Source organism: Vibrio ostreicida, assembly GCF_013074385.2.
Lineage (GTDB): Bacteria > Pseudomonadota > Gammaproteobacteria > Enterobacterales > Vibrionaceae > Vibrio > Vibrio ostreicida.
Map to the genome: position 1 here is coordinate 503039 of NZ_JABEYA020000002.1, position 56225 is coordinate 559263.

Sequence of the window (56225 nt, forward strand, 5' to 3'; positions counted from 1 at the left end):
GCAAGGAACGATCAATAAGCTGAGACGATATGTGCTTGATGAGGGGTTTGTTAGCCTTCAATCTCAACTCGATGCGGCTTTTGTGAGGGGTAAGGATATCAATTTCACTCTTGATTTCAGAGGAAAGAGCGTTAGCAGATCGAGCGAGCGTGGCATAGCATGATGCGGTGATAAGACTCGCCGTCAATAATATCAACGTTTGCCAACTATATTTTATCCGCATAGGTATGCTGATTGGGTTGAGTAATTTGGACCATTAGTTCATGAAAGTTAGCAGAAGTTTGCCCATTGTCTTGATTCAGCTTCTGGCATTGTTCGATCATGCCTTGCAACATTCTACATTGGGCGCTCACTTGTTTGCTAATCGCTGGCGGCAATAGCGAAATCAGTTTATCTACCCCACGCTTTTCTACGGGTAAAGCGAGGGTAATCATAGTTTGACGTCGTTCTTCTGCGTGAGCGATTAGCTGGTTAAGCAATGGTTTCTGTTGCTCAAGGTTAGCACTTAGACGAGTTGCATCTAAGGTCAGATATAACTGTTTCTGCTCGCGAAGCAAAGGCGTTAATTGTTGATACAATCGTATATCTTGACCAATTGTTTTGACATATTGCTTTATCAATCGTGAGGGATCGGACGTCGTCATACTTGTATCCTTGAATCGCTAATTATTCGTGACCGGTATGAAATTGAAGTACTGCTTGAGAAAGGGCTTTCGTGTCCAAAGAAAGTTCACCGTTTGCAAGTGCATTACGTACCTGTTCTACCTTCGCCATATCGACATCAGGTAATGATTTCATCTGAGCCAAAGCGCTATCGAGTGCCGCGGTATTCGTGTTAACCATGGCCTCTGAGACGGGGTTCACTTCCGGTTTTGGAGTGGGTGTTTTAAAAGAGTGCTCTAAACTGCTTTGTGGGACATGGCCGCCCGCAACTTTATCGACTTTCATAGTGTTATCCTCAATCAATGTGGTTACAGGTATAATGCGACCATTAGGCCATAAAATTAAATGTCAGCTACGACTTTTTTATATCTACCTGAATTTATTGCAGAGTGTTGGGTTTAAAGCACAAAATGATAACTTGAGCCCAAAATCAGAATTGGGTCCGAACCATATTGAGATCGGTGACGACGGCCCTTATGATTTTTCCTGAAGCACTATTTCGCACATCAATTTGTTGCCCCTGTTCCCCATTTTCCATCGCCACGCCACGCGTTGTCGCGCTAAATCCGTCTTTCGCAGCCACAATCACGACTTGATTACCTTTATTGACCATTGGCAGCGCATCCAATTTTTTAGGATCCAACACTTGACCTGAACGAATCCGCCGAGCGGCGGTGTTATTGAGCGCCTGAGAAATGCGGGTAAAAAAGTCTTGGCTTCGAGTGAACGTTCGTTCTTCAAGGGCCAATACGCTGGCAGTGACCGCATCACCTCGGTTCAGCCCATTGAGCGCAACGACAACATTGAGTGTGATCCTGGATTTTATACTGACATTCAGTCTCCACGTTGTTGTCGAATCAAGACAACTGACTGAACGTTTGAGATTTCCAACCGGCAAGGACTGACTATCAATGCCTTTTACGACAAGGGCAACTGGGCATTTCGACAAGTGATTCGCGGTCGTTGGGACGCGGATCGTATATTCGAGCTGGTACTCGCCCCACAGGCGGGTCTCCGCTTGGTTTTTTACCTCTTGTTCAAAGTCTTGCGCTACGGTTTTGTGGATGGCTTGCTGCGACATCGGGTTGGTGCTTCCAAAAGCGGCAGGAACATGGAAAAAGAGGCTTGCAGCTCCCCATAGGAAAACAGAGGAAGTCAGGGTGTTCCTCTTGATGTCACCGACTTCCGTTTTGCGGAAGTTTACGTTCCTTTCTTTTTTGTAAGTATATGATTTCATTTGTTTTAATTTATGGCACGTATCTTGTTTTATTGGTACTGATTCAAGCCAATTGTAAAGGAAAGAGACATGGCTATTTCGTTTGATAATGCGTTGGGAGTCCATCCTGACGCGCTGAACTTTCGGGTTCAGCGTACCAAAGTCCTTGCCAGTAACCTAGCAAATGTTGATACGCCGGGGTACTTGGCCAAAGACCTGAGTTTTACCACTGTCATGAAACAGATGTCACCGCAGGGTGTGAATCAGCCTGTGCCGCAATTGAAAGTATCAACGCAATATTCAATTCCTTACCAGAACAGCAAAGATAGGAATACGGTTGAACTGGGTGTTGAGCAAGGAAAATTCACTCAAAATAATATGGACTTTCAGACCAGCCTGACTTTTCTCAATATGAAGTTTAATGGTTTATCCAAAGTCATCGAGGGACGTTAATCATGTCATTTACTGATATATATTCCATAGCCGGTTCGGCGATGAATGCACAGACTGTGCGCCTCAATACCGTTGCCAGTAATTTGGCCAATGCCGACGCGGTTTCCGCCAACCCAGATGACGCCTATAAAGCACTGAAACCAGTATTTGCCACGGTTTACAGTAAAACTCAGTTGACTACTGGGCAAGACGATTACCCGAATGCAGAGGTAAGAATTGTTGATGTTGTCCAAAGTGCAGGTCAGGCAGACAAGCGCTTTGAACCGAGCAATCCGTTGGCCAATGATGAGGGTTACGTGTACTACCCCGATATTGATGTTGTTGCGGAAATGGCCGATATGATGTCTGCGACACGTAGCTTTGAAACCAATGTTGAAGTGTTGAGCAATGTGAAAAGCATGCAGCAAGGATTACTTAAATTAGGGCAGGGCAGCTAATGACTATTGCCTCGCAACATACCCTAAATGCTGGAAACTCAGTGAACAGTGCTTCAAATTCTGTTGGTATTGCGGGTAACCCCCAAGATGCCAACAGCTCGACATCGTTGCAGAATGAATTCATTAGCTTGATGGTGGCCCAGATTCAAAATCAGGATCCATTGGACCCATTAGATGGCACGGAGTATGTCAGCCAGCTTGCTCAATTTTCTCAAGTACAAAGTACCGAGAATATGTCATCAATGATGAAAAACAGCATGGTACTTCTAGACAATATGCAAGTACTGTCAACGGCCGGTTTAGTTGGCCAAACCGTGTATGTTTCAGGCAGTGAATTTGATCTCACTGACAAGATACAAGCGGGAAAAATTGAACTGGACCATGCCTCAAGCCAAGTCAATTTAGTCGTCAAAGACGAATTTGATCAGCGTGTCAAAGTGCCTTTAGGCGCACATGCTGCTGGTGATGTTGACTTCTCAATCAATCCAACAGAGCTGGGCTTAAAGCCCGGGAAATATTCCGTTTCCGTTGAAGTACAGGAAGGCCAGTCCGCACCGAATATCCTATTGTCCGGTCAGGTAGAGCAAGTCCGTATCCCAAGTTCAGGTGGCGCAACGTTTGTCAATATTGAAGGTGTTGGCAGCGTCCCTTTCTATCAAATCACTCAGTTTGGTGCTTAACCAATAAGGAATACAGAGCGTTATGAGTTTTAATATTGCCCTTAGTGGCCTCGATGCGACGAACAAAGAATTAAATACGATCAGCCATAATATCGCCAATGCGTCCACATACGGATTTAAAGGTGCCCGAACCGAATTTGCTGCGGTTTATAATGGTATGCAGCCTGGGGGTGTTGAAGTTGCTTCAATTTCTCAGAACTTTGATAAAAATGGTTCGGTTAGCGGAACCGGTCGAGCAATGGATTTGGCGATCAATGGTAGTGGTTTCTTTGTCACCAAAGACAGCGCTGGCCAGATGTTATATACGCGCTCGGGTGTGTTTGGAACAGATAAAGACAATTATGTTGTTGGCAACACGGGTGGGAAGCTTCAAGGCTACAGTGTTGATGCGAACAACACGCTTCTTTCTGGTGCCTCTGGAGACATCAAGATTTCAACCTCTTCGCTTGCGGCCAAAGCCACGGACAAGATGGAGTTCATTGCTAACTTTGATGCGACTAGCGCGACCATAGATCAAACGACCAACCCTTTTAACCCTAGCGATACCGACTCGTTTAACTCCTCCTACACGACAAAAGCGTACGACTCTCAGGGTAAACCTCACAGCATCACTCAGTACTTTACCAAGGTCGCCGACAATACTTGGGAAGTGAATGTACAAGTGGATAGCGGCGCAGCCCCAGTTTCTACTTTAGCCATGACGTTTAATCCAGATGGCTCTCTGGCAACTCCGACAGGCAGCTTTAACCTGTCTTTCCCTGCGCCAGGTGCCAACGCAATGAGTATCGATGTTGATTTATCGGGCAGTACTCAGTTTGGTAGTGGCTTTGGTGTCAGTACCAATAACCCTAATGGCTACACATCTGGTGAGTTAGCGGGCGTGAGAGTTGAAAACAACGGTATGGTTTATGCGACTTATACCAATGGTCAGTCTCAGCTTCAGGGGCAAGTGGTATTGGCTGACTTCGCCAACACACAGGGGCTAGCGAAAGTCAGTGGTACCGCATGGACACAAAGTTTTAGTTCTGGAGCGCCCGTTGTCGGTGTACCAGGTTCAGGGACTTTGGGAGATTTAACTCCGGGAGCGCTTGAAGGCTCAAACGTCGACTTGACTAGCGAATTGGTTAACTTGATGACCGCTCAGCGCAATTATCAAGCCAATGCAAAAACCATTTCGACCAGTGATAAGTTGACTCAGGCACTATTCAACGCCATCTAACGGAGCCTTAAATGGACAGTTTGTTATTTACCGCAACATCGGGAGCGAGCAGGGTAATGAAAGCCCAGCATGTACGCTCCAACAACTTGTCAAATGCCGACACGGCAGGCTTTCGTGCAGATATGGAACGTGTTTCCAGCATCAAGATGGAAGGTTCGGGTTTTGATGGTCGCACCTTGGTGGCGACGAATTCCGCTTCGACACGTTTTGACGAGGGAGACATTGTTAAAACCGGCCGAGCGCTTGATGTTGCTGTGATGGGCGAAGGTTACCTCACCGTGCAAACCGCGGATGGGCAAGAAGCCTACACGCGCGCAGGTAACATCAAAGTCGATTCATTTGGTGCCTTAAGCATCAATGGTTTTGCGGTTATCGGCGACGGAGGCCCGCTGACCTTGCCTGATTACCAATCGGTCGACATCAGTGAACGGGGGCTGATTTCAGTCGTGCCACCCGGTGGCGGCGCTGAAATTGAAGTTGGCACCCTTAAGCGGGTTAATCCACAAACCAATCAGCTGCAAAAAGAAAGTGACAGCCTTTTACACAGCATTGATGGAAATCCTTTTGCTGAAGATGAAACGGTCCAACTTGCGCCTGAGCATATCGAAGGCAGTAACGTTTCTGCAATTGATGAATTACTTAATGTTATGTCGCTCACCCGAAATTTCGAAATGCAAGTTCGGATGATGAAAACAGCAGAGACTTTGGCTCAGGCTGGAAACAAATTAATGGCGTCGCGCTAAGCGGCGTCAAAGGAGTAGAAAATGCATTCAGCATTATGGGTAAGCAAAACGGGTATGGCCGCTCAAGATACGAAGATGACGGCGATCTCCAACAATCTAGCCAATGTGAATACGGTCGGATTTAAACGTGACAGGGTAGTTTTTGAAGACTTGTTTTACAACATCCAACGTCAACCTGGTGCGCAAGTAGACGACGTTAACCAACTGCCGTCTGGCGTTCAGCTTGGTAGTGGTGTGCGTGTTGTCGGCACTCAAAAGGTGTTTACACAAGGCAATGCTCAAAATACCAGCCAAGAGTTGGATTTAGCGGTCATGGGACAAGGTTTCTTCCAGATAGAAAATTCAGATGGTCAGATCATGTACACCCGAAATGGTCAATTTCATGTGAACTCTGAGGGCCTGATGGTCAACAGTCAGGGGTTACCGCTTGAGCCTCAGATCCAAATTCCGGAAGACGCAATATCCCTATCTATTGGCGTGGATGGCACCGTTTCGGCAACCACGCCGGGCAGTACAACTCCGACTGGCTTGGGTCAGATTACGTTAGCACGATTTATCAACCCAGCAGGTCTTGAGGCGGCGGGCGGTAACCTATTTCGTGAAACCGAAGCCAGTGGTCAGGCTGAAGAGCTGACCGCAGGTGAGGAGGGAGCCGGAAGCATCAAACAAGGCGCCCTAGAAGGCTCTAATGTTCAAGTTGTTGAGGAAATGGTTGACATGATTACCACACAACGCGCTTATGAAATGAACGCCAAAGTGGTCTCTGCAGCAGATGATATGCTGAAGTTTGTTGCCCAGTCGGTGTAATAGTTACGTGATGATAAAGGAATAATGAATGATGGCGTTTTTTAGATGTTGGCCGTTGGTTATCGTTTTACTTGCTGGGTGCGCAGGTCGTCAGGAGTTTACTCCTCCCGAACCCGATGGCGAAAAATACGCCCCTCCAACTTTGGATTATTCTCTGCCGGAGGCGGAAAGTGGGAGCCTTTATCGTCACAAATATACCATGACTCTGTTTCAGGATAGGAGAGCTTACCGTGTGGGCGATATGTTGACGGTGATGCTCGCTGAAGTGACGGAATCAAGTAAGAAAGCCGATACAAAATATGGAAAGAACTCCAGTGTTGGGTTTTCTGCCCCTAGCCTCGGTGGCAATACCATCAGTGAGTTGGCTGCGAGTGTGGATGCAAAGCGAGGGTTTGATGGCAGTGCATCCAGTTCACAGGGAAATAAACTTGAAGGATCAATTACCGTCACGGTGCATGAAGTCCTGCCCAATGGTGTATTGCGCATCAATGGCGAGAAGTGGATTCGTCTCAACCAGGGCGATGAATTCATTCGTCTCACTGGCATTGTTAGGGTTGATGATATCAGCCGAAACAATCAAGTCCCATCATCTCGAATCGGAGATGCCAGAATTACGTATTCCGGTCGTGGCGCTTTATCAGACAGTAATGCCGCAGGATGGCTGACTCAATTCTTTAACAGTCCTTGGATGCCGTTTTAATGAAACAAAAAATGAAGATGTATTATACCGCGTTGCTGCTCGCGTCTCTTGCGGCGGTCACTTACCCTGCTCGTGCTGAAGTGGCGATTCCTGTGATGGATTTGGTCGACGTACAGGGTATCCGAGAAAACCAGTTGGTGGGCTATGGCTTAGTGGTTGGTCTCGATGGTCAGGGTGACCGGAATCAAGTCAAATTTACCGCCCAGTCGGTCACCAATATGTTGCGTCAATTTGGGGTCCAGATTGACGACAATATCAACCCTAAGCTTCGTAATGTTGCCTCTGTGAGTGTAACAGCGACGGTCGAACCTATGGCGGGTAAAGGGCAAACATTGAATGTTGTGGTGTCTTCTATTGGTGATGCAAAGAGTCTAAGAGGCGGTACTTTACTCTTGACGCCATTGCGCGGTATTGATGGAGAAGTGTATGCCGTTGCGCAGGGAAATGTTGTCGTTGGCGGCGTATCAGCGGAAGGGAAAAGCGGCTCAAAAGTGGTCATCAATACGCCGACGTCAGGACGAATCCCGGGAGGAGCGATGCTTGAACGGGAAGTTCCGAGTGATTTCTCAGAGCTAGAGCACGTTGTTTTAAACCTTCGCAAACCAAGCTTTACGACCGCAAAAAATATTGCCCGTGAAATCAATAATATTTTCGGCCCTAAAGTCGCGATCGCAAAAAACAACGTTCGTATTGACGTCAAGGCACCAAAAGACAGTCAGCAGCGGGTAGTGATGATGTCGATGTTAGAAGACATTAGTGTCCTCGAAGGGCGCAAGCCAGCACGTATTGTATTTAACTCCCGAACCGGCACGGTCGTCATTGGTCAAAGTGTTAAGGTGAGTGAGGCGGCAGTGAGTCATGGCAATCTTACGGTGACGATTGCAGAGTCTCAGCAGGTGAGTCAACCGAATGCGTTGTCGTCTGGCGAAACGAAAGTGACAGACCAGTCACTGCTCGATGTTACCGAAGAGCAAGCGCAAATGGTGATCTGGCCTCCTGGCACTGAGCTCAATACTATTGTGAATGCGGTGAACAGTCTTGGAGCCACGCCGACGGACTTGATGTCGATCTTACAAGCATTGCATGAGGCTGGAGCCCTCAATGCAGAGCTGGTTGTGATATAGGAGAATAAAATGAAATTAGACGGCCTTAATGAGCACTCACAAATGAATCAAGTGCTCTATCACGACAACCGTGCGTTAGTAAATATAAAGAATAATTCAGAGTCAGGGCAGGCGTTGGAAGCGGTGGCGGGTCAGTTTGAAGCCATGTTTTTGCAGATGGTGTTACGTCAGATGCGCACCAGTAGTGATGTTCTTGCAGATAAAGACAGTCCGTTTTCTAGCCAGCAGCAAGGCGTTTTCCGCGACATGTACGATGGCCAATTAGCGATTGAAATGGCCAAAAAACAGCATTCAGGGATCTCAGATATGTTGATTCGTCAACTTAGCCCCTCAATGTCAGAAGTCGAGTTTGACCGTCACTCATTGGCTGTCTCAGCCAATGATGGTGACCGCGGCTTGAGAGGGGTATCACAGCCTGAATATGAGGACACCTTGAATCAGACTGGATTATTTCATACCAAAGAGGAGACGGTCGCCTCTGTAAAACAAATGCTGGGAGAAGTCAGTGCAACCACTGCTTTTGCACAGCCTTTGATTCGAAAAATGGAGCTGTAAATGAATCTTGTTAATATTGCCTTGTCAGGGCTCAATTCGAACCGTGTGGCGCTGGATGTCACAGCCCAGAACGTCTCTAATATCAACACTCCTGGGTACAGTCGTCAACAGGCACTCATGGTCTCTGTAGGGGGCGCGAAATATGACAATCTCAGCGCAGGCTCAGGGGTTGAAGTGTCGAGTATTCGCCGAGTCACCGATGACTTTCTGACGAAGCAAACGTGGTCGACAAACAGTCTGTCTGCGTATGCGACTCGATATACCACCAGTATGGGGCTATTGGAAAATACCCTAGGCGCCGATGGGTTCAGTTTGTCTGCAGGACTGGACACCCTGTTTTCTTCACTTAACGACGCCACAGTAAAACCAGAGTCGGTGCCCTATCGTCAACAGATCATTAATGAGTCTGAAGCGCTGGCGCGTCGATTTAACACATTGACAGAATCGCTTCATCATCAACACAAAGACATGAATGATCAGCGCACCGCTGCGATTGCTCATGCCAACAGTCTGATGGGGAATATTGCCGATATCAACAAGCAAGTGGTTGAGATGGCAGGAACGGGCGGCAACCCAGCCCAATTGCTTGATACGCGAGATGCTTTAATTGGAGAGCTATCGAAAGTGGTCGCGATAAAAACTACCGATCAAGCGGACGGAAGTCTTCAGGTGACCTTGTCATCGGGGCAGCCATTGGTGATGGGCGGTGATGCTGGAAAACTAAAAGCGCTCCCTGACCCCACTGACCCTTATATGGCGGAATTGGTGGTCGAATTCGGCAAGCAACAGTTTTCAGCCACAGGTGTGGCGGGCGGTCAGATTGGCGCGTTAAATGATTACCAAATAGAGGTACTGAAACCTTATCGCAATGCCATTGACGACATGGCAAAGTCAGTCGCGGATGAATTCAACACCTTATTGGCAACGGGGACTGACTTAAATGGTAACCCCGGAAGCGCTATGTTTAGTTATGATCCGGCTAACCCAGCAGCCAGCTTGACCATCACGGATCTTCAGCCGGCCCAGCTCGCTCTGTCCGCGGATGGTAACCCAGGCAATGCAGATGTACTGGATAAACTGATAGCGGTCAGCAATAAAACATTTTCAATCAGTGGCTTTGGTTCTGTCACTCTTAATGATGCCTTCTCGGCGATGGTTGGAGAAACCGCCATCAAAGCCCGTCAAGCGAGCGCAGACTATCAGGCAAAATTGTCGATGAATGATCAGGCTGTGAAAGCTCGAGACAATGTCAGTGCCGTCAACAGTGATGAAGAAGCGGCGAACCTGATGACGTTTGCCAATGTCCACAATGCCAACATGAAAGTGATCAGTACGGCTAATCAGTTGTTTGATGCTGTGCTGCAAATATTTTAAAAGTAGGGAACTCAGATGCGAATTAGTGATACGCAATTCAGCCATATGATGCTGCAAAGCCTGCAAAAAAACAGTGCAGGTTTAGGCAAGGTGATGCAACAGATGTCAACCAGCGATCGCCTGACAAAATTGTCCGATGATCCCATGGCTTCTGTACAGTTGCTTAACTTGGAGCGTGAAGGTTCAGCGATCCACCAATACAAGTCAAATATCGCCAATGTAAAGACTGCCTTATCGAGTCAGGAAGTCCATCTTGATTCTGTTAATGAAAGCCTCAAAAACATGAATGAATTAGTGCTTTGGGGAGCTAACGGAACACTGGGCGACGTTGAACGTGTCGGCCTTGTGACTGAGCTGGAAAGCTTACGGTCCTCCGTTGCGTCGTCGTTTAATGCGCAAGATGAAGAAGGTCGTTTCTTGTTCTCTGGTACGAAAACAGACACCCCTGCGTTATCCGATGCGACAGGTACTTATGTGATTGAGGGCAATAATGATAAGCGTATGGTGACCGTTGCTAAAGGCGTCACTATGGAGTCGAATATGACCGCACAGGAGATCTTGGACGTAGGTGGAAACAACGTCCTCAACGAGCTTGACGCGTTGATTGCTGAATTTAAATCACCGACACCTGCATTTCGAGCGACCGTAGAATCGACGTTAAGCACGATAGAATCAACATCAAGCTCCGTTCTGGCGGCATTAACTGAGTTGGGTGGGCGTCACAATAATCTTGATATGATGGCCAGCGCGCACAGTGAAAATAAGTTATTTGTCGACAAAGTGACCAACGATCTCTCCGCGTTGGATTATGGGGAGGCGTCGGTTAGGTTGAATAACTATATGGCTGCGTTACAGGCGACACAAGCAAGCTACGTCAAGATCAACGATCTCAACCTTTTTGATCGTATTTAATAAGCAGGATAATCAATATGGTAATGAGCACGGTTGAGGTTCGTCCGCATAATGTCAGATTAACAGGACATGATAAATCCTCTATCACTCCACAGCGATCTTCCGATCCCGATACTGGCCTTGGCCAGTATCGTTCGGTAGCAAAAACGTCAACACCAGCAACGTATTCGTTGTCTGGTGTTTTGCTTACTCAGGGGCAGCAAAATGCGACCTCAGTGCAGATAGGCACAAAATCACTGCAAGTCATTGGCGGGGAATTGGTCAAGATAAAGCAGGGGCTGACCCGCGCAATGAACGCAGGGAAAAACCAGCATCCGAGTTTGAAAGAAGGGCTCTCCAGCGCCAAAATCAACATTGAACGTACGCTTGAATCGGCGCAGTTTGAAGGCAAAAAGGTCTTGGACAATCAACTCCGGCTTAAGCTTGATCAAGCGGACATACGTCGATTTTCAATTTCGGGTCTCAATGTTGAACGTTTGAAGGATAAAGCGGAACAAATCCGGTTGGATTTTCCCCAAGGCCAATCGGTTATGATTCAATTTGATGGGCAATCTGACGGCAAAAAAACAGTAAAAATGTTGGACAGGAACCTGATCCCGCTTGGCCTAAGAGCCTCGTTGTCTGAAGACGGCACTATTGTGTTTGAATCCTCTGAAAAAGCCTATTTGCAAATGCAGAAAAAAGTCATGGTGACTGGTGAAGGTCATCGTTTTCCTGCAGGTCAATCCAATGCAATGACGCTTAAACCAGAACCTGAAGGTATTTCTGAACTGAGTTTTGACCTAGGTTCACGTGATGGTATTAAGAAAACGATCGCCACCGTGAATCAGCACTTAAGACAAGTACAAAGTGGTTTAGAGCAGGCAAAAGGGATTGGTTCACAGTTAAACGCGCAGATGCGAATAATTCATAGCCAAACATCGTTGATATCCGCCAGTCAAGTGGGCGATAAATTAAAAGCTCTTGACGAGAGTGAACATCAATTCTCGTCGGTTTTTCAAGCGCTTAATGCACAGGCCAATGTTCGGCGTCATTCGGTGGTCGCCTTGCTTAGGTAGGAGAACATTCTCTGCTCAGGAGCGATTTTCGCTCTTTTTGCTCTTCAGGTTTCTGGAGAGCATTTTTTTTACCTGTATTGTGTGAGACTTGAGCTCACACTAAAAAGAAGAAATAGAGAAAGCAGACAAAGGCAAGTAAGGTTGCCGATAGGGTGGGGTAAATGATGTACGCGTCTCTTTTATCAGTCCTTTGAAAACAAAGGGAGGTCATCAGTACATTGTAAATAAGCAGCAAAGTACTGATGGCTGTACCTCCGTTTAGAGTCAGATTGTAAAGTTGACTTAAGAATAACGAAAGCAACATATAGTCAATGATGATCAGCCATAAGAAAGCTTTCTGTAACACATCTTTTTTGGCACTTTGGCCTGAATGTTGAAACATGGGCGTCTTTAAAATTGAGCCATCAGATGTGGGTTACACACCTGACGGCGAGTGAAAGTTGAAAAGGATTAGAGAGATTGCGTTGTCATGGACAAAGGCGTAGCTTGAACCGGTTCAGAATAACCAATGACATCCTGACGGATGACAGGTTGGTTGAACTCGGCTTTAAGCCGTGCCTTTTGTAACTCACTATCCTGCTGAGTGCCGAAAAAGGTTTCCAATACCTTGGCGGCTGGTGTGGTTAACACAAACAGTTCAATACGCCGGTTTTCGCTGGATGCAGGTTCGGTGTTGTTGAGTAGCGCACGATCTGACATTCCAGTTACTTGTAACACACGATTTGCAGGCATGCCGCCTGCAACCAGCGTATATCTGGCAGCATTGGCACGAGACGCAGAAAGTTCCCAGTTTGAATGCCGTTCAAGTCGACCTTTATACGGAATCGCATCGGTGTGACCACTGATAATCAGCGGATTGTCCACCCCTTTGAACACAGGCGCTAATGCAAGGAGAAGATCTTCAAAGAAAGGGGTCAACTCCGAGCCGCCACGGCCAAACATATGTTGCTTATAGTCATCTTGTAATACGATTCTTAGCCCTTGCGGCGTAACGTCAATATTGACGTTTCCTTGAGCGCTAGACTGCCTAACCGCTTCCTTAATGACTTTCGCCAGTGCCGCCAGCCTTTCTTGCGTATCGAACTTTCCAGGGATCAAAGCATCCGTTTCCGGGCCGTCACCATCCCCTTGAAAAAATGAACTGACCACGTGAGTCGAATCATGCTTACTGGGTACGGACGAGTTCGACGCCAGATCGATAGGAGAGATACTCTGAGCTGAGTCAAAGGGATTGCCATAGCTTTTATCAAACACGCTGGCACTTTGGAGGTGAGCGACGATGGCTTTGCGCTCTTCTCTATTGACCACTTGCATGACCCAAAGCACCAGAAACAATGCCATAAGCGCGATCATGAAATCAGCAAAGGCTACTTTCCACGCACCGCCATGGTAGTCATCGTTCTGAACCACTTTGGTTCGTTTGAATACGACTTGCTCTTGTCTTTGCATCATATCTCCTGCTCTGAGAGCCATTTCTCCATTTGATTAAATGTCGGTTTGATGTCGAGTTGGATGTGCTTACGGCCAGCATCAATCGCGAGCAACGTTGGCTTTTTAGCAACGTAGGCGACTAAAGTTGCCCTAATACATTCAAATGCAGTCATGTTACGCTTAACGCGTTGCGCCATTGCGTTGCTTAAAGGGTCGAGGCAACAGTAACAACCAAAGATACCAATAAAGGTGCCGACTAAAGCTGCCGCGACGTGGTAACCCACCATGGCAATAGATCCATCGATCGCTTGCATCGTTATAATGATACCGCCAACGGCGGCAAGGATGCCGAACCCAGGAAGCGCTTCAGCGGTGCGCTGCATTGAACGAGAAGGCAGTAGCATTTCGGTTTGAATAGCTTCTATTTCTTGTTCTAACAACCCCTCTAACTCGTGGGGAGACATTTGTCCCATGGCCATTAAACGTAAATTATCGGTAATGAAGGAAATGAGTCGATAGTCACTGCCAACATTTGGATAGGCCAAGAAGATAGAGCTTTGCTCCGGCGCTTCAATGTGAGAATCCAAGAACTTAAAGCCTCGACTTCTCGCGGTTTCAAGCAGGTGATTGAGCAGCGCCATCAGCTCCATATAGTATTCATATTCCTCGTGCGGGGCAGACATGGTCGCACGCACTTGTTGGCGCATCTCTTTGAGGACTTGCGGAGGGTTACCAATAATCAAGGAACCGGCAGCGGCACCAATAATAATTAGAAATTCAGCGGGTTGCCAAATCGCGCCCAGCTTGCCGCCGGCCCACATGTATCCACCAAAGACACACAGTAGGACGGTGATGGCTCCAAAAAACTTTTGCATTTGTGACTCCTAGGAGGATAAATAGTGATTAAGTTGCACCAGTGCTTGCTTATGGAGCTGACAAATCCTAGGAGGTGTCAGGTTTAGCACCAGTGCGATTTCATGAAGGTTGAGTTCGTGTTGATAAAACAAGGTCAAGAGGAGTTGATCTCTTTTTGTCAGCTTCTCTAGGGCGACTTCAAGACTGCGGCGTGTTTGCTCGTGTTCCATTCCGTCGTAGCTTGTTTCATGATAGGTTTCTATGCCACTTTCAATCAGTTGGTCGAGGCTTTGTAATTCTCCGGCCAACGCGGCATTTTGCCGTGAGAGAAAATCTTGCTCATCGGTGCCTAACGCTTGGATTATTTCTGTATCTGTTGGTTGCCGCCCGAGAGTTTTCATCAAATCGCGAGTAATATCATTGAGTTCGTGAGCTTGTTGGCGGGTTTTACGTGAGCGCCAGTCTAGCCTTCTTAACTCATCAAGGATCGAACCTCGGATCCTGCATACCGCAAAGGCAGGGAAGTTTGGATCATCAATATTACCGTAGCGACGCCCGGCCTCAAGCAAACCAATCAACCCAATTTGCTGCATATCATCGATGCTGCAGTGTGATGTAGCATGGACTCTAAGCTGGTTCACGATTCGTTTCACCAGAATCTGATGTTTCTCAAGAAGCCGGTTTTCATCGATGGGGATAGAGGGTGAACGAACGTCGCCTTCTATGCTGTATTCATCCTGAAAATTCATATCCAACATGGTCGCTTCCTTTATTGAACGACGTACTTGGTTAATAAGACATCATCGATCTCTCTGAGAATGTCGGTTTTTTCAAAGGCCAGTAATACGGTTTGCTTGACCTGATTTTGCACCAGTTCAACAGCGCCTTCCTGACGTAGATCGTCGTAGGTTTTGTCGCTGAACAATTGCAATAATGCATTCCGAACCACAGGCATGTAGTCATCAATGTGTTTAATGCGCTCTGGGCGACGAGTTTCTATCGCCACTTCGAGCATCACGAAATGGGTCTGGCGCTTTCCTTTCACGCTAAGCACAATTTTGTCTAGCGAATGGAAGCTTGGCGTCGGTGTTTGAGAGCGTTCTTCGGTCAGAAAAGACAGAGGGGAGCCGGAAAAAACCGAAGGTTCTGAGGCATTACTGGGTTGTTTTAGTACCCAAATACCTCCGATCACTGTTGTTGCTGAAACCAGTGCACTGGTGATGATCATCGCGGCGAAAAGAGCGATCATTTGTTGTTTAGTCATAACCTTTTTCCTAATTACGCTTGAGTACTGAGCCAATGCTCAGAGGGTGGAGCTGAGTGGTCGGCTGCCATTAATTCACGTGAGTCCAAAATGGTTCCTTGTGCCTCATGAGACTGCGGCATGGACTCGGATTGTTTGTCCCCAGAACCGACATTGACATCAACGTGCACAAAGTTTTGTTCTTGCAATTCGGCACGAAGTCGTTCAGACACTTGCATTAACGCTTCACGGGTCGCTGTTGCATTGGCGTTGAGCTGGACGCTGAGGCGATCGCCTTCTACTCGGACAAGGAGATCAAGTTTGCCGAGCTCTGGAGGATCAAGACGAATTTTGGCTTCTTGTACATGTTGTTGAGCCTGAAAGGAGACTCTGTCATGAAGCACTTGCATCATCTGTTCTCCCCACTTTCCAGCCTGAGTATCAACTTTCACTGCGGCCCATTCAGTCCCGTGTGTTGGCGCGGTGGCCAGCGTTGGGGGCTGGTTCTGTGGTGGTGCTGACTGCCCATTTGTGGACAGGGTTTGCAGGACACTCTGTAGGGATGGTGTCTGAATGGACGAAGTTTCGGCCACCAGTGAGCTGGACAACTTGCTGGCTGTGCTGGCCGTCGCTAAGACTGGCGTTTTCACTTCGTTTATTGACATCGACAGCCTTGATGACTCGTTCTGGGCCGAGGCTGAACGCAGTGGATTGAATTGCGTGTTGGTGAATAACTCTCCCTGCATTGGCGCGGTGTTCTGCCGCGCACTGTTGTTGAGATCGAAGAGTAGCTTGTTTGCTTGCGATGCTAAACTGGTGTCGGCGGCTAGGGCACTGACTATGGCGCCATCAGTCTCGCTGTGCTCTGAGCTTGTCTGCGCACTGTCCTGAGTCTCAAGGTGACGAAGACTTTTTGGCGGCGCGAGCGTAAATCCACCCAGCGGTTTTTCTGAGTGGTCCAATGTACGAGCCTGAAAAATCTTGCTATCGGAATCACCTTGCCGTGAAGCGGATGGGTTAGGTGTCGCCTGAAGTGATGCTGAATTCATCGTCTAATACTCCAACGTCATGGCGAGTTGATAGGCTTTCGCTCTTTCATGTTGTGCATCCACGACATTGATCTCCGTTTCCAGCTGACTGATGGCTTTATCCAAAGCGTCAAATGCGCGTTTATGTGTCGCTTTTACTTCGGCGATGGCGGTTGCCAGCCTAGGATCGTCGAGATAAGGCTTATGACCTTGCAACAGTTCTCTCAATTGCAGATCGTAGCGTTTCAGTCCCTGCCAATCTTGCGTCTTTTCTGCTGTTTGGATAAGACTTGAGAGATGGCGGAACCGCTCCGGGGAGACTTTATGCATGTTGACCAAAACTCACCCACCCTTCTCGAATGTTGTTCATGACCTGTTCTACGCTGGTCAGTTTATCTAGGTTGTTATGTACGCTAGCTTGGTACAATTCCATCTGACAAAAATCATAGAGCTGGTGGAGGTTGGTTGCGACTTCCCCCCCGTTTTCCAGATCCAGTGCACTGTCAAGCCCGACCACAATGTTCATGCATTTATTGATGCCTATTCCTTTCTCGGCCAGTCGCTCTGACACAATATGGCCGCGAACTCTCTCGATTTCGTTGAGCAGACCATCGATGAGCATAACCACCAATTGATGCGGGTTCGCCGAGGCAGCCTGAGCGTCAAGGTCGACCTGTTGATAAGAGTGATAGCCTGAATCCATTAACATAAAACGTCTCCTAGTGTTCTTTAGCCAAATAACGACATGGTTTGGTTCATTTGGCGCATAAGTGTGTTCATTTGAGTAAATTGCTTGAGATAGCGGTCATAGGCCATATCGTATTTTCGATTGAGTACGACTTGTTTATCATTAATTCGATCAATATTTTGCTGGAGTGAATCCTTGCGAGATTTGAATAAGCCTGACGAAAACTGCAAATAAGGCTCAACCGCTTTATCAACAGTGTCGAGAAGGTTGCCATCGCCATTGAACATGGCTTCGAGGTTGCTACTGTTGTTCAACTGGGCTTGTTCAAATTTCTCTGAATCCAATTTCATTTTACCGTCGCGACCAATCTCCAGACCGACCTGACTGAGACGCAATCCGGCAAACTCTCCGCGTACGACGGATTTGACCTGATTCTCAATGGAACGAAGGGTAGGGTCACTGGCAAGCACTGGGCGAGTGTCGCTCTCACTATCGACTTTTGAATATTGGTTAATGGTGGACATTAATTTGTTGTAAGCATCAATGAACTTATTGACTTGCTCTTTGGTCGATGTCTTATCTGCACCGACGTCCATCGTTAAAGGAGACGCGTCGCTTTCCTGAGCCTGAGTGACGGTGATGTCAACACCTTTGATGGCATTGCTAAACGTATTACTATGGCCAGTCAGTTTTAATCCGGTGTCTTTTGCACCCAGCCAAGCGATTGCATCTTGTGCTGGCGTGATTTGTTTTAGGGTAGAGAAAGCATTTTCAAACCAAGCTTCGCCAGTCCCAGAAGCCGTCACGGAGAATTTATTGATTTCACCGGTTTTTTCGCTGGAGAGCATAAAGTGAGTTTGCCCATCAGAGCGAACCATAGTGGCATTAACGCCTGGGTTATCTTCATGGTTATTGATGGCAGAGGTCAGATCAGCCATGGTGGTTTTTCCATCGCCATCCGAGTCCAAGGTTGCGAGATCCAGTTCCAAGACGTTCCCGTCGACGTCGAATTTCAATGTGCCTGAAGAGGGAATCTCTGTTGTCGCGTCCATGGTGTTTGGCATACCAGCGGATACTTGATAGGCCGTGGCAATTTGCTCAACGAAAATCTGATAGCTTCCGGTTAAGGCTTTAGAATTCGCCGTCGCACTGAAGTAGCCATCACTGGACACGGAGGCCGTATTTTTTATGATGCCCGATGTACTGTTGTTCATTTCCGTCACTGTGGTGCGGAATTCACGCAAAGCGGACTCTGTTTTACCCAGCGCATTAAGTTGAGACTGATACTGAGAGGCTTGTGTCGTGTAGCGTTGCCTAAACGACTGAACATCATAAGTCGCCAGTTGTTTTGCCATCGTAGATGGGTCAATTGAACTCATAAGAGAACTCCCTGCTTGTCTGTGGGTAGCCAGTGGCACCACGCATCATTGTCAGAATGTAATAGAGGATTAGCAAAATAAGTGCCACTGATATAGCTGTTTATTATCAATGACTTATTTTAAATTTATCGACATTGCGGAAGTGTCGTTTCCTGATGATAGGTTCCGCCATTTCCTGATAGCAACGCCGCATTTCCTACTCATTAAAGGCGACCAAAGCGGAGTGTTAATTAAATAAAAAAACCTCCACAAGGGAGGTTTTGAAGGGGAATAAATAGAACTTTTGCGCGAATTAACGTAGCAAAGACATTGCCATGCTAGGCATTTGGTTAGTCTGTGCAAGAACCGTTGTCCCAGCTTGCATTAGCATCTGGTTCTTCGTCATGTTTGAAGACTCAACAGCAAAATCAGCATCAGTGATACGACCCTTCGCCGCTGCAGTGTTTTCTGACACGTTGGCTAGGTTGTTGATGGTGTGCTCAAGACGGTTAATGTTTGCACCTAGTGATGAACGTGCTGTGTTGATCGTGTCAAACAGAGTATCTACCGTAGTGATCGCTGTAGATGCTTTGCCTTGATCCGTAATTACATCGATAGTAGCTGCATCGAACTTAATGAGGCCAAGTTGCCCAGAGATATCAACTTCCAGTTTCTCTGCTGCTGAAGCACCAATTTGGAAAGTCACAGCACCTGCTAATTTTCCGTCTGCTGCTTCGCCCATGAGTAGTTTTTGGCCAGCGCCGTAAGACGTCTGTGTCATGATACGCTCAGCTTCTTTACCTAACTCTAGGTATTCCGCATTTAGAGCGTCGCGTTCTGTTTGACCGTTGGTGTCATTGGCAGACTGTGTTGCAAGGTCTTTCATGCGGTACGCAATGTTAGTTAACTCTTCTAATGCGCCGTCTGCAGTTTGCAGCATTGAGATTGCATCTTGAGAGTTGCGCATCGCAACAGACATGCCACGCGTTTGAGCTTCAAGTTTGTTTGCGATAGTGAGGCCCGCTGCATCGTCAGATGCAGAGTTGATACGCAAACCAGTACTTAGACGCTCCATCGCCGTTGTTAGCAGATCATTGTTGCTGCCTAGTGTATTTTGCGTCACAAGTGATGCGTAGTTAGTGTGCATTGATAAAGCCATCGTTATCTCCTTCGTTTATCTCTATACTTTGGTTTTTGTTTCAGGATTTCCCTGGTCACTAACTAGAGGCGGACGCTGAAGCTCGAAGATTAATTGAAAACGTTAAAAAATTAGAATAATTAATGATTTCAATGATTTTTAGTGATGATCGTTCCATTTTTTTTAGTGCTGGCGGCGTTCAAGACGCCGCCAGTACAGGTCTAGATGGCGAGGTTCTTGAACGACAGCGATGTGGGGATATCACTAAAATAGCCAAAATAGTAACTCGCACCCAATAATTTATATTGGTTGAGTTCTTTTTGGCTGGCGACACGGCTCGCCACCCATTTCAGTTTATGCTTCTTTAAATAGCGAACGATGGGTAAAAAGGCGTTACGATCGTGTTTGGTGTCTAAAGAGACCGCCAGTTTGAGCATTGAAGGCTTAAATTGAGTAAGGGATTCAAGCAAAGCGCAAGGCGGTGAGACTTCGAACCACAGTGCATACGCAAAATTGTCAATTCGTTCAATTAGCTCTACGACTGCCGGGTTAAAACCAAGCTGCTCGCTGAGCTGCAGCGCGGGGATCACGTGCGCTAAAGCCAGTTTGTGGCCTTGGATGATTTGTTTAAAGAACGCGTGTCCAGGTCCCCATATCAAAGCCTCAACCTGAACAGGGACAACCACGTTGCTGATTAAATCAGGGTGGAAGGTGTCTAGCTGAAAGCCGGTTTGGTGCAGCGCAAGGGACAAACTGTATAGGTCTAGGCAGTACTTGACGTTTGGTGACAGATCAAATTGATCAACGCTTTGTTCATCATCATTGCCAAAACGCAGCGTTAAATGCTGGAATTCTATTTCGCCCGAGTCCGTTTGACGAATAGCCTGACAAGCATGACGAATGTCATTGTGAGTCAGTGCTTCGTAGACGACATGGTCGTCATCTTTTTCAAGATGCTCTTGCATGAGTGTCACGATATGGCCATATAAGGCTTGCTGAGAGTTGAGATTAGCCAAGGTTTCCTACCACGTTGATTTGTTTAGTTTCTGGTATTTCGTTATAGGACAGTACCGCTAGTCCTTGTGCAAAAGTGCGAGCATAACGAGCGATTAAGGGGCGAAGCTGAGGCATCACTAAAAGAATAGGCGCGAGTCCTTGCTGCTTAAGTTGCTGCTTAATTAAGGGTAAGTTTTGCTGGAATTGCCCCAGAATATTAGGCTCAACGGGAAAGCTGTCTAGCATGACATTGCCACTGGCTTGCGCTTGTTGCAATGACGTCAATAACATCTGCTCCAATTGGTCCGATAACGCGTAGACGTTAAGTTCCACTTGTTGTCCTGCGATGAGGTTGACCAGTGTTCGTCGTAATGCGCAGCGCACATCCGCGGCTAGCAAGATGGGTTCTTTGGTATTTTCTGACGATTCCAACATCGTATTGGCAATGGTACGTATATCTTGCAGGGGAACTTGATCCAACAGTAATTGACGGTAAACCTTCAGTTGTTGAGCAGGATTGAGGGCGGCGCTCAGTGCTTCGGCCAGTTTAGGGGCCTGTTGCGTCAAGCGTTGCATCATGGCTTCCACGTCATCGTGATTAAACAGCTCCGATAAATGGGTTTTGATGACTTTGCTGATATGAGTGGCAATCACTGTTGCGTCATCAACGACCTGATAGCCCATATTGAGCGCTTTGGCTTTATCGGTATGCTCTATCCAGACAGCGGGCAGTTGATAAGCGGGATCACTGCCAAGAATCCCATCGATTTCTCCGTAGGTTTCGCCAACGGCAATGGCCATTAAACGCTCAGGCTCGATAACGCCTTGTTCAATGATTTCTCCGTTAAGGGAAATCGTATATTGATTGGGTTTAAGGGTGAGGTTGTCACGAATACGAACCTCGGGTAAAAGGAAACCAACTTGTTCAGACAAATTTCTACGCACGCCACGAATCCGCTGACTCAGTGGCGCGCCTTGCTCTTGATTGACCAAGTGCACAAGACGATAACCCAATGCCAAAGACAGGGTATGGACCTGAGGAATATCATGCCATTCTAATGGTGTATCTTCCTGCTGCATGGCCCGACTCAGGACCTCGACGTTTTCTATCTGAGTGTCATGCAAGGGGCTTTTATGTTGACGCCAACCTGCAAAAGCAAGGGCAGCGGCGAAAGCAAAGAAAGCGAGATGCGGCATGCCAGGAACGATACCGATGATCGCCATGACGACGGCGACCGTGTACAGTGTTGTCGGCGAGGCGAGCAACTGTTTGTGCATGGTTTCAGACATGCCGTTGTCACTGTCATTGATGCGAGTGACGATAATAGCAGCTGCCGTGGCCAACAAGAGTGATGGGATCTGAGCGACCAGACCGTCACCAATGGTCAGTAATGCGTATGTTTTAAACGCTTCGGCAGCGGGTAAGCCGTGCTCGAAGACGCCAATGCTAATACCGCCTGTGATGTTAATGAAAAGAATCAATAGACCCGCAATCGCATCACCGCGCACAAACTTTGAGGCGCCGTCCATCGAGCCGTGAAAGTCCGCTTCATTGGCGACTTCACGTCGTCGCTGGCGAGCGGCTTCTTGATCGATCAGACCCGCATTTAGGTCGGCATCAATCGCCATTTGTTTACCAGGAAGAGCATCGAGGGTAAAGCGCGCTGATACTTCTGAAATACGTTCTCCACCCTTGGTAATAACGACAAAGTTGATGATCATCAGGATGACGAAAATCACCATACCCACCACGTAGTTACCGCCAATCACGACTTCACCAAAAGCCTGTATGACTTTACCTGCCGAATCCCCGCCATTATGCCCTTCTAGTAGGACAACGCGAGTGGACGCGACGTTGAGCGTTAAGCGAAGCAAGGTGGCCACCAACAGGATCGTTGGAAAAATAGAAAAGTCGAGCGGTCGCTTTGCCGTGGTGCTGACTAAAAGAACCAAAATAGCCAGGACAATATTGAAGGTGAATAACGCATCTAGCAGTAGCGGTGGCAGAGGCAAAATCACCATTGCCAGTACCATCAACAAGACCAGTGGTATGCCAATAGAGCCTTTGGTGGCAGTTTGTAATATTTTTAACCGGTTGAGCATAGATTCATGTCCTTGATGAATTCGGATTATCAGTGTTGTAAGTGCTTTGGAATGGCGAAGTGAGGCAGAGCAATAGGTTTCTCACCATAGCCAGTACGAAAGGCCTTAAGTTGCATCACATAAGTCAGAATATGCGCCACCGCAATGTAGAGTTGGCTGGGGACCGACTGCTCGATAGCGGTGGTATGATAAATGGCACGAGTAAGTGGTGGAGAAGTGATGATTTCCACGTTATTTTCACGGGCGATGCGTTGAATATGCATTGCAGTTTCATCGACGCCTTTGGCCACCACGAAAGGAGCATCAGATACCGATGAATCGTATTTTACCGCGACGGCATAATGAGTCGGGTTGGTAATGATGACATCCGCCGTCGGTACCATTTTTTCGATCTTTCGCCGAGCGAATTGTTGCTGGATCTGGCGAATTCTCTGCTTTACTTCAGGGCTGCCTTCGTTATTTTTGTACTCTTCCTTCAGTTCCTGTTTGGTCATCTTAAGTTCTTTCATATGTTCCCAGCGTTGGTAGGGAATATCGAGCACGCCAAACAACAGCAACACAAACCCCATCATCAGTAAGCCATCAAACAAAATCATCATCACATTGACGACCCCTTGCTCTAAGGACAGCCTTTGCATCCCCAATAAGGGTTGAAGGTGGTTATTAAGGTAAGCGTAAAGAACGGAAAATATCACCGCGACTTTGAGTGTGGACTTGAGTAACTCAACCAGAGAGCGAGTGGAAAAGATGCGCTTAATCCCGTTAAGGGGATTCAGCTTACTCAGTTTTGGAAACGCGCTTTCAGGACGAAACAACCAGCCTCCTAACACCATAGTACTGGCGAGGGTGACAACAATAATGACGACAAACATGGGTATCAGTAAATAGATGATGGTCCCAAGACTGTGTCCCAATTGTTCAATCATTTGCATGGGGTTGGCAAGATCCTCTTTATTTAGGGTCATGTTATAGCGAAACACGCCGGAAAGAGCCGCCCAAATCGCGCCTATTTGACTGTAAAAGTACACAGCAACGGCGAGAAAAATTGTGGCAGTGGTAAACTCCTTAGCCCTAGGAATTTGACCTTCCTTGCGGGTTTTTTTTATTTTCTGAGGAGACGCTTTCTCGGTTTTATCTTGTGATGACTGTTCGCTCACATGCCCCCCGAAATATAACGTTGAAGAAAACCCAACATATCATTGACCAAAATCGTGTAACGGCTAGGCACGCCGGAAACCGAAATCAGGACACTAAACAAACCGAGTAGCATGGTCATGGGAAAACCAAGGGCGTAGACATTCAGTGAGGGAGCCGCTCGGTTCATAACCCCAAAGCTGATATTGGCAAGCAACATCGACACAATAGCAGGTAATGCCAAAGCAAGCGCTGAAGCAAACATCCAACTGAAGAGGTTAACGATACCCTGAAGGGAGGCGGAAGTGAGCCCAGAACCGACAGGCCAAATAACAAAGCTTTGTATCAAAACGTCAATGATCACTAAGTGGCCTTCTAACGAGAGAAATAACAAGGTACAGAATATGAGGAATATTCGACCAAGTATCGCCACTGACATCCCATTGACCGGATCATTCATCATCGCCATACCAAGCCCCATCTGCATTGAAACAATTTGGCCGAGTGTGGTGAAAATGGAAAACAGCAGATGCAAAATCAGGCCGAAGAACAGCCCCCAGACCGCTTGCTCAAAGGCAAGGAACAAGGATGTCATTGAAAACAGTTCTACCGCTGGCATGGCGGGCATGAGTGGTGCAGATACCACCACAATGGATAAGGCGAGTAGCGTCCTTATCCATACCGGAATAATGGAATCACCAAAGAAAGGCATAGAAAGAAAGACGGCACCAATACGAAAAAAAGGCCACCAGAGCTGCCCGAGAATTCGAGAAAGGTCGGCAAATGATATCTCCATTACCCAATCATTCCAGGTATGTTATGAAAAAGGTAATCGAACAAGTCCATGATCTTACGTAACATCCAGTGCCCTGCGAATATGACCATCAACAAAGTGACGAGTAATCGAGGTAAAAAACTTAAGGTCTGCTCGTTAATCTGAGTCGCGGCTTGAAAAATCGCAATGCCTAGGCCGACAATCAGCCCAGGAACCACGAGGACCGCAACCATAGTGATGATCAACCAAACGGCGTTCGAAAAGAGTGTCACGGTCATTTCTGGTGTCATGGTTCCTCCCGCTAACCGAAACTGGCAGATAGTGTGCCAACCGTCATTGCCCACCCATCAACCAACACAAAGATAACCAGCTTGAACGGTAATGAAATGATCAATGGTGAGAGCATCATCATCCCCATTGCCATCAGAACACTGGCGACGACGAGGTCAATGATCAGGAAGGGAATAAACAACATAAACCCAATCTGAAAGGCCGTTTTAAGCTCACTTATCACAAATGCGGGTAACACGACAGCGAATGAAATGTCTTCAACGGCGGTGTCAAGAGGCTCGTTAGCAATACGCATCATTTGTTCTAAGGAGGTTTGCTGGGTCTGCGCCAACATAAAATTGCGCACCGGTTTCTCTGCAATAGAAAAAGCTTCCATTAGCGTGATCTGACCTTGGTCATAGGGTTCAAAAGCATTGTGATAAATATCTGTCCAAACTGGCCGCATAATGAGCAGAGACAAAGCGAGAGCAATGCCGACTAACACTCGGTTTGGCGGACTTTGTTGCAGGCCTAAAGCCTGACGAAGGATAGCTAACACAACAATAATGCGAGTAAAACTGGTTGCCATCAAAATGAACGCAGGCAGAAAACTCAACGCGGTCATCAGCAGCAGGATTTGTAGTTTAACGCTGTATTCTTGCTGCGTTGCGCCGTCACTCACAGAGAGAATGGTCAGCCCAGAATCATTGGCAAAAGAAGGCAAAGCGAACATTAAGCTCGCGACGCCAACCCATATTACCCAGCTCTGAAAAGAACGTGATTTTTCCATCTTATAATGTGCCTTTACTCAACCGCTGAGGTGAGGGCGGAATCGACTATATCGATCAGGCGTAATCCGTATTTTTCATTGACCACGACAACTTCGGCATGCCCCATGAGAGATCCATTGACCTTGACATCAAGTGGTTCGCCATTGAGTTTGTCGAGCTCAATCACACTGCCTTCTCCGGCTTTCATTAAATCACCTAATGCAATTTCCTTGCTGGCTACTTCAAGTGTTACCGTGACAGGAATGTTTTTGAAAAAGCTCAGATCCCGCTCCTGAACGGAACCAGAAGGTTGCAAAATTTCAGTGTGCGTATCTTCCAACTGAAAATCATCGAAGTTCAGCTCTTCACCGTTGAAAGTGGTGGTATCTTGCGACTCACTCATTAAAAGAATCCTTATCGTGGTTAATAATTAAAACTAGTTGCCCATCTTTTTCCGCAACGCGCCCTGCGAATAAAGGCTCATTGCCTATGCTGGCCGGAACGGAAGTCAGCAGGTCGATGGGCAAGACATCGTTGGGCTGCAATAGAATCAGTTCGTTGAGCGGCATGGTTTTTTTACTCAGTAATACGTTCAGTTTTACTGGTGTCGAGGTCAAAGATTGACAGAAAGGTTGATACAGTGACTCGTGAGGCGTTAATTCCAGTTGCTCGGTGAGTGTGTTGACCAGTAATTCATCCAACTTAATATGAATCGTACCTTGATGGTCATCGATGTTGACATTGAGCGCCGCATAAAGGCCGTGACCTTCGGTGGGTTCCACCTGACTGCGCGACCACATTTCTTTGGGTGCCAACCAACTTGCGATTAGCCAGCCCACTTTCTCTTGCAACCGGAGATCACTGTTGCTGAGAGCACCGTTATTTCGTTTCATTTTTGCGTCATAGAAACTGTCCACCAAATTAATTAAGGTTGGACTATCGGCATAAATAAATACCCGGCCACCGGATTGATGAAGGAAAGTACTGGTTAAAGATTTGTTTAGTTCATTGGGCATAAAAGCATGTAATGAAACATGCTGCACACTCACTTCTACGTGACTGGACCTTTGCCAGTTTTGCAGCTCATAGCACAGGCTGCCACACGAAGATGATATTAAACTATCTAGCCTATCTCGAATAACATGAATGGGTTTCCCCAGAGATTCTATACTGAGAGGCTGATAATCTGAAATAGATATCTTACTTCTGCTTTCCATTTATTTTTTACCATGCGTTAACAAAGCGAATTGATAAGTTTTTAACTCAACTAATACAAGTTTACATAGGATTTTTAGTTTTAAATAAGCCTGATTTATAAAATTTGTGACTTTACTCCATATGTTGAATTTAAGTGGCTACGTATATCTTCTAATCAAAAATAAAACAGGTTAGTTTCCCAACCATACAAAAGTTCATGTCGTATGAAACTCTGGTTTTCATTGATTTTTGTGCTTTATCCTTCTGGTTTTAAATCAGTTTATTGATTGATTGCACTTTTGTTACAGTGCAGGCGGGTAAAGTGGAGTCGTTGATTTTTGTACGAATTCGGTAATTTCTGGATATCGCCATCTTATTTGGAAATATGAAGTTAAATTAATAGTTACTGGCATGTTTAATAATCATGATTAAGACACTTTCTAAATTATATCCGCTTTCGTTGATTTTTTATTGTTGTCTCGTATTTGCAACAGAACCTGTAGAAATTCCTATGGATGAAGCGGCGTGGACACATAATGGCGGCCGCTTAAAGTGCAGTCTCATAATTGATAATTCTTCCTATGGGAAGTTTTATTTCCGCTCTGAGGAAGTGGCGAAGATTTACTTTTTTGCTGAAGTGAAAAATTTTAATAAAAAATGGACTGGTGCTGAACTATTAAGTTTGTCAGCGCCTTGGAATACGAATAATCCACCTCAGTTGATCACCGATGGTGCTCAGATTAAAAATTCAACATTGTCCTTTGTTGATAATATAACCACCTTAATGGGAAAGATTGAGTCAGGGGACTGGATAACCATTCGGTTAAACGGAAATCAACCTTCCGATGTTCGCGCTTACATTCTCCCCACCACGCGTATAAAAAATCAATTACAAGCGTTTCGCCAATGTCAGACAGCGCTCCCTAGCATGTCGTTTACTGACGCTAGGGACATCACCTTGTCTTTTGATATCGGGCAGGTTCAGCTAACGACCGCTCAAAGTCGGGTCCTGAAGGACCTACATAGCTATCTCAACGCGGATTCAAGTATCGATAAAGTGCTTATTGACGGATACACGGACAATATTGGTTCGAGTATCTCTAATTTATCCGTTTCGCGTCAGCGTGCTGAACACGTCGCAGAGACGCTAAGAAAACTGGGCGTCAAGAAGGCATTGCTCGAGTTAAGGGCTCACGGTTCAAGATACCCTCTTGCGAGTAACGAAACCCAACAAGGCCAATCGAAAAATAGGCGCGTGACGCTGCGATTGGTGCGGAGCAACGAAACGACAACGCGAACGGATTCCCCACAAATTAACGATAAGAAGAAGGCTTAATCATGTCGGAGACAACTATTTTATTGGTTGAGCCAAAGGATGAATTTGCTCAACCCGTTCTCAGAATATTGGAAGAGTCTGGTTATCGCGTCAACCATGTGCGCACGGGAAGGAGTGCTCTACTTGAAGAGGCTGTGCCTATTACTTTGGTTAGCTCCAACTTGCCGGACATGTGTGTTCGGGATTTTGTTCGCTGTCATCAAAACCGAGAAGGTAACGGTGTTGCGATTGCCATTGTCGAACAAGAACAGGGTATTCTCGCGGCAGAGACCATGAAGTCCGGCGCGACCGACTACCTTCTTCGGCCCTTTGAAAACAATCAACTCATTAATTTGTTACGCCGAGTTGAAGTGTTGGGTAAACCAATGGCGAATATTGTGGCGCAATCTTGGCGCAGTAAACAAGTTCTGCAGTTGGCTCATCGTGCTGCTTGTACCAAGGCGAGTGTTCTTATCTCTGGTGAGTCAGGGACGGGTAAAGAAGTGTTAGCCCGCTACGTCCACCAGCACTCTCCTCGAGCTGATGGCCCTTTTATTGCCGTGAATTGTGCGGCGATCCCCGAATCGATGCTAGAGGCGGTGTTATTCGGCCATGTAAAAGGTGCCTTTACCGGCGCGACACACTCACAATCCGGTAAGTTTGAAGAAGCCAATCATGGTTCGATATTGCTCGATGAAATCGGCGAAATGTCGCCCGCGGTTCAGGCAAAGCTCTTGCGGGTTTTGCAAGAAAGAGAAGTGGAACGGGTCGGCAGTCATAAACCGGTCCAACTTGATATTCGAGTGATTGCTGCGACGAATAAGGACCTTCGAGAGGAAGTCAAAAATGGTCATTTCCGTGAAGACCTTTACTACCGACTTGATGTCCTGCCTCTCCATTGGCCTCCACTGCGTGAGCGTAGCGAGGATATCTTGCCAATCAGTCAATTTTTTATCAACAAATATCAAGACAGTAGCCAATGCTACTTGTCTCAGGATGCGATGCTGTCACTGAGCCAATATCACTGGCCGGGGAACATCCGTGAACTTGAAAACGTGATTCAACGGGCGTTAGTCATGCGTCACGGTGATTACATTACCGCCCATGATCTGATGTTGCCTGTTGAGCTGCTTGGTCCGGTTGAATCCGCACTTGCACCGCAAAATATGGGGCACGTTGAAGCAAAAAAACAGGCAGAGTATCAGTACATACTCGACCAGCTACGCCAGTTCGGCGGAAATCGTACCAAGACCGCTAACGCACTTGGTGTCACCACTCGCGCATTACGTTACAAGCTAGCAGCAATGCGTGAACAAGGTATTGATCTACAGTCGGCCCTAGGCTCGGCTGCTTAAAGGAGGTTAAGTTATGACCAATCAACCAGTAATCAGTTCGATGAGTGCTGAGCAGTTAATGTTATCCAAAATGGACAACATGCGAGCTCAAATCCAGCCAGAGTTTGTTGTGTCAGCGAACCCCTTGGATGTGCAAAAACTGAATGAACCCCTGTCATTTTCTACGGCAATGACTCAGGTTCTTGACACAGTCAATCAACATCAATCTGCGGCGAGTCAAAAAATGACAGCGGTCGAAACAGGGAAAAGCGATGACTTAGTTGGCGCAATGATCGCCAGCCAGAAAGCCAGTTTGTCATTCAATGCTTTGATGCAGGTTCGCAACAAGGTAGTGAGTTCTTTTGAAGATATTATGAAGATGCCGGTGTAAGACATGTCAGACTTAACAACTCAAGTTGCCAGCAGTGGGTCCTTTAGTGCGGCTGGTACGCAAAGTACCTCTCAACGAGGCATGGAAGATTTCACTTACAAGTTGAAACAATTGTGGTCCAACAGTCAGAGAAATTTGGTTTTGTCGGCCGTACTTGCCGCTATCGTCGCGGCTATTATCGTGGTGGCGCTTTGGAGTTCGACTCAAAGTTATCGCGCTTTGTACAGCCAGCAAGAACGTTTTGATACGGGTGAAATCGTGACGGTGCTCGAATCAGAGGGTATTAATTACCGCCTGCAAGAGCAGAATGGTCAGGTGTTGGTTGCCGAAGGCGAAGTCGCTCGGATTCGAATGTTGCTTGCGGCAAAAGGAATTAAAGCCAAACTACCGACCGGGCTAGATTCTTTGCAGGAAGACAGTTCATTGGGCACCAGCCAGTTTATGGAAACAGCGCGCTATCGTCATGGTCTGGAAGGGGAGCTTGTCCGAACCATTATTTCCCTGAATGCGGTATCCAATGCGCGAGTTCACCTAGCGATTCCACGTAAAACACTCTTCGTTAGACAAAATAGTGAGGCAGCGACGGCGTCAGTGATGCTTGAGTTGAAACCGGGTGAAGATCTCAAACCTGAGCAAGTCGAAGCGGTGATAAATCTGGTCGTGGGCAGCGTCTCTGGTATGAGCACCGAACATGTTTCTGTGATTGATCAATATGGACGTTTACTCAGTGCCGACATCGGTTCGACGCAATCGGGTAAGGTGAATGCAAAATATCTTGAGTATCAGAAGAATGTTGAGCAGCAAATCATTCAAAGAGCCTCTGATATGTTGACACCTATTCTCGGCCCCAGTCACTTTAGGGTTCAGGTTGCGGCCGATATGGACTTTAGTCAGGTTGAGGAAACGGAAGAAATACTTGATAACACGCCAATTGTTAGAAATGAACACACGATCACCAACAACTCTGTTGATCAAATAGCCTTAGGCATCCCAGGCACGCTCAGCAACCAGCCACCAGTAACCGGCGAAGTGCCTACCGAGGACAGCCAGAACACGAATGCACGTTCTGAAATTAATCGCCAGTATGCTGTGGGGAGCAGCATCAGACGTACCCAATATCAACAGGGACAAGTGGAGAAGCTGAGTGTGTCTGTATTGCTCAATGAAGCGGCGGCGCCCAATGGTACGGCATGGACTGCTGACGAGAAAGCGCAGATTTCTGCGATGGTCACCGACGCGGTTGGTTTGTCAGAAAACCGAGGTGATAGCCTCAGTCTCATGAGTTTTAGTTTTACACCTTTAACGATCGAAACCCCACCGAGCATTCCTTGGTGGCAGGATCCGACTATCCAGCAGCCGATGCGGTACGTGATAGGCGGCTTACTCGGGTTGGCAATGATTATCTTTGTTTTGCGACCTCTAATTATGCACCTTACAGGGGCCGATAACCGAGCGAAGGAACTGGACTTTGCACCCTCTCAAGACGAGCCAAGTTTCGACAATTTTCAAACACGAGAAGAGCGGGAAAGAGAAGAAGTGCTTAATCGTAAATTATCGGAAAGAGGTATTGCGGCCTCTTCGGGCCTGGATGTCGGTAATGATATGTTGCCACCGGCGGGTTCACCCCTGGAAATACAGCTGAAACACTTACAACTGATTGCGAACGAAGAGCCAGAGCGAGTCGCAGAAGTCTTAAAACAATGGGTAAATGTGAATGAACACAGCAGAGTTAAATCAGAAAGCAACGCTTAGTCACGTCGAGCAGACTGCTCTCGTATTACTGGGTATGGGCGAAGACGCAGCCGCGAAGGTTTTGCGTCACTTCACCCGAGATGAAACTCAGCGTGTCACCAAGTCGATGGCGCGTCTGAGTGGGATAAAAAGTGATAGAGCCAATGGCGTTATTCAGCATTTCTTCGAAGACTTTCGTCAGCATAGTGGTATTCGCGGTGCGTCCAAAGAATACTTGTCGAATACGCTGCGAAAAGCCTTAGGCAATGATTTGGCTAAAGGTTTACTCAATAACCTTTATGGTGATGAAATTCGCAATAACATGCAGCGGCTGCAATGGGTGGAGTCTGAGGTGTTGGCACGGCTAGTGTCGAATGAACACCCTCAAATGCAAGCGATTTTTCTTGCCTATTTACCGGCGGAAAGTTCGTCTGCGGTCCTTCAGCACTTGCCGGAAGATTATCATGATGAGTTGCTCTATCGCATCGCTCAACTTCAAGATATCGACCATCAGGTCGCCAGCGATTTGAATGATTTGATTGAACGCTGTATCGAACAGTCATCGGTCAGCCAAAGTGCACCAATGTCGGGCATAAAACAAGCGGCCGATATTATTAATCGCTTTGAAGGTGACCGTGGCTCATTGATGGAAATGCTCAAATTACATGATGAAGATGTTGTCGCTCAAATTGAGAAAAACATGTTCGACTTCATGGTCTTGGGTAGACAACGTGAAGAAACAATGGACAGATTGGTTCAACAAATACCAACGGAACTCTGGAGTCTCGCCCTTAAAGGATCAGAAATTACGCTTCAACAAGCGATTAAGCGTTCAATGCCTCAGCGAATGATTACGGCGCTAGAAGATGATATGCAAGTCCGTGGTGCTGTTCCATTGAGCCGGGTTGAACGGGCCAGAAACGACATTATGCAAATGGTACGTGAGCTTGATGAAGAAGGTGAAATTGAGCTGCTTCTCTACGAAGAACCAACGGTGGAGTAATTGTATGTCACTGGTTAAATCCGATTTACTAAAAATGCCGTCTACCGGGTATCGAATTCATCGCTTTCCACCACTGGCCGAGCCTGTTGATGAAAGCGAACTGAATTTAGAAGATTCATGGCAAGACGCTCAGGATGAGTTGCAACTTAAACTGGAGCAAGGGTTTCAAACCGGTCTTGAGCAAGGCCATGATGAAGGTATGCGTCAAGGTCTGTCACAAGGTCAACAACAAGGCTTGCTCGAGGGTCAGAAAGAAGGATTTCAGAAAGGGTTTGTTTCCGGAGAGCAGTCTGGAAAACAGGCTTTTAATGAGGCGAGTAAACCGGTTCACGAGCTATACAGAACGCTTTCACATTGGCAGTCTGAGCGAGAGCAGCAGCAGCGCCATATCATTTGTGAATTAGTTCAAAAGGTGGCGCAACAAGTTATTCGTGCAGAGTTGACTCTGATGCCTCAACAGATTCTTTCGTTGGTGGACGAGACGTTGGAGGCTATGCCAGGGAAAACCGAAAAAATCACGGTTCATTTAAATCCACAAGATCTTGAACGTCTCACTCAGATCAATTCAGAACTGCCCGACGCTTGGAAACTGGTCGCTAACTCAGAGCTGCCGCCGGGCGGTTGCCATTTGGTCACCGATGACGCAGAAGCGGATGCGAGTTGCGATTCACGTTTGCAGGCTTGCATGGATAATGTGCAGCAACACCTGCTTGATGAGGTTAATCCTGACAGAGTTGAAGAGTGCGATGAGTAATTCACTGGCCTTTGATTTGCTGTCTGAAAGAACAAACGACGCCATCGCATCACTGGACTCGATTCCTGTCGCCCGGGTCACTGGGCGCTTAGTTAAAGTCAGCGGTTTAATGCTTCAGGCAGTAGGATGCCGATTTAAACTTGAACAGCGTTGTCTGGTTGAAACGGCGGAAGGTGACATGATTGAGGCACAAGTTGTAGGGTTTGATCATACGATTGCGTATTTGATGCCGATTCGTCGTCTCGGTGGGTTATTTGCGGGTGCGAAAGTAGTGCCACTCGATGGAGACAGTACTGTTCAGTTAAGTGATAACTGGCTTGGGCGAGTCGTCAATGGGCTGGGGGAAGTCTTAGATGACGGGCCTGCGTTGAAAGGTGGGGATCGTGTTTCACTCGAACCTAAACCCATCAACCCTTTAAAGCGCCGTCCCGTTAACTCTCCCCTCAATGTTGGCGTACGAGCCATCAATGGATTACTCACGGTAGGTAAAGGGCAACGAATTGGGTTAATGGCCGGCAGTGGTGTTGGTAAAAGTGTTTTGATGGGAATGATTACTCAAAATACCGAAGCTGATGTCATTGTTGTTGGTTTGATTGGCGAACGAGGACGAGAAGTTCGTGAGTTTATTGAATCGAACTTGACGCCGGAATCCCGTAAGAAAGCAATCATTATTGCCTCACCTGCTGATGATTCACCATTGATGCGTCTTAGAGCCACGTTGCTTTGCCATCGGGTATCAGAGTATTTTCGTGACAAAGGCAAAGATGTGCTTTTAATGATGGATTCTTTGACACGTTATGCAATGGCACAACGAGAAATTGCTCTGGCATTGGGTGAGCCGCCTGCGACACGTGGCTATCCACCTTCCGTGTTCAACGTGTTACCGCAACTGTTAGAGCGAGCGGGTAACAGTGACAACCCACACGGTAGTCTTACCGCCATTTATACCATTCTTGCTGTCGGCGACGATCAACAAGATCCGGTCGTGGACTCAGCGCGTGCGATTCTTGATGGGCACGTTGTATTGTCTCGCAAACTCGCAGAGCAAGGGCACTTTCCCGCGATTGACATCAATGCCTCGATTAGCCGGTGTATGACCGCTTGTTCACAGCCCTCCCAGCGTGCATTGGCCAATGAATTCAGGAAGGCCTATTCCAACTATTTGCAGGTGAAAGACTTGCTGCCGTTGGGAGGATACCAACCCGGTCAGGACCTTGAACTTGATCGCGCGGTTGCGCTCTACCCCCAACTTCAGTCCTACCTTCAGCAACCGGCGGACTGTTCAGTGGACTATCAGCAAAGCTTGATCGAACTGGCGCAATTGTTTCAACCAGAGACAGGGGCAAGCTGATGGAAGAAAAGTGGCTAGCGGTGGAAAAGTTCCACAAGTTAGAGCAAAAGAAACGTGACATTATGTCGACCCAACTTGAATCTATGCGGAAAAAGCAAGCAACGGCGAGTCTTCATTTGGATCAACTCTCAGTCCTTAAAGGTCAAATGAAGCCCAAGCCATTGCAATCGAATGGGGTCGGCTTACATCGTGAAGCATTCATCAACTGTAGCCGTGTCGACCAAATGCTGGGCAAGATGATTCTCCATCAAGAGCAGGAACAGGCGCTGATGGAGGCTGAATGTTTGAGTTTAACGCACCAGTTAGCCACCAAGTACAAGCGAGTGAAGATTTTGGAAAACACCTTAGAAGGGTGGAAAAATGAGCGTCGAATTTGTCGTCAAATTCGTGAAGATATTGCGCTAGAGGAGAATATTAGTAGCCGTTTTGTACAAAAAGCTTAATAATGCGCCACTGGTAGGGCTTTGCGTGTTGTTAACTCAATGAGCCTGATTGTGTTCTGAGGAGAGAATAAGGTTTCGTATGCTTAAGTTGAAAGACGCAAATGTTTTGATTATTAAAGAGTTTCCTAATAAAAATATCAGCATTTCCAGTCTCATGCTGTCACTGGGGATAAAGCAACACAAAATTCTTCATATCAATGCTCCTGCCGACGCGCTTAAGCGAACCTTTCATGGCAGGTTCGATATCCTCATTTGTGATCACATGTTCAACAACAGTCAGCTTAAGTCGCTGGACGTAATTCGTGAGATGCAAAAGGCCAATGTAATTGATGACGGCAGTGTCATCATTATGGATTGCCTTGATAGTCGCCTTAAAGATGCCTCATGCTACTTAGCGGATGTCCACCTCCGGCCAGAGAATAGCCAACAAGAGCTCCAAACACTCATTCGTAGAACCTTCGATCAGAAAAACAAAGTCATACCGCTCTTGCGACGCGAGGGCATCGACTCTGCTGAGGAAATGGAGCAACGCTATCAGTTTTTTGAGCAGCATTATCTTGAGTATCAGTACGACTTAAAACGTCATCGTGCTTACCATTATTTGAGCAATAGAGAATTAAAGAAAGCCACAGAAATTTACGGCGTGTTAATAAAAGACAGTGGCAAGCGGGATCATTCTCTGGAGATCAGCCTCTTTCTCAACGCGTTAGTATTGAATGGTCAATCAAAGGATGCTTTAGAGTTATTTGCCAAGTTTGCGTCGTCTAAGTTCGAATTAGGCCAGCCCTTCGATGAGATAGGGGTCTTGATTCAGTTACGTGAAGGTAATATGTCTCAAGCAGCGGACATGCTGAAAAGCTCCGGTGCGCGTTGGGGGTTCAACTTGGCGCAGCGATCCATCCTTGCTTTAACGAGTCTCGTCTTAGGAAAGTATGACGAAGCTCTAGTGCATTTTTCGTCCAATGTGACTGTTGCGAAGATCCTTAACCAAAATGTGGCTCAACATACATTAAATTACCTATTTTCCTTACTGATGCTCTGGATGCGCAGTGAAGAAGGAAGCGGACTCTACGAGCGCAAATTTAATCAGGTCATCAAGGAAATATCCCGCTTAAAGTTGAAAGAGAGTGAACACCAACATCTTGCGATTATTCTCCTCCATGCTGAGTTTTTGCTTGGGAACCGTCAAAATGCTGAGTCAGTCATTGATTCCTTCGTCAAAAAAGTAGAAAAAACAGGCTGTGTTGCGAAACTTCATGCTCTGTATCTTTCTTCAGGCTTATCGAATAAAGCGCATGCCTCTTTGATATTTAATCGACTCGCGTCTAATAGTGCAGTCTTTATGTTTGAACCCTTGCCGCCAGCTTGTGCGGCCTTAGTCAAAGCGATTGACTTCAAAGCTTTTTCGCTTGACATGCAACGCTGTAATCGCGTCAAAGTGAGTGAGTAGTTTCTCGTTTTATTCACTCCCCCTGTTAAGGCGACACCACTGAAAATAATATTAAATACAAATTTTTTCTTTGCGAGGCGGTTTCCGAATTAGGGGTCTAACCCTTTCGTGCTGACGAGGTATTTGTACAATGTCAGTTAATATGATTCGCCAATGGCTAAACTGTGAAACTGGGTCAATATGGAATCCAATCAACTCACTGTGATGGTGTCTGGTATTCAGGGAACAAGGTTTTTCAACCTGTCGTTCAGGGCTATTGCAGGCATTAAATATACATTGCTGTTTATTGTAGTCATGTTTGTTAGCTTGATCGGGTTACTTTCGATATTGGCCGATGACGCTTCGGATTCGGCCAAAGAAAAAACGCAATGGATGAGCAAGACATACTCGCTGGAAAAAGAATTGTTGCGTTCACATGAGTTCCAGACTGATCTCGAGTCGAGCTTAAATCGAAAACAGCAAGATCTTGCTTATGTGACTGAAAAGTTGCGCGATATTGAGTCAGCGCTTAAGTTATCCAATGAATCTCTGGATCTTAGAGAAAGAGTGAATATTGCTGCCCTAAACACCGCAGTACGCCATCAAATGATGCAGCTGATTCCCAATGGTAAACCAGTACGAACGGGTTATTTGTCGTCACGCTACGGTAATCGAATTCATCCGGTCACCAAAACTAAGGCAATGCACCATGGAATCGATTACGCCGTTAGCATGGGAACGCCGATATACGCGCCTGCGGATGGCATAATAGCGATGGCGAGAAAAAGCAACAGGGGCTCGGGTAACTTCCTTAGGATTACTCATTCATTTGGCTTCACTTCTTCTTATTCTCACTTGAAGTCTTTTAAAGTGGAACGAGGTGATTACGTCAAGAAGGGCGATCTGATTGGTCTGTCCGGAAATTCTGGATTGTCCACCGGATATCACCTCCACTATGAGATTCGATTGGTGGGGCGTTCACTGGATCCGTTGCCTTATACACAATGGGAAATGAATAATTTTGAATCGATTTTCGAATCGAATAAGGAGGTAGAATGGGATTACTTAGTAAAACGAATAGAGAGTCAAATAGCGACTGCTCTCAAACTGTCATCGCGGAAGGCGCCTTCATTGAAGGACAACTCAAGCTTACTTGTAACATCCAGATAGATGGCCAGATTAAAGGTAATATAGAGACAGACCGAACGGTCACTATTAGTGCAACAGGGGCGGTCGAGGGCTCTATAAAATCAGAACGTCTCATTATTAATGGTCGTTTCACCGGCAAGGTATACACAAAAAATCTTGAGATACTTGAGCATGGCTACCTTGAAGGGGAGGTCTCGGCGAGCGAATTCACGATCGAGAAAGGGGGTGTTTTTCTCGGTAATTCAAAAAATGTGGTCCGCGAAGAGGTGGTTAACCTTGATGTCACTAAAAAGACGACCAAAGCCAGAGCGAAGGCCGATATTGATAAATCGGGCCAGTGTGCCTAAGCCATTAGTCTTTGAATGTCGATTCAAGTTATGGGCCTGTGTCTGATATGCCAGTCATCATCCGGCTGGCGTTTGCACTGTTGACATTCGATAAACCAAGCCCGCGTCGTATTCAGCGATGGGTTGTGAACATTATTTGAATTGATTTAGAATCTGTTGATATTCGGTCGTTTTTTTAAATGAATCTAATGCAGATTGCATTTCCTGAACGAGTTGCCGAGGTGTTTCTCTATTGAGTGAAAAATAGTTATCGTTATATTGAAATGTATAGACTCGTTCAAAGCTATTTACGTCCAGATCAAGATCTGAAAACTGCGCTTGCGCGCCTGTCCAATTCGATGCCCACAAATCAATTCTGCCTTTATCGAGTTGTCTAGCCAGCAAGGCTTTACTGTGTATTCGAACGATGTTTTTATCCGGTATGTTTAATTTCTCCAAGCGTTTTTCAAGACTGTCTCCTCTGACAACGCCAATCCTGTATTGTGACAAGTCTGCCCTTTTTTGTATGGTGATATTTCGCTCTTTTCTCGCAATGAGGAAAGAGGGCGTCCCTTGTGAAATTGGACCCACCCACAAAAATAACGATTCGCGCTCCGGTTTGCGTGAGGTAGCAAATAGTACGCTGCCTTTATTGTTAAGCGCATATTTGTAGCCCCTCGCCCAAGGTATGACCTGTATGTCGATACGACTAAGTTGAGAATTGGCATGTTTTGCAGCCCCCAGTAATACTTCGACGGATAACCCGGTTAATTGACCACTAGAATCAATAAAATTGAGGGGATGATATTCTTCGGTGATAAATGTTAATTCAAACCAAGGATCTGAAGGTGGCAGCTCAGCGTTGGACACGAAGGAAAAAAACAGTAAAAAAAACAGTGAAAGTGGCCTTAACATCATCAATATCCTTAATTATTCCCTCCAAGTCTAGCTGAACAATGGATAATCATATTGATTTTTTCGCCTATACATGATTTCAAATTTTTTGATGCTTACAAAGCGTTTAAAGACGCGGATTGAAACAGTAGCGCAAGCCAATTGGTGCGCGCTAGGGAGGAGAAATCGTCCAGCGTACTTTGGTGGATAAACCATCACCAATGATGGGACATCTGAAGTAAGCTTTGCAACCAGTTCTCTACCGTCCCGCTGATCATTAACGAAACATCAGCGGCAGTGAGTCATTCTGCCTAGGCTATAGGGAGGGTGACCCTAACGGATGGCTGAATTTTGATGTAATGTCATTTTTATCAAATGAAACGGTGAATGGCTTTTGTTTTATTGGTTAATTAAGTAACATATTCAGCGTACAACGGGGGAAGGAGGAAGTGGTGATAGGGTAGGTCGTGTTCTTGGAGAACGATGTTCAGTGTATCCAGCGGCCTGTATTGCCACTAATGTGAATAACACGGATTTCATGGGCAGAGCGTGAGTAAACATAGATATCTTTGTGACGATGTTGTCTTCGATATGGATAGAATGACGATCAGTACCCAACATCAAGTGCGATCGCTGAATTACAATGAATGTTTGTTTTTTCAAAAACTTCTCGATAACCCCAATCGTGTCGTCAGCAAAAACACCCTTAAATCGGTATCTTGGCCAGATACGATTGTCACCGATTCATCTTTGCAGAAAGCGGGGCAAAAAATTCGGCTTGCACTGACTATTTCAGATCATATTGAGCTTGAAACCGTTTCAGGCGTCGGCTATCGCCTCCATTGCCGTTCGGTGGAGCACAAGTTAAAAAATGAAGAGGTGAAGGTATCACACACAGTCAAGCGTTCGGGTTATCTGTGGTTAAACGCGATTTTGGCGTTGGCTTCTGTTGGCCTTGTTGTGTTATCCCTGTGGGAACTGTCTAAACAAACCAATCATCATCTGATTTCTTACCTGCATCCTGACTACGATATTCAGCTTTTAGGCAACAAACAGCTTATTACGATAAAAGGCGCAGTGATACCGACTGAAATTAGCGATTTGTTCCAAGGTTCCGATTGTGATTGTCTGTATTTTTTTAGCGCCAAAGCCAGCCGTTATGAGGTCTCTGTATACAATAAAAGCACACATCATAGTGAGAGCTATCTGGTGGAGCGAGAACGACTGCCTAAGGTTATTGAGGAGCTGAACAATGAACAACGTTAAGCTTTGGGTGAGTATTTTTGTGGTGAGCTTCTCAATCTATGGCCTCTCCCTCTATGTCAGTAGCCAAAAACTGCTGATGGAAGGGCGTTACATCGCCAGTATACAAAGTCACTCTGAGTTAAACGGCCGTTGGCGAGAGAGGCTTGAAATTAATTTAAGAGATGGACAGGTTAACTCAACCATTGCCGTCGAAGGCGATGGCCTAGAAGGGGTGGCTCTGTTTTCGGTTTCCGGAGAGGTCACCAAGTCTGAGCATGGTGTCTTTGAATTGGTGTATAGCACCAGTCCTCTCCAAACCACTAAAGTGTTGGACAGCCACCATGCTGCCAGTTATACCGCGTTATTTTTGGAAGGCCGTTCACATAATACCCTGATTTATCAGGATGCTAATGTGGTCTTACTAGAGGGAGAACGCTCCTACATGATGCTGAGTCGGGTTCGTCACTGATCGTTTGTGGGATACCTCCCGATGATCAGCCGGGAGATAAAAGACAGTAAAGATTTACGAGGTTTAGAAATGGTACTGAATGTTGGCCATTAACAGCACTTCATCGCCAATTTTTGACGTAGCTTTATGATGACCATTGTATTCATCCCATTCATATTCGAGCTCATTGACATGGTACAGGTAGCTGACTTCTGTTCCCACACTCCAATCGTTAAATCGATAGTTCAAACCCGTTTGTGCCCCTAAAACGGCACCATCTAAATCGTCAACATCGTCGTCTGCATTATACATTTCGTAACCCAGTTTGCCGCCAATTGTCCAAGATAGCTTTTGTGTTATAGGGATTAAGTAATCATATCTTGTGTACAAGGTCCCAACTTCAAGGTCCGAGTTACTATTGTCGACACTTGTGCCTCGGTAATCATAGCCAAGGCTGAACTGATGTTTTTGGTTGAGAGTGACGCCGCCTCTCAATCCCAATGCGACGGATGACGACAGGTCTTCGTGAGATTTTACACCATCATATTCTTCGTCCGTTTCCCCGCTAATACGAGCACCAGCATCAATTCCAACAAAGTATTCATATTGATTAGCTGCGCTTGAACCGAATGAAGTTGCGGCTAAGAAAGCAGCCAGAGTGAAGAGTTTTTTCGACGTATATTTCATTATGTTTTTCCAGTATTAAAGTGATGTATTGCTTGTTGTTCGTCCCTTTCACATCGTGGTGAAAGTGCCAACTAAGCTAGGGGGGATCGCTGGAAAAACGAAAGGAAACGTGCGGAAAGGCGGAGAAAGTTTCTAAACGAGGAAAATTTACCATTATTCATGGTTTTTATGTTTTTTAATGTCGGTAAAACAAGCCATGGGAGCGGAGATTGACATCCTGCGCGTTGTGGAATCGTTCAACCTTACTCAGAGTCAGCGTCTCCTGTGATTCCCCTGTAAATTGTTTACTATTCTAATGTTTAGAGTTCTACATTGTTAAGATTGTCTTACCGAGGCTTGTTTTTTGACGCCAGTCTCAATTTTGCACATATTTTACGCGCAAATTTGCCTTTACCCCCTGGTTGTGGTCAATAATAAAGGCGAAATTTGTTTAGAGTTCAAATTAAATGTGTGCGTTTATGATCACTTCAGAAAGCAAAATGACGGGTTCCGACTGTAATGGAAACCATGCTGAGCGATGGATATTTTTAGCACCGTCAGCTGAGGATGGTGATGATATTTTCAGGTTAATTTCCGCATGTCCCCCACTTGATGTTAACTCCTCATACTGTAATTTTCTGCAATCTACTCACTTTAGCCGCACTTGTGTTATTGCACGATACGGACAAGAGGTGGCAGGGTTTATTTCTGCGTATTGCAAACCAGACGAACCGTCGACTCTTTTTGTTTGGCAAGTGGCGGTTGGGAAACCCTTTCGTGGTAGAGGGCTAGCAATGACCATGCTCGACCAACTTTTAGGTCGTGCCTCGTTGAGCTCAGTCAAAGCAATTGAAACAACGATTACCCAAAACAACGACGCTTCTTGGGGGCTATTCAAAAAGCTCGATGAGCGTCATGGCTGTCGGGGAGAGGTCACTATGTTTTTGGATCATCAAACGCATTTTAAAGGAAACCACGATACCGAGTATTTGTATCGAATTCCGTTGAACATTCGCCAATGATAGGAAAAAAACGGTTTATTTATGGATATTTTTGATAAAAAAGAATCAAACGTTCGCTCGTATTGCAACAGTTTTCCGGTTGTTTTTGCTAAGGCCAAGGGCTGTTGGCTAGAAACCAATCAGGGTGAGCGATACCTCGACTTTCTCGCCGGCGCTGGCTCACTCAATTATGGCCACAATAACCCCGTATTGAAACAGGCTTTGCTTGAATACATTGAAAGCGATGGTATTACGCATGGGCTTGATATGTATTCAGAGGCGAAAGCGACATTTTTAGATGCCCTTGAACGCTATATTCTGGAGCCACGCTCCTTGGAATACAAAGTCCAGTTTACTGGGCCGACAGGGACCAATGCTGTTGAGGCGGCGCTGAAATTGGCACGTAAAGTGACTGGTCGCAGTTCCATTGTTGCATTTACGAATGGCTTTCATGGTTGCACCATGGGGGCTTTGGCGGCGACGGGTAATCAACATCATCGTCAAGCGGCTGGCATGAGCTTGACCAATGTCACTCGCCTTCCCTTTGACGGTTATGCTGATGTCGATGGTCTCAAGTTGTTTGAGACCATGTTGTCTGATCACTCTTCAGGAATGGATAAACCTGCTGCGGTATTGATTGAAACCGTTCAAGGTGAAGGAGGCCTAAATGTGGCTTCATCAACGTGGTTACAGCGATTAAGTACAATATGTAAACAAAATGATGTTCTGCTGATTGTGGATGATATCCAAGCTGGTTGCGGTCGAACTGGGACCTTTTTTAGTTTTGAGTCTTCTGGAATTGAACCCGATATGGTGACGTTGTCTAAATCTATTGGTGGCTATGGGTTGCCTATGGCGATCGTTTTACTCAAGCCTAAACTGGATGCTTGGCAATCGGGTGAACACAACGGGACCTTTCGTGGTAACAACCACGCTTTTGTCACCGCAGCGACAGCACTGAAAACTTATTGGTCCAATAATCAATTTGAACACCATATTGCTCGCTGTTCGGAAACCATTTCAGAAGTCATTCATCGTTGTGTCAAACGCTATCCAGAATTGTTTGTTGGCCTAAAAGGGCGTGGAATGATGCTGGGCGTCGAGTGTCATAATGGCCAACTTTCCAGTGAAATCACACAAATGTGCTTTGAACATGGCATGGTCATCGAAACAGCGGGCCCCAATGATGAAGTGATTAAGTTTTTCTGTCCCCTCACGATCAACCAAGCAGATTTAGCACAGGGCATGGCGATTTTTGAGCGGGCGGTATCCTTGATTGCGACGACACATATCAAAAAAGCATCGTAAAGAGGACAGATGAATGATCGTTAGAACACTAGAAGCATGTCGAGATAGCCAGCGCAAAGTTGTCGCGGAAACTTGGGAAAGTGTCCGTATGCTTCTCAAAGAAGACGAGATGGGATTCTCTTTCCATATTACAACCATCTTTGAGGGCACCCAAACGCATATTCATTATAAAAATCATTTAGAGTCAGTTTATTGTATCAGTGGTAAGGGTGAAATCGAGGTGATCGGAGGAACTACCTATCCGATAAATCCGGGAACATTGTACATTTTAGATGCACATGATGAGCATTATCTGCGAGCTTTCCAAGGTAGTGAAATGGTGATGGCCTGTGTCTTTAATCCGCCGCTCACAGGACAAGAAGTTCATGACGAAAAAGGGGTCTATCCGTTGGTTGACTGAAGGTAAATCATCAGTGTTTCCATGAGGCTCACTTTACTCTGTTTAAACTAAGGTTCTAAAATGACTTATACCGTAGAGAAAATCGGCGGCACGTCAATGACGGCATTCGATGCGGTCATTGACAACATCCTTCTGCGTCCAAAGGGTGACAATCTATACCATCGAGTGTTTGTTGTTTCTGCTTATAGTGGAATCACCGACGCACTGCTCGAATGTAAGAAGACCAATAAACCAGGCGTTTATCAATGGATTGCTAAACGTGACGATAAGTGGTTGGAGACGTTGTCGTATGTGGAGCAGAGAATGCTTCTAACCAATGAGCATATGTTCGCAGATCCAATGAATCGGCTCAGAGCTGATAAATTCATTCTGTCTCGAATCGAAGAAGCAAAAAACTGTATTTCGAATATCATGGAGACTTGTCAGTACGGGCAGTTTTCGCTGCGTCATTACTTACCTCAGGTACGAGAGTTTCTCGCGTCAATAGGGGAAGCACATAGCGCGTTCAATACGGCGCTCAAGCTCAAAAATATTGGTGTTAATGCCAAATTTGTTGATTTGTCTTGTTGGAACTCACACACACCGAAAAGTCTTGATGCGAATATTCGTGAGGCATTTTCCGGCATTGATGTCAGTAATGAACTACCGATTGTCACGGGTTATGCATCCTGTCAGGAAGGGCTAATGTCAACCTACGATAGAGGTTATAGTGAAATGACGTTTAGCCGAATTGCCTCCATTACTTGTGCCGATTTGGCCATTATTCACAAAGAATATCACTTAAGTTCTGCAGACCCGCAGGTTGTGGGCATTGATAAAGTATTCCCGATTGGCCACACCAATTATGATGTTGCCGATCAATTGGCCAGTTTAGGTATGGAAGCCATTCATCCGAATGCGGCTGCTGGATTGAGAGAAAGCGGCATCGAACTTCAGATAAAAAACACCTTCGAACCTGAACACGCTGGAACGCTGATTTCAAGCCACTATCGGCCCACCACCGACAAGGTGGAAATCATTGCAGGGAAAGAAAAAGTCTTTGCATTGCATCTATTTGATCAAACTGTGGCTGGCCAAATAGAAAATGTTAGTTATGAACTTATGGAAATCATTTCAGATGCACATGTGAGTTTGATTGGTAAAGAAATGAATGCTAATTCAATTACCTACTACCTCGGGGGTAGCACGGAAAGCCTCAACAAAGTTTTATGTAAGGCGGAAAAACGCTACCCTAATGCGGATATCAAAGGCAGGATGGTGGCCTTGATCTCGGTGATTGGCTCACAGATTGATACGAACGAAGCGCTGGCTCAAGGCGTGTTAGCCTTGATGAAGCAAAACATCACGCCTGTGGCGCTGCATTCTTCAATGAGGAACGTCAATGTTCAGTTTGTGGTCAGTGACCATGATTACCAGCCAGCGATACACGCATTGCACGATGAGTTTTTCTTAGCGCGTTATCAAAAAAAGGGCAACACCAAAGTAGCATAATGACAGGAATCTTGAGTTCATTGTTCCTGTGTTGATTGCTTTGAACGCAAAAGGCCGTGTCTTCAGACACGGCCTTTTTTGCATTTGGCTCCCCCTGCGGGACTCGAACCTGCGACATACGGATTAACAGTCCGCCGTTCTACCAACTGAACTAAGGGGGAATCGCTCAAGAGCGTGGAAATATTAGCGATGAGGCGAAAAACTGTCAACTTAATTTGATTTGAATCGGTTGGTTTTTTTAAAAAAAAGATCTTTACTTTTTTACAGCCCTTACCGTATAAAGCTTAGCTTTACTTATCCACTAAAATTGTGGATAACCATGTTGATGAAATCTGAGTAATGGTAAGTGCTTTAGAAAATTTGTAGGAACAGACAAGAAAACCTTTGCCTGATTAACTTTATCTTAATGTATTTTATCGTTTTTTGTTTTTTTAAGATTATTTTGTGTTTTATAAGTAGATGATGAGAAAATGTGGATAAAACACAATTTTAGGTTCAAATGTGCAAAACTTGTGAATATATTATGGCGAGGAATAAAGCAAATTTCTACGAGGGTTCGAAATCATATCAGGATTGAACAGTTGAATCTAGTGTAAAATGATCCAAACGCTCAAAACGGGGTTATATAATATATTTGGCTATTGTTTCTGTATATATATACAGTCACAATGAGTTTGTTTTATTCTAGTGATGGTCGAGGTTTTAATGAGCAAAGTTTTTGAATTGGTTTCGGATTATCAGCCATCAGGAGACCAGCCAACGGCCATTAGTCAACTGCTGGAAGGCCTTGATTCGGGTTTAGCGCATCAAACTTTACTCGGGGTGACAGGTTCTGGAAAAACGTTTACGTTAGCTAATGTGATTGCCAAGGCTCAAAGGCCAGCCATTCTGCTTGCCCCAAATAAAACACTGGCTGCACAACTTTATGGAGAAATGAAGTCTTTTTTTCCACACAATGCGGTTGAGTTTTTTGTTTCTTATTATGATTACTACCAACCTGAAGCCTATGTGCCAACGACCGACACCTTTATCGAAAAAGATGCTTCGGTCAATGCTCATATCGAACAAATGCGTTTGTCAGCGACAAAAGCGCTGCTCGAACGTAAAGATGCCATTATCGTTGCTTCAGTATCCGCCATCTATGGTCTCGGTGATCCTCAATCTTATCTTCAGATGATGTTGCATATTCGTCGTGGTGACATGGTGGACCAGCGAGAGATACTGCGCCGATTGGCTGAATTGCAGTACAGCCGCAACGATGTTGCTTTTGAACGCGGTCAATTTAGGGTTCGAGGTGAGGTGATTGATATATTCCCTGCGGAATCGGAGTTAGACGCAGTGCGGATTGAAATGTTTGATGAAGAAATTGAATGTATTAGTATTTTTGATCCGCTGACAGGGGTGGTGAAACAACGTGATTTACCTAGGTTTACTGTGTACCCCAAAACCCACTACGTCACACCGCGCGATAAGATTGTTGACGCGATAGATAAGATTAAAGTGGAATTGGCTCACCGAAAAAAACATTTGCTTGAACACAACAAATTGCTTGAAGAACAACGCATTTCTCAACGCACGCAATTTGATATTGAGATGATGTCAGAACTGGGTTTTTGTTCGGGCATTGAAAACTATTCTCGATACCTGAGTGGTCGCAACGAAGGGGAACCACCTCCGACGTTGTTTGATTATTTGCCACATGATGGCTTATTAGTCATCGACGAATCCCATGTCACTGTCCCACAAATTGGCGCTATGTATAAAGGAGACCGTTCTCGAAAGGAAACGTTAGTCGAATTTGGTTTCCGCCTGCCATCGGCTTTGGATAACCGCCCGCTCAAATTTGAAGAGTTTGAGTCTTTAGCCCCTCAGACGATTTTTGTCTCTGCCACGCCTGGGCACTATGAAATGGACAAGTCGAATGGTGAAGTGGCGGATCAAGTGGTTCGCCCAACAGGTTTACTTGACCCGGAACTGGAAGTTCGGCCTGTCTCGACTCAGGTTGACGATTTATTGTCTGAGATTTCAGTTCGTGCTGCCTGCGATGAACGGGTATTGGTTACGACGTTAACCAAGCGGATGGCGGAAGATCTGACAGAATACTTAACCGAGCATGGAGTCAAAGTCCGTTACCTGCATTCCGATATTGACACGGTGGAGCGAGTGGAAATTATTCGTGATCTGCGCTTGGGACAATTTGATGTTCTAGTGGGTATTAATTTACTCCGAGAGGGGTTAGACATGCCAGAAGTGTCATTGGTAGCGATTCTGGATGCAGACAAAGAGGGCTTTTTACGATCGGAGCGTTCATTGATTCAGACTATTGGTCGTGCTGCTCGCAACATTCGCGGTAAAGCCATTCTTTACGCCGATAGTGTAACCAAATCTATGCACAAAGCGATGGAAGAAACGCGGCGTCGAAGAGAGAAACAAAAAGCGCATAATGATAAGTTGGGGGTATTACCCAAAGCTTTAAAACGAAATATCAAAGACATTATGGAACTGGGCGATATCGCCAAGCGCAAAAAACAACTTACAAACAAACAGGTCCCATTGTCTAAGGTGGCACAGGCATCACAATTGGATGATGTGATGACGCCGCAACAACTGGAACAGAAAATTAACCAGATTGAAGCGCAAATGTATCAACATGCTCGCGATATGGAGTTTGAATTGGCAGCACAAAAAAGGGACCTAATCGAGCAACTTCGTCAGCAATTTATTAAGAACAGCTAGCGATTGATGGTCAGTGAAAATGAGCCATTAGAGCGATCATTGGTTTCTCCATGTGATGTTTCTCAGCACGAACGAGGATCGCTGGACAACTGATGAGTCAACATCCATGGTTTGCGATCCGGTAATACGTCAGTATTTTACAATCATTATTGGCTAATTTGGCTATAAAATTTGCAAAATGCAAAGCGCAATGCAATCATTTAGACAAATTGCGAAGAAAATTTTGGCTAGGCTATGCAACACTCCACAGCAATACAAAAGTCTAAATACCTTTTGATGGTTGAAGACACGGCGTCAGTTGCGGCGTTATACCGCTCTTATTTAACGCCTCTTGGGATTGATATTAATATTGTCGGTACGGGACGAGATGCCATCGAAAGTCTTAACTTTCGTATACCTGATTTGATCTTACTGGATCTACGTTTACCGGACATGACAGGGATGGACGTGCTTCATTCCGTTAAACAAAAAATGCCGGATGTGCCTGTTATTTTTATGACGGCACATGGCTCCATTGACACCGCGGTTGAAGCGATGCGCCATGGCGCACAAGATTTTCTCATTAAACCTTGTGAGGCGGATAGGCTGCGTGTCACCGTCAATAACGCTATTCGCAAAGCGACTAAGCTCAAAAATGCGGCAGGTAACCCGGGTAATCAGAATTATCAGGGCTTTATTGGCAGCAGTCAGACAATGCAAGCGGTTTACCGAACGATTGATTTAGCCGCATCAAGTAAGGCCAGCATTTTCATTACCGGAGAAAGTGGAACAGGCAAAGAGGTATGCGCCGAAGCTATTCATGCGGCGAGCAAACGGGGTGATAAACCTTTCATCGCTATCAACTGTGCGGCAATACCCAAAGATTTGATTGAAAGTGAGTTGTTTGGCCATGTCAAAGGTGCCTTCACGGGGGCAGCGACAGACAGGCAAGGCGCCGCTGAACTGGCTGACGGCGGTACGCTGTTTCTGGACGAATTGTGCGAAATGGATCTCGACCTACAAACTAAGTTGCTCAGATTCATACAGACGGGAACTTTCCAGAAAGTAGGATCGTCTAAAATGAAGAGCGTCGATGTCCGTTTTGTCTGTGCGACCAACAGAGATCCCTGGAAAGAAGTGCAGGAAGGGCGTTTTCGCGAGGATTTGTATTATCGACTCTACGTGATTCCTTTACACTTACCCCCATTGAGAGAGCGGGGCGACGATGTGATTGAAATTGCCTACTCCCTACTTGGCTTTATGTCGAAAGAAGAAGGCAAAGATTTTGTGCGGTTGGCGCCAGAGGTGGTCGGCCGCTTTGCTCGATATGAATGGCCAGGCAATGTTCGACAGTTACAGAATGTCCTCAGAAATGTAGTGGTTCTTAATAATGGGGAAAATATTTCAATGGATATGCTGCCGCCACCATTAAACGCGCCAGTGGAAAACCAGATTAGAGTCGACCTTAGGGAACAGGATCAGGTGTCGGTTCATGATATTTTCCCGTTGTGGTTGACTGAAAAGCAGGCGATTGAACAAGCCATTGAAGCCTGTGAGGGTAACATACCTCGGGCGGCGGGTTATCTTGATGTCAGCCCTTCGACCATCTATCGAAAACTCCAAAACTGGAATGCAAAGGAAACACAATAACTTATCATGGATGTGTTAAATCAAACCCAAATAGATAGATTAGCGAAAGAAATTGGCGCAGAAAACGTGCCTGTTTTGCTCAAGATCTTTCTCGGTGAACTGTCGGAATACAGTGAAAAGCTTAGGAACGATGAAAGTTTAGATCGAGACCACTACCTGAAAGAAATTAGCCATGCTTTAAAAAGCAGTGCGGCAAGCTTTGGTGCTGAACGCTTACGGGCTTACTCGGTTGAAATTGATGCGTTCGCCAAGTCTGGGCAGGTACTCAATGTCACGGAAATGAGTGATAAAATGATCGTAATTTTGGACCAAACTCGAGAACGCTATCAAGATGCCTTAGCGGATTAACGCTTCAATGGCCGATTGAAGTTTGTTTCTATCATGCCGCCAGCTTCTGTTGGGGGAAGCGAGAGGCGTTGTGACACCGTTCCAATTGTCGAGCTCTCTGTGAGCCTCGCTGCCCAAAATAATGTCTATTTTCCGTCCTTGGCAGGTACGCTCACACCATTGCAACTTTTCTTTCAGTGACATTTTTCCTGCGGGGCCAAATTCAGGTGATAAATTTTCAACAAAGATAAGTTTAGCGGAGTCATTGTTGGCGATGGCGCGGCTGATCTCTGGCAGTAGGAGAGGCGGCATGATACTGGTGAGAAAACTGCCGGGTCCCAAAATAATCGCGTTTGCCTGTTCTACTGCCAACACCCCCTCTTTAGTGGCAGGGACTTCGGGGTCCAAATCGAGGCGTATTAATTTATCGGGCATATCATCAATATTGGTTTCCCCAGTGACCCATTGTCCATTAGGAGCGAGCCCTTTTAAATCCGAAGGATGCTCACTCATCGGGATAATGTTGACATCCACCCCCAGCATGTTGCGAATCAAATTAGTGGCCTCTAGAGGACGAACGGAAAGGTTGTCCAATGCGGTCAGCATCAGATTTCCTAGGTTGTGACCATCTAACTCGCCCGCTCCTTTAAAACGATACTCGAACATCATTGAGCTGATAGAAGGGTGGGTAATTAACTGGTTAATACAGTTTCGTGTATCACCCCACGCAATACCGCCTTGGCAATGGCGTATGCGGCCCGTTGAACCGCCATTGTCGGTTGTCGCAACAATGCCGGTTGCATTTTGACCAAAATCTTTTAGTGCCGCCAACATGCGCCCGAGCCCATGCCCTCCGCCAATGGCGACCACTTTTTTAGAAGAGTAAAGCGTCATTAGGTTTGTTCTTGTTTTGTCAGATTTCACTGCGTATTAGAATAGTGGATTGCGTTCGGCGACTCAAGAAAGACTATTTTCGTGCGTCAGATGCTTTTTGGCTAGCAACACGCGACGATTTTAAGTAATTTATCGCCAGCGAACGTTTTGGTTACCCAAAGTCAAAACAAAGGTATAAGCCTAGGGTTATAGGGCGAGCGGTGGGGTGTTTTGTGGCGCAACAATTTCAAGATAGATTTCAACGTAACTTTTATTATCTGCGTCTCTCAGTGACGGACGTCTGCAATTTCAAATGCACGTACTGCCTGCCTGACGGTTATCATGCTCCAAAGGGACAGCGACCCCCTTTTCTCAGTCAACAGGAAATCAAGCGTATCGTCACCGCATTTGCTCAATGTGGGACATCAAAAGTACGCATTACGGGAGGTGAACCCAGCCTACGCAAAGATTTTAGCGAAATTATTCAGACGGTTGCTGAAACGGAAGGGATCAGCAAAGTGGCGACCACCACCAATGGTTATCGATTGTCAAAGCAGGCAGCCATTTGGAAGCAAGCAGGCCTAACCCATATTAATGTGAGTATGGACAGCTTGGATCCTCGTCTGTTTTACCAGATCACCGGAGAAAATAAGTTTACAGAAGTCATGGCGGGTATCGATCGTGCGTTTGAGGTCGGTTTTCCGCAGGTTAAGGTCAATGTGGTGCTAATGAAAGACCTGAATGCACACTCTTTGCCTGAATTCTTAAAATGGATTAAACGTCGTCCGATACAACTGCGCTTTATTGAGCTCATGAAAACGGGAGAGATGGATAGCCTGTTTCATCGTCATCATGTATCGGGTGTCACCATTTGTCATCAGTTGATGAGTCTTGGTTGGACACTCAGGGCGAGAGAGCGTTGTGACGGACCTGCTCAAGTCTTTGTGCACCCCGATTATCTCGGGGAGATTGGCCTGATTATGCCTTACGAGAAAGACTTTTGTGACAGCTGTAATCGGCTGCGGGTATCGGCAAGAGGTAAGTTGCACTTGTGTTTATTTGGCGATCACGGCATTGAACTTCGGGATTTACTGCAAACAGACGCTCAAACACCAGAGCTTATCGAACGTATCCAACAGCAACTGCAAACCAAATCGGCCAGCCATTTTCTGCAAGAGGGGAATCCTGGCTTGACGCCACATCTCGCGTCGATAGGTGGCTAGCTGACAATTATTGTCTGGTCCAACAGGTTGTTGAATCAGAGAAAGTCCATTGATAATAGGGAGGAGAATGTATGAGCCACGCAGAAAAAGAATTTAAACCAGCCCGCATTGCAGTCTTAACTGTGTCGGATACACGCACTGAAGACACCGATACGTCTGGGCAATATCTTGCCGAGAGTGCAGAGAAAGCGGGTCACCGTATTGCTGATAAGAAAATCGTGATTGACGACAAGTATAAAATTCGTGCGGTGTTATCACAGTGGATCGCAGATGAGCAGGTTCAGGCTGTGATGATCACTGGGGGAACGGGCTTTGCCTCTCGGGACTGCACTCCTGAAGCGGTGATACCATTATTTGATAAAGAAATCGAAGGGTTTGGTGAGCTATTTCGTTATGTCTCTTATCAGGAAATCGGTACGTCAACGATCCAATCGAGAGCCGTTGCGGGTTTTGCAAACAAGACGGTTATATTCGCGATGCCCGGGTCAACAGGTGCGTGTCGCACGGGGTGGAACCAAATCATCAAACCTCAACTTGATTCTAGCCATCGACCTTGCAACTTTATGCCACATCTGTCGCCTGAGGAAGACGCCGTATGAATCCCCTTACTCACATCAACGCTTCTGGTGAAGCGAACATGGTCGACGTATCGACCAAAGACGACTCTGTTAGAGAAGCGAGAGCCCAAGCGCTTGTGTATATGTCCCCCGAAACGTTACGATTAATTCTCTTAGGGCTGCATGATAAAGGTGACGTATTTGCCACGGCTCGAATTGCTGGTATTCAGGCCGCCAAAAAGACCTGGGACTTAATTCCTCTGTGTCACCCGTTGTTACTGTCTAAAGTGGAAGTTCAACTTGAAGCGGTAGAATCTGAAAGTTACATCCGAATTGAATCTCTCTGCAAGCTGGTAGGAAAAACCGGGGTCGAGATGGAAGCCATGACCGCGGTTTCTGTTGCCGCTTTGACTATTTATGATATGTGTAAGGCAGTCCAAAAAGATATTGTCATTGGTCAGGTTCGTTTATTAGAGAAAACGGGCGGAAAATCGGGTTACTTCAAGGTGAACACATGATAACAGTGTTGTTTTTTGCACAAACTCAAGAACTGGTTGGTATCGACAAACTGGAACTAGACGCGTCGTTTGAAAATGTAGAATCCCTTCGTATGAGCTTGGCTAGCCGGTCAGATAAGTGGGCATTGGCGCTAGAAGTGGGCAAGCTCTTGGTGGCTGTCAACCACGCTATAGTGTCGATGGAACATTCGATCAAAGAGGGTGACGAAGTGGCGTTTTTCCCTCCAGTGACAGGAGGTTAATCATGATTAGTACCTCGGTACAATATCAAGATTTTTGTGTCGCAAAGGAATATGATGCACTCACCGCGAACCACGGCGCAGGCGCCGTGATGACATTTGTTGGCAAAGTGCGTGATATCAACCTTGGTGATAGTGTGACAGGTCTTTACCTACAGCACTACCCAGGTATGACAGAAAAAATACTCAATGAAGTCTGTGAACAGGCGAAGAAGAATTGGCCCTTATTGCAGGTTAGAGTGGTTCATCGAGTGGGAGAATTGGCGATGGGTGAGCAAATCGTTTTTGTTGGAGTTTCTAGCGAGCATCGTCACTCTGCCTTTGCTGCGGGCGAGTTTATTATGGACTGTCTTAAGACTCGGGTCCCTTTTTGGAAAAAGGAACGTACACATACAGGTTCGCGTTGGTTAGAATCTAGGGCGTCAGATGAGGCCGTGGCGCAGCGGTGGCCAATCTAGTCTTTGAACGACATTTCTACAGTTTTCATGGTTGAGGCTATAGTTTAGCAGGAGCACGAAACATTACTTCAACGAAAGGACGTAACTGAATGAATTATCGACTCGTCAAAAGAGCAGTCATTATTGCCATCGTCGTTGGGACCCTGCTCAACCTCATCAATCAACATGATGCTCTTGCGGGGCATACCCCCTTTAATTGGCTAAAAGCTATTCTGACTTATTGTGTCCCATTTTGTGTCTCGTTGTTTAGCAGCTGGCTAGCCATAAAAGATGCAAAGACTCACTCCCATGATGAAGAAATGCCTCGATAGGTTATGTCTATCGCAAAAATTGATCTTTCCCATTTAGTAAAATCAAGAAATTAGTCGACAATTAGGGTATTGCATGTACCACTTGCACACTGAAGGAGAATCAAATGGAATCATTGAAAGTCAGAGATTATATGACGCTGCAAGCGGTGACTTTTACCCCTGATATGTCGTTAACGGCTGCCTTAGATAAAGTCATGAACTCGAATTATCTAGGGGGCCCCGTTATCAATGAAAAGAAGCAGGTGATCGGGTTCCTTTCTGGGCAAGACTTGCTCGAAAAACTGGTCAAAGTGAGCTATTACTGCCAGGAAACTCATATTGTTTCAGACTGTATGCACCCTGATGTTTTGTCTGTTGGTCCGGAAACGTCAATTATTGAGTTGGCTGATATGATGAAAGTGGGCAAGCCTAAGGTTTATCCGGTGATCGATAACGGCAAATTAGTGGGGATCATTACTCGCCGAGATATCCTGCGGGCGATTGCAAAGAATCTCGACGATTGCTTTAAACATCCAGTATAGTCAGACATGACCACACGTTATAAAAGGCGCCATTAAGCGCCTTTTATTTTATTTGAACACAGTCATTGAGGCGGTTATGTCCAATCAAGGCGCTAAATTTGTTGAAGGTTCCACCATGCGTCATATTCTCGTGATGTCAGGTGCTGGCTCTGTTGGATTGATGGCCTTGTTTGTGGTTGATCTGCTCGATATGTTATTCATCAGCATGTTGGGGCAGGCTGAGTTGGCGGCAGCAGTGGGGTTTGCGGGGACACTGGTCTTTTTCTCTACGTCGATCTCAATTGGGACTTCCATTGCTATGGGCGCGCTGGTTTCCAAAGCGCTTGGCGCGAAACAACAGCAACAAGCCCGCTTACTAAGCAGCAGCATTATGCTGACGGCATTTATTATTAGCGCGATTGTCAGTGCGGTGATGTTTGTGTTTATTCCCGAGCTACTGGCGGCTATTGGTGCAAAAGGCTTTGTGGCCGAGCGGGCAGAAGCTTACCTAAGAATTTTGATCCCCAGTGGTCCGGTTATCGCAATAGCAATGTCCGCAGGGGCAGGCTTGAGGGCGGTGGGTGACGCGAAACGTTCAATGTGGGCCACTTTAGCGGGTGGAATCGCCAACGCTATTCTCGATCCCATTTTTATCTTTGTCATGGGCTGGAATGTTGAAGGGGCTGCGCTGGCGTCAGTGATTGCTCGTTTTACCGTGCTCTTCTTCTCCCTTTACCCACTGATTCGTGAGCACCAGCTCGTTTCACGGCTGACCTTCTTAGATTGGTCTAATAATATTAAAGTCATTTTAACTATCGCTGTACCGGCGATAATAACGAATATTGCGACGCCAATTGGCAATGCGATAGTGACCACATCGATAGCCCAGTTTGGTGAAAATTTTGTCGCAGGTTATGCGGTTATTGGCCGCTTAACCCCAGTTTGCTTCGCGGTTATATTTGCGTTGTCAGGTGCCGTTGGCCCTATTATCGGACAAAATTTTGGCGCGGAACGATTTGATCGGGTCAAAGAAACGTTGAACAACTCTCTGATTGTGACGACGCTGTATACGATCAGCGTTTGTATCATTCTTTATTTTTCCCAAACGATCGTCATCACAGGTTTTAGTCTCACGGGCGATGCCGCTGCGGTGGTGACTGCTTTTTGCACCTATGTCGCGATGAGCTTTATTTTCACTGGCGCGCAATTTGTTGCCAACACGTCGTTCAACAATTTGGGTAAACCTTT

At 46.2% G+C, this 56225-nt stretch carries 65 protein-coding genes and 1 tRNA gene (2 of these 66 running past the window's edge); 40 read left to right on the top strand and 26 right to left on the bottom strand.

The window, feature by feature from the left end; all coding sequences use genetic code 11:
• From HLM86_RS06045 to flgA, 4 genes are all read right to left on the bottom strand, one after another.
• Window positions 1-223: the start of a lytic transglycosylase domain-containing protein gene (locus HLM86_RS06045; RefSeq protein ID WP_170882407.1), read on the bottom strand. It extends 476 nt beyond the left edge of the window; only the first 223 of its 699 coding nucleotides appear in the window; its start codon is at window positions 221-223; the stop codon falls past the left edge of the window.
• Window positions 207-644: a flagellar protein FlgN gene (locus tag HLM86_RS06050; RefSeq protein WP_076587492.1), complete on the bottom strand. Its 438-nt coding sequence runs from the start codon at window positions 642-644 to the stop codon at window positions 207-209. Before HLM86_RS06050 ends, HLM86_RS06045 begins: the two co-directional genes overlap by 17 nt.
• A 22-nt stretch (window positions 645-666) precedes the next feature.
• The gene (gene flgM / locus HLM86_RS06055) at window positions 667-948 is read right to left on the bottom strand and encodes a flagellar biosynthesis anti-sigma factor FlgM (RefSeq protein ID WP_076587491.1); all 282 of its coding nucleotides are present in this window, start codon (window positions 946-948) and stop codon (window positions 667-669) included.
• Window positions 949-1093: 145 nt separating this feature from the next.
• The gene (gene flgA, locus HLM86_RS06060; RefSeq protein ID WP_076587489.1) at window positions 1094-1900 is read right to left on the bottom strand and encodes a flagellar basal body P-ring formation chaperone FlgA; all 807 of its coding nucleotides are present in this window, start codon (window positions 1898-1900) and stop codon (window positions 1094-1096) included.
• Between the two features lie 69 nt (window positions 1901-1969).
• Here flgA and flgB point away from each other — a divergent pair, with 69 nt between their 5' ends.
• Genes flgB through HLM86_RS06120 form a run of 12 tightly spaced genes read left to right on the top strand, consistent with a single transcriptional unit; the run spans window position 1970 to window position 11941 of the window.
• Window positions 1970-2332, top strand: a complete 363-nt coding sequence (gene flgB / locus HLM86_RS06065) for a flagellar basal body rod protein FlgB (protein ID WP_076587488.1) — start codon at window positions 1970-1972, stop codon at window positions 2330-2332.
• Window positions 2333-2334: 2 nt separating this feature from the next.
• Window positions 2335-2769: a flagellar basal body rod protein FlgC gene (gene flgC / locus HLM86_RS06070; protein ID WP_076587486.1), complete on the top strand. Its 435-nt coding sequence runs from the start codon at window positions 2335-2337 to the stop codon at window positions 2767-2769.
• On the top strand, window positions 2769-3449 hold the full coding sequence (flgD, locus tag HLM86_RS06075) for a flagellar hook assembly protein FlgD (protein WP_076587484.1): 681 nt from the start codon (window positions 2769-2771) through the stop codon (window positions 3447-3449). The genes flgC and flgD overlap by 1 nt, the downstream gene beginning before the upstream one ends.
• Window positions 3450-3471: 22 nt before the next feature.
• On the top strand, window positions 3472-4668 hold the full coding sequence (flgE, locus tag HLM86_RS06080) for a flagellar hook protein FlgE (protein ID WP_076587482.1): 1197 nt from the start codon (window positions 3472-3474) through the stop codon (window positions 4666-4668).
• A gap of 11 nt (window positions 4669-4679) precedes the next feature.
• Window positions 4680-5411 (top strand): flagellar basal body rod protein FlgF, encoded by a 732-nt coding sequence (locus HLM86_RS06085; protein ID WP_076587480.1) that lies wholly within the window; start codon window positions 4680-4682, stop codon window positions 5409-5411.
• A 21-nt stretch (window positions 5412-5432) separates the two neighbouring features.
• Window positions 5433-6218 carry a flagellar basal-body rod protein FlgG gene (flgG, locus tag HLM86_RS06090; protein ID WP_076587478.1) on the top strand — a complete coding sequence of 262 codons (786 nt, stop codon included), beginning with the start codon at window positions 5433-5435 and terminating at the stop codon, window positions 6216-6218.
• A 28-nt stretch (window positions 6219-6246) separates the two neighbouring features.
• Window positions 6247-6918 (top strand): flagellar basal body L-ring protein FlgH, encoded by a 672-nt coding sequence (gene flgH / locus HLM86_RS06095; RefSeq protein WP_076587476.1) that lies wholly within the window; start codon window positions 6247-6249, stop codon window positions 6916-6918.
• 17 nt (window positions 6919-6935) lie between these two features.
• Window positions 6936-8042 carry a flagellar basal body P-ring protein FlgI gene (locus HLM86_RS06100; RefSeq protein ID WP_245798171.1) on the top strand — a complete coding sequence of 369 codons (1107 nt, stop codon included), beginning with the start codon at window positions 6936-6938 and terminating at the stop codon, window positions 8040-8042.
• 9 nt (window positions 8043-8051) lie between these two features.
• Entirely contained in the window at window positions 8052-8597 is a 546-nt protein-coding gene (locus HLM86_RS06105) for a rod-binding protein (RefSeq protein ID WP_170882408.1), read from the top strand.
• The gene (flgK, locus tag HLM86_RS06110; protein ID WP_076587470.1) at window positions 8598-9971 is read left to right on the top strand and encodes a flagellar hook-associated protein FlgK; all 1374 of its coding nucleotides are present in this window, start codon (window positions 8598-8600) and stop codon (window positions 9969-9971) included. It begins immediately after the preceding gene.
• A gap of 15 nt (window positions 9972-9986) precedes the next feature.
• Window positions 9987-10883, top strand: coding sequence for a flagellar hook-associated protein FlgL (gene flgL, locus HLM86_RS06115; RefSeq protein ID WP_076587468.1), 897 nt, complete (start codon window positions 9987-9989; stop codon window positions 10881-10883).
• Between the two features lie 17 nt (window positions 10884-10900).
• Window positions 10901-11941 carry a flagellin gene (locus HLM86_RS06120; protein WP_076587466.1) on the top strand — a complete coding sequence of 347 codons (1041 nt, stop codon included), beginning with the start codon at window positions 10901-10903 and terminating at the stop codon, window positions 11939-11941.
• A gap of 94 nt (window positions 11942-12035) precedes the next feature.
• Here the strand turns inward: HLM86_RS06120 and HLM86_RS20170 are convergent, their stop codons facing one another.
• The 18 genes from HLM86_RS20170 to HLM86_RS06205 all read right to left on the bottom strand — a co-directional run bounded on the left by HLM86_RS20170 (window position 12036) and on the right by HLM86_RS06205 (window position 26947).
• Entirely contained in the window at window positions 12036-12323 is a 288-nt protein-coding gene (locus tag HLM86_RS20170; RefSeq protein ID WP_076587464.1) for a hypothetical protein, read from the bottom strand.
• A gap of 68 nt (window positions 12324-12391) precedes the next feature.
• Window positions 12392-13390: a flagellar motor protein MotB gene (locus tag HLM86_RS06125; RefSeq protein ID WP_076587463.1), complete on the bottom strand. Its 999-nt coding sequence runs from the start codon at window positions 13388-13390 to the stop codon at window positions 12392-12394.
• Window positions 13390-14247 (bottom strand): flagellar motor stator protein MotA, encoded by an 858-nt coding sequence (gene motA / locus HLM86_RS06130; RefSeq protein WP_076587461.1) that lies wholly within the window; start codon window positions 14245-14247, stop codon window positions 13390-13392. The genes HLM86_RS06125 and motA overlap by 1 nt, the downstream gene beginning before the upstream one ends.
• 9 nt (window positions 14248-14256) lie before the next feature.
• Window positions 14257-14985, bottom strand: coding sequence for a FliA/WhiG family RNA polymerase sigma factor (locus tag HLM86_RS06135; protein ID WP_170882409.1), 729 nt, complete (start codon window positions 14983-14985; stop codon window positions 14257-14259).
• Between the two features lie 11 nt (window positions 14986-14996).
• Window positions 14997-15491, bottom strand: coding sequence for a flagellar basal body-associated FliL family protein (locus tag HLM86_RS06140; protein WP_076587457.1), 495 nt, complete (start codon window positions 15489-15491; stop codon window positions 14997-14999).
• Between the two features lie 14 nt (window positions 15492-15505).
• Entirely contained in the window at window positions 15506-16519 is a 1014-nt protein-coding gene (locus tag HLM86_RS20175; RefSeq protein WP_254868763.1) for a flagellar hook-length control protein FliK, read from the bottom strand.
• Between the two features lie 3 nt (window positions 16520-16522).
• On the bottom strand, window positions 16523-16837 hold the full coding sequence (locus tag HLM86_RS06150; protein ID WP_076587453.1) for a LafD: 315 nt from the start codon (window positions 16835-16837) through the stop codon (window positions 16523-16525).
• On the bottom strand, window positions 16821-17207 hold the full coding sequence (gene fliS, locus HLM86_RS06155) for a flagellar export chaperone FliS (protein ID WP_076587451.1): 387 nt from the start codon (window positions 17205-17207) through the stop codon (window positions 16821-16823). Before fliS ends, HLM86_RS06150 begins: the two co-directional genes overlap by 17 nt.
• 20 nt (window positions 17208-17227) lie before the next feature.
• Window positions 17228-18565: a flagellar filament capping protein FliD gene (fliD, locus tag HLM86_RS06160; RefSeq protein WP_076587449.1), complete on the bottom strand. Its 1338-nt coding sequence runs from the start codon at window positions 18563-18565 to the stop codon at window positions 17228-17230.
• Between the two features lie 292 nt (window positions 18566-18857).
• Window positions 18858-19703, bottom strand: a complete 846-nt coding sequence (gene lafA, locus HLM86_RS06165; protein ID WP_076587447.1) for a lateral flagellin LafA — start codon at window positions 19701-19703, stop codon at window positions 18858-18860.
• Window positions 19704-19903: 200 nt separating this feature from the next.
• Entirely contained in the window at window positions 19904-20698 is a 795-nt protein-coding gene (locus HLM86_RS06170) for a diguanylate phosphodiesterase (RefSeq protein WP_076587445.1), read from the bottom strand.
• Entirely contained in the window at window positions 20691-22781 is a 2091-nt protein-coding gene (gene flhA, locus HLM86_RS06175; RefSeq protein WP_076587443.1) for a flagellar biosynthesis protein FlhA, read from the bottom strand. Before flhA ends, HLM86_RS06170 begins: the two co-directional genes overlap by 8 nt.
• A 29-nt stretch (window positions 22782-22810) precedes the next feature.
• Window positions 22811-23938, bottom strand: coding sequence for a flagellar biosynthesis protein FlhB (flhB, locus tag HLM86_RS06180; RefSeq protein ID WP_170882410.1), 1128 nt, complete (start codon window positions 23936-23938; stop codon window positions 22811-22813).
• Entirely contained in the window at window positions 23935-24711 is a 777-nt protein-coding gene (gene fliR, locus HLM86_RS06185) for a flagellar biosynthetic protein FliR (RefSeq protein ID WP_170882411.1), read from the bottom strand. The genes flhB and fliR overlap by 4 nt, the downstream gene beginning before the upstream one ends.
• The gene (fliQ, locus tag HLM86_RS06190; RefSeq protein ID WP_076587437.1) at window positions 24711-24980 is read right to left on the bottom strand and encodes a flagellar biosynthesis protein FliQ; all 270 of its coding nucleotides are present in this window, start codon (window positions 24978-24980) and stop codon (window positions 24711-24713) included. Before fliQ ends, fliR begins: the two co-directional genes overlap by 1 nt.
• An 11-nt stretch (window positions 24981-24991) precedes the next feature.
• Window positions 24992-25750 carry a flagellar type III secretion system pore protein FliP gene (fliP, locus tag HLM86_RS06195; RefSeq protein WP_076587435.1) on the bottom strand — a complete coding sequence of 253 codons (759 nt, stop codon included), beginning with the start codon at window positions 25748-25750 and terminating at the stop codon, window positions 24992-24994.
• Window positions 25751-25764: 14 nt separating this feature from the next.
• Complete coding sequence (fliN, locus tag HLM86_RS06200; RefSeq protein WP_076587431.1) at window positions 25765-26133, bottom strand: flagellar motor switch protein FliN; 369 nt, start codon at window positions 26131-26133, stop codon at window positions 25765-25767.
• Entirely contained in the window at window positions 26126-26947 is an 822-nt protein-coding gene (locus HLM86_RS06205; protein ID WP_076587429.1) for a FliM/FliN family flagellar motor switch protein, read from the bottom strand. The genes fliN and HLM86_RS06205 overlap by 8 nt, the downstream gene beginning before the upstream one ends.
• A 491-nt stretch (window positions 26948-27438) precedes the next feature.
• On the opposite strand from HLM86_RS06205, the gene HLM86_RS06210 reads away from it, so the two are divergent.
• The 11 genes from HLM86_RS06210 to HLM86_RS06260 all read left to right on the top strand — a co-directional run bounded on the left by HLM86_RS06210 (window position 27439) and on the right by HLM86_RS06260 (window position 38174).
• Window positions 27439-28263 carry an OmpA family protein gene (locus HLM86_RS06210; RefSeq protein ID WP_076587427.1) on the top strand — a complete coding sequence of 275 codons (825 nt, stop codon included), beginning with the start codon at window positions 27439-27441 and terminating at the stop codon, window positions 28261-28263.
• A gap of 2 nt (window positions 28264-28265) precedes the next feature.
• On the top strand, window positions 28266-29597 hold the full coding sequence (locus tag HLM86_RS06215) for a sigma-54 dependent transcriptional regulator (protein WP_076587424.1): 1332 nt from the start codon (window positions 28266-28268) through the stop codon (window positions 29595-29597).
• A 13-nt stretch (window positions 29598-29610) separates the two neighbouring features.
• The gene (gene fliE / locus HLM86_RS06220; protein ID WP_076587423.1) at window positions 29611-29967 is read left to right on the top strand and encodes a flagellar hook-basal body complex protein FliE; all 357 of its coding nucleotides are present in this window, start codon (window positions 29611-29613) and stop codon (window positions 29965-29967) included.
• A 3-nt stretch (window positions 29968-29970) separates the two neighbouring features.
• Complete coding sequence (fliF, locus tag HLM86_RS06225; protein ID WP_076587420.1) at window positions 29971-31719, top strand: flagellar basal-body MS-ring/collar protein FliF; 1749 nt, start codon at window positions 29971-29973, stop codon at window positions 31717-31719.
• Window positions 31682-32701 (top strand): flagellar motor switch protein FliG, encoded by a 1020-nt coding sequence (locus tag HLM86_RS06230; protein ID WP_076587418.1) that lies wholly within the window; start codon window positions 31682-31684, stop codon window positions 32699-32701. Before fliF ends, HLM86_RS06230 begins: the two co-directional genes overlap by 38 nt.
• 4 nt (window positions 32702-32705) lie before the next feature.
• Complete coding sequence (gene fliH, locus HLM86_RS06235) at window positions 32706-33455, top strand: flagellar assembly protein FliH (RefSeq protein ID WP_076587416.1); 750 nt, start codon at window positions 32706-32708, stop codon at window positions 33453-33455.
• Window positions 33448-34806 carry a FliI/YscN family ATPase gene (locus HLM86_RS06240; protein ID WP_076587414.1) on the top strand — a complete coding sequence of 453 codons (1359 nt, stop codon included), beginning with the start codon at window positions 33448-33450 and terminating at the stop codon, window positions 34804-34806. Before fliH ends, HLM86_RS06240 begins: the two co-directional genes overlap by 8 nt.
• A complete protein-coding gene (locus HLM86_RS06245; protein WP_076587412.1) occupies window positions 34806-35249 on the top strand; it encodes a flagellar export protein FliJ in 444 nt (147 codons plus the stop codon). The genes HLM86_RS06240 and HLM86_RS06245 overlap by 1 nt, the downstream gene beginning before the upstream one ends.
• A gap of 79 nt (window positions 35250-35328) precedes the next feature.
• Window positions 35329-36699: a response regulator gene (locus tag HLM86_RS06250; protein WP_076587410.1), complete on the top strand. Its 1371-nt coding sequence runs from the start codon at window positions 35329-35331 to the stop codon at window positions 36697-36699.
• A 180-nt stretch (window positions 36700-36879) separates the two neighbouring features.
• Complete coding sequence (locus HLM86_RS06255; protein WP_076587408.1) at window positions 36880-37848, top strand: M23 family metallopeptidase; 969 nt, start codon at window positions 36880-36882, stop codon at window positions 37846-37848.
• Window positions 37734-38174 carry a bactofilin family protein gene (locus HLM86_RS06260; protein WP_076587406.1) on the top strand — a complete coding sequence of 147 codons (441 nt, stop codon included), beginning with the start codon at window positions 37734-37736 and terminating at the stop codon, window positions 38172-38174. Before HLM86_RS06255 ends, HLM86_RS06260 begins: the two co-directional genes overlap by 115 nt.
• A gap of 132 nt (window positions 38175-38306) precedes the next feature.
• Here the strand turns inward: HLM86_RS06260 and HLM86_RS06265 are convergent, their stop codons facing one another.
• Window positions 38307-39071, bottom strand: coding sequence for a substrate-binding periplasmic protein (locus HLM86_RS06265; protein WP_171831435.1), 765 nt, complete (start codon window positions 39069-39071; stop codon window positions 38307-38309).
• Window positions 39072-39596: 525 nt separating this feature from the next.
• Here HLM86_RS06265 and HLM86_RS06270 point away from each other — a divergent pair.
• Both HLM86_RS06270 and HLM86_RS06275 read left to right on the top strand, forming a co-directional pair.
• Window positions 39597-40313 carry a winged helix-turn-helix domain-containing protein gene (locus tag HLM86_RS06270; protein WP_170882413.1) on the top strand — a complete coding sequence of 239 codons (717 nt, stop codon included), beginning with the start codon at window positions 39597-39599 and terminating at the stop codon, window positions 40311-40313.
• Window positions 40300-40761: a hypothetical protein gene (locus tag HLM86_RS06275; protein WP_076587400.1), complete on the top strand. Its 462-nt coding sequence runs from the start codon at window positions 40300-40302 to the stop codon at window positions 40759-40761. The genes HLM86_RS06270 and HLM86_RS06275 overlap by 14 nt, the downstream gene beginning before the upstream one ends.
• 63 nt (window positions 40762-40824) lie before the next feature.
• Here the strand turns inward: HLM86_RS06275 and HLM86_RS06280 are convergent, their stop codons facing one another.
• Window positions 40825-41427 carry an outer membrane beta-barrel protein gene (locus HLM86_RS06280; protein WP_076587398.1) on the bottom strand — a complete coding sequence of 201 codons (603 nt, stop codon included), beginning with the start codon at window positions 41425-41427 and terminating at the stop codon, window positions 40825-40827.
• A 458-nt stretch (window positions 41428-41885) separates the two neighbouring features.
• Between HLM86_RS06280 and ectA the strand changes: the two genes are divergently transcribed.
• Genes ectA through HLM86_RS06300 form a run of 4 tightly spaced genes read left to right on the top strand, consistent with a single transcriptional unit; the run spans window position 41886 to window position 45606 of the window.
• Window positions 41886-42428 carry a diaminobutyrate acetyltransferase gene (gene ectA / locus HLM86_RS06285; RefSeq protein ID WP_076587591.1) on the top strand — a complete coding sequence of 181 codons (543 nt, stop codon included), beginning with the start codon at window positions 41886-41888 and terminating at the stop codon, window positions 42426-42428.
• A 21-nt stretch (window positions 42429-42449) separates the two neighbouring features.
• The gene (gene ectB / locus HLM86_RS06290) at window positions 42450-43715 is read left to right on the top strand and encodes a diaminobutyrate--2-oxoglutarate transaminase (protein ID WP_076587396.1); all 1266 of its coding nucleotides are present in this window, start codon (window positions 42450-42452) and stop codon (window positions 43713-43715) included.
• Between the two features lie 13 nt (window positions 43716-43728).
• Entirely contained in the window at window positions 43729-44115 is a 387-nt protein-coding gene (locus tag HLM86_RS06295; RefSeq protein WP_076587394.1) for an ectoine synthase, read from the top strand.
• Window positions 44116-44175: 60 nt separating this feature from the next.
• Window positions 44176-45606 (top strand): aspartate kinase, encoded by a 1431-nt coding sequence (locus HLM86_RS06300; protein ID WP_076587392.1) that lies wholly within the window; start codon window positions 44176-44178, stop codon window positions 45604-45606.
• Between the two features lie 85 nt (window positions 45607-45691).
• Here the strand turns inward: HLM86_RS06300 and HLM86_RS06305 are convergent.
• Window positions 45692-45767, bottom strand: a tRNA-Asn gene (locus HLM86_RS06305).
• Window positions 45768-46311: 544 nt separating this feature from the next.
• Between HLM86_RS06305 and uvrB the strand changes: the two genes are divergently transcribed.
• The 3 genes from uvrB to luxU all read left to right on the top strand — a co-directional run bounded on the left by uvrB (window position 46312) and on the right by luxU (window position 50319).
• Complete coding sequence (gene uvrB, locus HLM86_RS06310; RefSeq protein WP_076587589.1) at window positions 46312-48342, top strand: excinuclease ABC subunit UvrB; 2031 nt, start codon at window positions 46312-46314, stop codon at window positions 48340-48342.
• Between the two features lie 234 nt (window positions 48343-48576).
• A complete protein-coding gene (gene luxO, locus HLM86_RS06315) occupies window positions 48577-49971 on the top strand; it encodes a quorum-sensing sigma-54 dependent transcriptional regulator LuxO (RefSeq protein WP_170882414.1) in 1395 nt (464 codons plus the stop codon).
• Window positions 49972-49974: 3 nt separating this feature from the next.
• Entirely contained in the window at window positions 49975-50319 is a 345-nt protein-coding gene (gene luxU / locus HLM86_RS06320; protein ID WP_170882475.1) for a quorum-sensing phosphorelay protein LuxU, read from the top strand.
• On the opposite strand, the gene yvcK is transcribed toward luxU, so the two are convergent.
• The gene (gene yvcK, locus HLM86_RS06325; protein WP_170882415.1) at window positions 50308-51192 is read right to left on the bottom strand and encodes a uridine diphosphate-N-acetylglucosamine-binding protein YvcK; all 885 of its coding nucleotides are present in this window, start codon (window positions 51190-51192) and stop codon (window positions 50308-50310) included. The genes luxU and yvcK overlap by 12 nt on opposite strands.
• A gap of 212 nt (window positions 51193-51404) precedes the next feature.
• On the opposite strand from yvcK, the gene moaA reads away from it, so the two are divergent.
• From moaA to HLM86_RS06365, 8 genes are all read left to right on the top strand, one after another.
• On the top strand, window positions 51405-52394 hold the full coding sequence (gene moaA / locus HLM86_RS06330) for a GTP 3',8-cyclase MoaA (protein ID WP_076587588.1): 990 nt from the start codon (window positions 51405-51407) through the stop codon (window positions 52392-52394).
• Window positions 52395-52465: 71 nt separating this feature from the next.
• Window positions 52466-52993 carry a molybdenum cofactor biosynthesis protein B gene (gene moaB, locus HLM86_RS06335; RefSeq protein ID WP_076587382.1) on the top strand — a complete coding sequence of 176 codons (528 nt, stop codon included), beginning with the start codon at window positions 52466-52468 and terminating at the stop codon, window positions 52991-52993.
• Complete coding sequence (moaC, locus tag HLM86_RS06340; protein ID WP_076587380.1) at window positions 52990-53469, top strand: cyclic pyranopterin monophosphate synthase MoaC; 480 nt, start codon at window positions 52990-52992, stop codon at window positions 53467-53469. Before moaB ends, moaC begins: the two co-directional genes overlap by 4 nt.
• Window positions 53466-53711, top strand: coding sequence for a molybdopterin synthase sulfur carrier subunit (moaD, locus tag HLM86_RS06345; RefSeq protein WP_076587377.1), 246 nt, complete (start codon window positions 53466-53468; stop codon window positions 53709-53711). The genes moaC and moaD overlap by 4 nt, the downstream gene beginning before the upstream one ends.
• Window positions 53712-53713: 2 nt before the next feature.
• On the top strand, window positions 53714-54166 hold the full coding sequence (gene moaE, locus HLM86_RS06350; protein ID WP_170882416.1) for a molybdopterin synthase catalytic subunit MoaE: 453 nt from the start codon (window positions 53714-53716) through the stop codon (window positions 54164-54166).
• 89 nt (window positions 54167-54255) lie between these two features.
• Window positions 54256-54477: a nitrate/nitrite transporter NrtS gene (gene nrtS / locus HLM86_RS06355; protein WP_076587373.1), complete on the top strand. Its 222-nt coding sequence runs from the start codon at window positions 54256-54258 to the stop codon at window positions 54475-54477.
• Between the two features lie 104 nt (window positions 54478-54581).
• Window positions 54582-54998, top strand: a complete 417-nt coding sequence (locus HLM86_RS06360) for a CBS domain-containing protein (protein WP_076587371.1) — start codon at window positions 54582-54584, stop codon at window positions 54996-54998.
• Between the two features lie 76 nt (window positions 54999-55074).
• On the top strand, window positions 55075-56225 hold the 5' portion of the coding sequence (locus HLM86_RS06365) for an MATE family efflux transporter (protein WP_076587369.1). It continues 301 nt past the right edge of the window; only the first 1151 of its 1452 coding nucleotides appear in the window; the start codon lies at window positions 55075-55077; its stop codon lies off the right edge, out of view.

Excerpts from the sequence above, each read along its gene's own strand:
- HLM86_RS06050 (WP_076587492.1), bottom strand. The coding sequence starts at position 644 with ATGACGACGTCCGATCCCTCACGATTGATAAAGCAATATGTCAAAACA.
- flgM (WP_076587491.1), bottom strand. The coding sequence starts at position 948 with ATGAAAGTCGATAAAGTTGCGGGCGGCCATGTCCCACAAAGCAGTTTA.
- flgA (WP_076587489.1), bottom strand. The coding sequence starts at position 1,900 with ATGAAATCATATACTTACAAAAAAGAAAGGAACGTAAACTTCCGCAAA.
- flgB (WP_076587488.1), top strand. The coding sequence starts at position 1,970 with ATGGCTATTTCGTTTGATAATGCGTTGGGAGTCCATCCTGACGCGCTG.
- flgC (WP_076587486.1), top strand. The coding sequence starts at position 2,335 with ATGTCATTTACTGATATATATTCCATAGCCGGTTCGGCGATGAATGCA.
- flgD (WP_076587484.1), top strand. The coding sequence starts at position 2,769 with ATGACTATTGCCTCGCAACATACCCTAAATGCTGGAAACTCAGTGAAC.
- flgE (WP_076587482.1), top strand. The coding sequence starts at position 3,472 with ATGAGTTTTAATATTGCCCTTAGTGGCCTCGATGCGACGAACAAAGAA.
- HLM86_RS06085 (WP_076587480.1), top strand. The coding sequence starts at position 4,680 with ATGGACAGTTTGTTATTTACCGCAACATCGGGAGCGAGCAGGGTAATG.
- flgG (WP_076587478.1), top strand. The coding sequence starts at position 5,433 with ATGCATTCAGCATTATGGGTAAGCAAAACGGGTATGGCCGCTCAAGAT.
- flgH (WP_076587476.1), top strand. The coding sequence starts at position 6,247 with ATGATGGCGTTTTTTAGATGTTGGCCGTTGGTTATCGTTTTACTTGCT.
- HLM86_RS06100 (WP_245798171.1), top strand. The coding sequence starts at position 6,936 with ATGTATTATACCGCGTTGCTGCTCGCGTCTCTTGCGGCGGTCACTTAC.
- HLM86_RS06105 (WP_170882408.1), top strand. The coding sequence starts at position 8,052 with ATGAAATTAGACGGCCTTAATGAGCACTCACAAATGAATCAAGTGCTC.
- flgK (WP_076587470.1), top strand. The coding sequence starts at position 8,598 with ATGAATCTTGTTAATATTGCCTTGTCAGGGCTCAATTCGAACCGTGTG.
- flgL (WP_076587468.1), top strand. The coding sequence starts at position 9,987 with ATGCGAATTAGTGATACGCAATTCAGCCATATGATGCTGCAAAGCCTG.
- HLM86_RS06120 (WP_076587466.1), top strand. The coding sequence starts at position 10,901 with ATGGTAATGAGCACGGTTGAGGTTCGTCCGCATAATGTCAGATTAACA.
- HLM86_RS20170 (WP_076587464.1), bottom strand. The coding sequence starts at position 12,323 with ATGTTTCAACATTCAGGCCAAAGTGCCAAAAAAGATGTGTTACAGAAA.
- HLM86_RS06125 (WP_076587463.1), bottom strand. The coding sequence starts at position 13,390 with ATGCAAAGACAAGAGCAAGTCGTATTCAAACGAACCAAAGTGGTTCAG.
- motA (WP_076587461.1), bottom strand. The coding sequence starts at position 14,247 with ATGCAAAAGTTTTTTGGAGCCATCACCGTCCTACTGTGTGTCTTTGGT.
- HLM86_RS06135 (WP_170882409.1), bottom strand. The coding sequence starts at position 14,985 with ATGTTGGATATGAATTTTCAGGATGAATACAGCATAGAAGGCGACGTT.
- HLM86_RS06140 (WP_076587457.1), bottom strand. The coding sequence starts at position 15,491 with ATGACTAAACAACAAATGATCGCTCTTTTCGCCGCGATGATCATCACC.
- HLM86_RS20175 (WP_254868763.1), bottom strand. The coding sequence starts at position 16,519 with ATGAATTCAGCATCACTTCAGGCGACACCTAACCCATCCGCTTCACGG.
- fliS (WP_076587451.1), bottom strand. The coding sequence starts at position 17,207 with ATGTTAATGGATTCAGGCTATCACTCTTATCAACAGGTCGACCTTGAC.
- fliD (WP_076587449.1), bottom strand. The coding sequence starts at position 18,565 with ATGAGTTCAATTGACCCATCTACGATGGCAAAACAACTGGCGACTTAT.
- lafA (WP_076587447.1), bottom strand. The coding sequence starts at position 19,703 with ATGGCTTTATCAATGCACACTAACTACGCATCACTTGTGACGCAAAAT.
- flhA (WP_076587443.1), bottom strand. The coding sequence starts at position 22,781 with ATGCTCAACCGGTTAAAAATATTACAAACTGCCACCAAAGGCTCTATT.
- fliR (WP_170882411.1), bottom strand. The coding sequence starts at position 24,711 with ATGGAGATATCATTTGCCGACCTTTCTCGAATTCTCGGGCAGCTCTGG.
- fliQ (WP_076587437.1), bottom strand. The coding sequence starts at position 24,980 with ATGACACCAGAAATGACCGTGACACTCTTTTCGAACGCCGTTTGGTTG.
- fliP (WP_076587435.1), bottom strand. The coding sequence starts at position 25,750 with ATGGAAAAATCACGTTCTTTTCAGAGCTGGGTAATATGGGTTGGCGTC.
- fliN (WP_076587431.1), bottom strand. The coding sequence starts at position 26,133 with ATGAGTGAGTCGCAAGATACCACCACTTTCAACGGTGAAGAGCTGAAC.
- HLM86_RS06205 (WP_076587429.1), bottom strand. The coding sequence starts at position 26,947 with ATGGAAAGCAGAAGTAAGATATCTATTTCAGATTATCAGCCTCTCAGT.
- HLM86_RS06210 (WP_076587427.1), top strand. The coding sequence starts at position 27,439 with ATGGATGAAGCGGCGTGGACACATAATGGCGGCCGCTTAAAGTGCAGT.
- HLM86_RS06215 (WP_076587424.1), top strand. The coding sequence starts at position 28,266 with ATGTCGGAGACAACTATTTTATTGGTTGAGCCAAAGGATGAATTTGCT.
- fliE (WP_076587423.1), top strand. The coding sequence starts at position 29,611 with ATGACCAATCAACCAGTAATCAGTTCGATGAGTGCTGAGCAGTTAATG.
- fliF (WP_076587420.1), top strand. The coding sequence starts at position 29,971 with ATGTCAGACTTAACAACTCAAGTTGCCAGCAGTGGGTCCTTTAGTGCG.
- HLM86_RS06230 (WP_076587418.1), top strand. The coding sequence starts at position 31,682 with ATGAACACAGCAGAGTTAAATCAGAAAGCAACGCTTAGTCACGTCGAG.
- fliH (WP_076587416.1), top strand. The coding sequence starts at position 32,706 with ATGTCACTGGTTAAATCCGATTTACTAAAAATGCCGTCTACCGGGTAT.
- HLM86_RS06240 (WP_076587414.1), top strand. The coding sequence starts at position 33,448 with ATGAGTAATTCACTGGCCTTTGATTTGCTGTCTGAAAGAACAAACGAC.
- HLM86_RS06245 (WP_076587412.1), top strand. The coding sequence starts at position 34,806 with ATGGAAGAAAAGTGGCTAGCGGTGGAAAAGTTCCACAAGTTAGAGCAA.
- HLM86_RS06250 (WP_076587410.1), top strand. The coding sequence starts at position 35,329 with ATGCTTAAGTTGAAAGACGCAAATGTTTTGATTATTAAAGAGTTTCCT.
- HLM86_RS06255 (WP_076587408.1), top strand. The coding sequence starts at position 36,880 with ATGGAATCCAATCAACTCACTGTGATGGTGTCTGGTATTCAGGGAACA.
- HLM86_RS06260 (WP_076587406.1), top strand. The coding sequence starts at position 37,734 with ATGGGATTACTTAGTAAAACGAATAGAGAGTCAAATAGCGACTGCTCT.
- HLM86_RS06265 (WP_171831435.1), bottom strand. The coding sequence starts at position 39,071 with ATGATGTTAAGGCCACTTTCACTGTTTTTTTTACTGTTTTTTTCCTTC.
- HLM86_RS06275 (WP_076587400.1), top strand. The coding sequence starts at position 40,300 with ATGAACAACGTTAAGCTTTGGGTGAGTATTTTTGTGGTGAGCTTCTCA.
- HLM86_RS06280 (WP_076587398.1), bottom strand. The coding sequence starts at position 41,427 with ATGAAATATACGTCGAAAAAACTCTTCACTCTGGCTGCTTTCTTAGCC.
- ectA (WP_076587591.1), top strand. The coding sequence starts at position 41,886 with ATGATCACTTCAGAAAGCAAAATGACGGGTTCCGACTGTAATGGAAAC.
- ectB (WP_076587396.1), top strand. The coding sequence starts at position 42,450 with ATGGATATTTTTGATAAAAAAGAATCAAACGTTCGCTCGTATTGCAAC.
- HLM86_RS06295 (WP_076587394.1), top strand. The coding sequence starts at position 43,729 with ATGATCGTTAGAACACTAGAAGCATGTCGAGATAGCCAGCGCAAAGTT.
- HLM86_RS06300 (WP_076587392.1), top strand. The coding sequence starts at position 44,176 with ATGACTTATACCGTAGAGAAAATCGGCGGCACGTCAATGACGGCATTC.
- uvrB (WP_076587589.1), top strand. The coding sequence starts at position 46,312 with ATGAGCAAAGTTTTTGAATTGGTTTCGGATTATCAGCCATCAGGAGAC.
- luxO (WP_170882414.1), top strand. The coding sequence starts at position 48,577 with ATGCAACACTCCACAGCAATACAAAAGTCTAAATACCTTTTGATGGTT.
- yvcK (WP_170882415.1), bottom strand. The coding sequence starts at position 51,192 with ATGACGCTTTACTCTTCTAAAAAAGTGGTCGCCATTGGCGGAGGGCAT.
- moaB (WP_076587382.1), top strand. The coding sequence starts at position 52,466 with ATGAGCCACGCAGAAAAAGAATTTAAACCAGCCCGCATTGCAGTCTTA.
- moaC (WP_076587380.1), top strand. The coding sequence starts at position 52,990 with ATGAATCCCCTTACTCACATCAACGCTTCTGGTGAAGCGAACATGGTC.
- moaD (WP_076587377.1), top strand. The coding sequence starts at position 53,466 with ATGATAACAGTGTTGTTTTTTGCACAAACTCAAGAACTGGTTGGTATC.
- moaE (WP_170882416.1), top strand. The coding sequence starts at position 53,714 with ATGATTAGTACCTCGGTACAATATCAAGATTTTTGTGTCGCAAAGGAA.
- nrtS (WP_076587373.1), top strand. The coding sequence starts at position 54,256 with ATGAATTATCGACTCGTCAAAAGAGCAGTCATTATTGCCATCGTCGTT.
- HLM86_RS06360 (WP_076587371.1), top strand. The coding sequence starts at position 54,582 with ATGGAATCATTGAAAGTCAGAGATTATATGACGCTGCAAGCGGTGACT.